Origin of the sequence: Roseateles sp., assembly GCF_965229315.1 — a bacterium.
Classification (GTDB): domain Bacteria; phylum Pseudomonadota; class Gammaproteobacteria; order Burkholderiales; family Burkholderiaceae_C; genus Pelomonas.
In genome coordinates, this window is sequence record NZ_CBDDJA010000002.1 from 55,920 (window position 1) to 110,492 (window position 54,573).

Annotated in this window: 56 protein-coding genes and 1 pseudogene (2 of these 57 running past the window's edge); 31 read left to right on the forward strand and 26 right to left on the reverse strand. The window is 69.4% G+C overall.

The window, feature by feature from the left end:
• From ACO07H_RS04965 to ACO07H_RS04980, 4 genes are all read right to left on the reverse strand, one after another.
• Positions 1–38, reverse strand: partial view of a tryptophan halogenase family protein gene (locus ACO07H_RS04965; protein ID WP_422011760.1) — the 5' portion only. It extends 1,501 nt beyond the left edge of the window; only the first 38 of its 1,539 coding nucleotides appear in the window; the start codon lies at positions 36–38; the stop codon falls past the left edge of the window.
• 7 nt (positions 39–45) lie between these two features.
• Entirely contained in the window at positions 46–2,922 is a 2,877-nt protein-coding gene (locus ACO07H_RS04970; RefSeq protein WP_422011762.1) for a TonB-dependent receptor, read from the reverse strand.
• A gap of 416 nt (positions 2,923–3,338) precedes the next feature.
• Positions 3,339–4,388 (reverse strand): LacI family DNA-binding transcriptional regulator, encoded by a 1,050-nt coding sequence (locus ACO07H_RS04975; RefSeq protein ID WP_422011764.1) that lies wholly within the window; start codon positions 4,386–4,388, stop codon positions 3,339–3,341.
• Positions 4,389–4,473: 85 nt separating this feature from the next.
• Positions 4,474–5,985, reverse strand: a complete 1,512-nt coding sequence (locus tag ACO07H_RS04980) for a glycosyl hydrolase family 18 protein (protein WP_422011766.1) — start codon at positions 5,983–5,985, stop codon at positions 4,474–4,476.
• 346 nt (positions 5,986–6,331) lie between these two features.
• Here ACO07H_RS04980 and ACO07H_RS04985 point away from each other — a divergent pair, with 346 nt between their 5' ends.
• The 5 genes from ACO07H_RS04985 (at position 6,332) to ACO07H_RS05005 (ending at position 12,129) form a co-directional block, all read left to right on the forward strand.
• The gene (locus tag ACO07H_RS04985; RefSeq protein WP_422011768.1) at positions 6,332–7,627 is read left to right on the forward strand and encodes an ABC transporter substrate-binding protein; all 1,296 of its coding nucleotides are present in this window, start codon (positions 6,332–6,334) and stop codon (positions 7,625–7,627) included.
• Between the two features lie 505 nt (positions 7,628–8,132).
• Positions 8,133–9,029: a carbohydrate ABC transporter permease gene (locus ACO07H_RS04990; protein ID WP_422011770.1), complete on the forward strand. Its 897-nt coding sequence runs from the start codon at positions 8,133–8,135 to the stop codon at positions 9,027–9,029.
• Complete coding sequence (locus tag ACO07H_RS04995) at positions 9,026–9,847, forward strand: carbohydrate ABC transporter permease (RefSeq protein WP_422011772.1); 822 nt, start codon at positions 9,026–9,028, stop codon at positions 9,845–9,847. The genes ACO07H_RS04990 and ACO07H_RS04995 overlap by 4 nt, the downstream gene beginning before the upstream one ends.
• An 11-nt stretch (positions 9,848–9,858) precedes the next feature.
• Complete coding sequence (locus ACO07H_RS05000) at positions 9,859–11,196, forward strand: GH1 family beta-glucosidase (RefSeq protein WP_422011774.1); 1,338 nt, start codon at positions 9,859–9,861, stop codon at positions 11,194–11,196.
• Between the two features lie 39 nt (positions 11,197–11,235).
• Entirely contained in the window at positions 11,236–12,129 is an 894-nt protein-coding gene (locus ACO07H_RS05005) for a glycoside hydrolase family 16 protein (protein ID WP_422011776.1), read from the forward strand.
• Positions 12,130–12,223: 94 nt separating this feature from the next.
• Here the strand turns inward: ACO07H_RS05005 and ACO07H_RS05010 are convergent, their stop codons facing one another.
• Together ACO07H_RS05010 and ACO07H_RS05015 are read right to left on the reverse strand one after the other, a co-directional pair.
• Entirely contained in the window at positions 12,224–12,793 is a 570-nt protein-coding gene (locus ACO07H_RS05010; protein ID WP_422011778.1) for a cohesin domain-containing protein, read from the reverse strand.
• A gap of 133 nt (positions 12,794–12,926) precedes the next feature.
• Entirely contained in the window at positions 12,927–13,430 is a 504-nt protein-coding gene (locus ACO07H_RS05015; protein WP_422011780.1) for a hypothetical protein, read from the reverse strand.
• Between the two features lie 170 nt (positions 13,431–13,600).
• Here ACO07H_RS05015 and ACO07H_RS05020 point away from each other — a divergent pair, with 170 nt between their 5' ends.
• Positions 13,601–16,609: a M12 family metallo-peptidase gene (locus tag ACO07H_RS05020; protein WP_422011782.1), complete on the forward strand. Its 3,009-nt coding sequence runs from the start codon at positions 13,601–13,603 to the stop codon at positions 16,607–16,609.
• A gap of 94 nt (positions 16,610–16,703) precedes the next feature.
• Here ACO07H_RS05020 and ACO07H_RS05025 read toward each other — a convergent pair whose 3' ends face one another.
• Complete coding sequence (locus ACO07H_RS05025; RefSeq protein WP_422011784.1) at positions 16,704–17,765, reverse strand: ABC transporter ATP-binding protein; 1,062 nt, start codon at positions 17,763–17,765, stop codon at positions 16,704–16,706.
• 138 nt (positions 17,766–17,903) lie between these two features.
• Here ACO07H_RS05025 and ACO07H_RS05030 point away from each other — a divergent pair, with 138 nt between their 5' ends.
• Positions 17,904–18,560, forward strand: coding sequence for a response regulator transcription factor (locus ACO07H_RS05030; protein WP_422011786.1), 657 nt, complete (start codon positions 17,904–17,906; stop codon positions 18,558–18,560).
• Entirely contained in the window at positions 18,557–19,939 is a 1,383-nt protein-coding gene (locus tag ACO07H_RS05035) for a sensor histidine kinase (RefSeq protein WP_422011788.1), read from the forward strand. Before ACO07H_RS05030 ends, ACO07H_RS05035 begins: the two co-directional genes overlap by 4 nt.
• A gap of 43 nt (positions 19,940–19,982) precedes the next feature.
• Here the strand turns inward: ACO07H_RS05035 and ACO07H_RS05040 are convergent, their stop codons facing one another.
• Positions 19,983–21,410, reverse strand: a complete 1,428-nt coding sequence (locus ACO07H_RS05040) for a PLP-dependent aminotransferase family protein (RefSeq protein WP_422011790.1) — start codon at positions 21,408–21,410, stop codon at positions 19,983–19,985.
• A gap of 92 nt (positions 21,411–21,502) precedes the next feature.
• On the opposite strand from ACO07H_RS05040, the gene ACO07H_RS05045 reads away from it, so the two are divergent.
• From ACO07H_RS05045 to ACO07H_RS05065, 5 genes and pseudogenes are all read left to right on the forward strand, one after another.
• On the forward strand, positions 21,503–21,946 hold the full coding sequence (locus tag ACO07H_RS05045; RefSeq protein WP_422011792.1) for a carboxymuconolactone decarboxylase family protein: 444 nt from the start codon (positions 21,503–21,505) through the stop codon (positions 21,944–21,946).
• A 60-nt stretch (positions 21,947–22,006) separates the two neighbouring features.
• Positions 22,007–22,378, forward strand: a pseudogene (locus ACO07H_RS05050) (SDR family oxidoreductase); the annotation flags it as partial.
• A gap of 58 nt (positions 22,379–22,436) precedes the next feature.
• Entirely contained in the window at positions 22,437–24,467 is a 2,031-nt protein-coding gene (locus ACO07H_RS05055) for a molybdopterin-containing oxidoreductase family protein (protein WP_422011794.1), read from the forward strand.
• Positions 24,464–25,525 (forward strand): aminopeptidase, encoded by a 1,062-nt coding sequence (locus tag ACO07H_RS05060; protein ID WP_422011796.1) that lies wholly within the window; start codon positions 24,464–24,466, stop codon positions 25,523–25,525. The genes ACO07H_RS05055 and ACO07H_RS05060 overlap by 4 nt, the downstream gene beginning before the upstream one ends.
• The gene (locus ACO07H_RS05065; RefSeq protein WP_422011798.1) at positions 25,491–26,018 is read left to right on the forward strand and encodes a GNAT family N-acetyltransferase; all 528 of its coding nucleotides are present in this window, start codon (positions 25,491–25,493) and stop codon (positions 26,016–26,018) included. Before ACO07H_RS05060 ends, ACO07H_RS05065 begins: the two co-directional genes overlap by 35 nt.
• Positions 26,019–26,106: 88 nt before the next feature.
• Here ACO07H_RS05065 and ACO07H_RS05070 read toward each other — a convergent pair whose 3' ends face one another.
• The gene (locus tag ACO07H_RS05070) at positions 26,107–26,664 is read right to left on the reverse strand and encodes a hypothetical protein (protein WP_422011800.1); all 558 of its coding nucleotides are present in this window, start codon (positions 26,662–26,664) and stop codon (positions 26,107–26,109) included.
• 79 nt (positions 26,665–26,743) lie between these two features.
• Positions 26,744–27,706, reverse strand: coding sequence for an aldo/keto reductase (locus tag ACO07H_RS05075; RefSeq protein WP_422011802.1), 963 nt, complete (start codon positions 27,704–27,706; stop codon positions 26,744–26,746).
• Positions 27,707–27,801: 95 nt separating this feature from the next.
• Between ACO07H_RS05075 and ACO07H_RS05080 the strand changes: the two genes are divergently transcribed.
• A complete protein-coding gene (locus tag ACO07H_RS05080) occupies positions 27,802–28,125 on the forward strand; it encodes a polyhydroxyalkanoic acid system family protein (protein WP_422011804.1) in 324 nt (107 codons plus the stop codon).
• 32 nt (positions 28,126–28,157) lie between these two features.
• Here the strand turns inward: ACO07H_RS05080 and ACO07H_RS05085 are convergent, their stop codons facing one another.
• Entirely contained in the window at positions 28,158–28,409 is a 252-nt protein-coding gene (locus tag ACO07H_RS05085; RefSeq protein WP_422011806.1) for an acyl-CoA-binding protein, read from the reverse strand.
• A 119-nt stretch (positions 28,410–28,528) separates the two neighbouring features.
• Here ACO07H_RS05085 and ACO07H_RS05090 point away from each other — a divergent pair, with 119 nt between their 5' ends.
• Positions 28,529–29,953 carry a wax ester/triacylglycerol synthase family O-acyltransferase gene (locus ACO07H_RS05090; protein ID WP_422011808.1) on the forward strand — a complete coding sequence of 475 codons (1,425 nt, stop codon included), beginning with the start codon at positions 28,529–28,531 and terminating at the stop codon, positions 29,951–29,953.
• 123 nt (positions 29,954–30,076) lie between these two features.
• Here ACO07H_RS05090 and ACO07H_RS05095 read toward each other — a convergent pair whose 3' ends face one another.
• From ACO07H_RS05095 to ACO07H_RS05105, 3 genes are all read right to left on the reverse strand, one after another.
• Complete coding sequence (locus ACO07H_RS05095; RefSeq protein ID WP_422011810.1) at positions 30,077–30,403, reverse strand: hypothetical protein; 327 nt, start codon at positions 30,401–30,403, stop codon at positions 30,077–30,079.
• Between the two features lie 125 nt (positions 30,404–30,528).
• Entirely contained in the window at positions 30,529–31,302 is a 774-nt protein-coding gene (locus tag ACO07H_RS05100; RefSeq protein WP_422011812.1) for a hypothetical protein, read from the reverse strand.
• A gap of 12 nt (positions 31,303–31,314) precedes the next feature.
• Positions 31,315–31,968 carry a TetR/AcrR family transcriptional regulator gene (locus ACO07H_RS05105; RefSeq protein ID WP_422011814.1) on the reverse strand — a complete coding sequence of 218 codons (654 nt, stop codon included), beginning with the start codon at positions 31,966–31,968 and terminating at the stop codon, positions 31,315–31,317.
• A 91-nt stretch (positions 31,969–32,059) separates the two neighbouring features.
• On the opposite strand from ACO07H_RS05105, the gene ACO07H_RS05110 reads away from it, so the two are divergent.
• From ACO07H_RS05110 to hisA, 11 genes are all read left to right on the forward strand, one after another.
• Positions 32,060–32,962, forward strand: coding sequence for an ABC transporter ATP-binding protein (locus ACO07H_RS05110; protein WP_422018591.1), 903 nt, complete (start codon positions 32,060–32,062; stop codon positions 32,960–32,962).
• Positions 32,959–33,714 carry an ABC transporter permease gene (locus tag ACO07H_RS05115; RefSeq protein ID WP_422011816.1) on the forward strand — a complete coding sequence of 252 codons (756 nt, stop codon included), beginning with the start codon at positions 32,959–32,961 and terminating at the stop codon, positions 33,712–33,714. The genes ACO07H_RS05110 and ACO07H_RS05115 overlap by 4 nt, the downstream gene beginning before the upstream one ends.
• Positions 33,715–33,753: 39 nt before the next feature.
• Positions 33,754–33,993 carry a BolA family protein gene (locus ACO07H_RS05120; RefSeq protein WP_422011818.1) on the forward strand — a complete coding sequence of 80 codons (240 nt, stop codon included), beginning with the start codon at positions 33,754–33,756 and terminating at the stop codon, positions 33,991–33,993.
• Complete coding sequence (hisG, locus tag ACO07H_RS05125; protein WP_422011820.1) at positions 33,990–34,646, forward strand: ATP phosphoribosyltransferase; 657 nt, start codon at positions 33,990–33,992, stop codon at positions 34,644–34,646. Before ACO07H_RS05120 ends, hisG begins: the two co-directional genes overlap by 4 nt.
• Positions 34,643–35,953, forward strand: coding sequence for a histidinol dehydrogenase (gene hisD / locus ACO07H_RS05130; RefSeq protein ID WP_422011822.1), 1,311 nt, complete (start codon positions 34,643–34,645; stop codon positions 35,951–35,953). The genes hisG and hisD overlap by 4 nt, the downstream gene beginning before the upstream one ends.
• A 55-nt stretch (positions 35,954–36,008) precedes the next feature.
• The gene (locus ACO07H_RS05135) at positions 36,009–36,221 is read left to right on the forward strand and encodes a CopG family transcriptional regulator (RefSeq protein WP_422011824.1); all 213 of its coding nucleotides are present in this window, start codon (positions 36,009–36,011) and stop codon (positions 36,219–36,221) included.
• Between the two features lie 133 nt (positions 36,222–36,354).
• Entirely contained in the window at positions 36,355–36,789 is a 435-nt protein-coding gene (locus ACO07H_RS05140; protein ID WP_422011826.1) for a PIN domain-containing protein, read from the forward strand.
• A gap of 7 nt (positions 36,790–36,796) precedes the next feature.
• Complete coding sequence (gene hisC, locus ACO07H_RS05145) at positions 36,797–37,879, forward strand: histidinol-phosphate transaminase (RefSeq protein WP_422011828.1); 1,083 nt, start codon at positions 36,797–36,799, stop codon at positions 37,877–37,879.
• Positions 37,876–38,487: an imidazoleglycerol-phosphate dehydratase HisB gene (hisB, locus tag ACO07H_RS05150; RefSeq protein ID WP_422011830.1), complete on the forward strand. Its 612-nt coding sequence runs from the start codon at positions 37,876–37,878 to the stop codon at positions 38,485–38,487. The genes hisC and hisB overlap by 4 nt, the downstream gene beginning before the upstream one ends.
• Positions 38,484–39,131: an imidazole glycerol phosphate synthase subunit HisH gene (gene hisH / locus ACO07H_RS05155; protein WP_422011832.1), complete on the forward strand. Its 648-nt coding sequence runs from the start codon at positions 38,484–38,486 to the stop codon at positions 39,129–39,131. The genes hisB and hisH overlap by 4 nt, the downstream gene beginning before the upstream one ends.
• A 45-nt stretch (positions 39,132–39,176) precedes the next feature.
• The gene (hisA, locus tag ACO07H_RS05160; protein ID WP_422011834.1) at positions 39,177–39,926 is read left to right on the forward strand and encodes a 1-(5-phosphoribosyl)-5-[(5-phosphoribosylamino)methylideneamino]imidazole-4-carboxamide isomerase; all 750 of its coding nucleotides are present in this window, start codon (positions 39,177–39,179) and stop codon (positions 39,924–39,926) included.
• Between the two features lie 10 nt (positions 39,927–39,936).
• Here the strand turns inward: hisA and ACO07H_RS05165 are convergent, their stop codons facing one another.
• A complete protein-coding gene (locus ACO07H_RS05165) occupies positions 39,937–40,530 on the reverse strand; it encodes a CHRD domain-containing protein (protein ID WP_422011836.1) in 594 nt (197 codons plus the stop codon).
• 122 nt (positions 40,531–40,652) lie between these two features.
• Between ACO07H_RS05165 and hisF the strand changes: the two genes are divergently transcribed.
• The 4 genes from hisF to ACO07H_RS05185 all read left to right on the forward strand — a co-directional run bounded on the left by hisF (position 40,653) and on the right by ACO07H_RS05185 (position 43,171).
• Complete coding sequence (gene hisF, locus ACO07H_RS05170) at positions 40,653–41,426, forward strand: imidazole glycerol phosphate synthase subunit HisF (RefSeq protein WP_422011838.1); 774 nt, start codon at positions 40,653–40,655, stop codon at positions 41,424–41,426.
• Entirely contained in the window at positions 41,423–42,013 is a 591-nt protein-coding gene (gene rsmD, locus ACO07H_RS05175) for a 16S rRNA (guanine(966)-N(2))-methyltransferase RsmD (protein ID WP_422011840.1), read from the forward strand. Before hisF ends, rsmD begins: the two co-directional genes overlap by 4 nt.
• A gap of 19 nt (positions 42,014–42,032) precedes the next feature.
• Complete coding sequence (gene coaD, locus ACO07H_RS05180; RefSeq protein ID WP_422011842.1) at positions 42,033–42,530, forward strand: pantetheine-phosphate adenylyltransferase; 498 nt, start codon at positions 42,033–42,035, stop codon at positions 42,528–42,530.
• 368 nt (positions 42,531–42,898) lie between these two features.
• Complete coding sequence (locus ACO07H_RS05185) at positions 42,899–43,171, forward strand: YfhL family 4Fe-4S dicluster ferredoxin (RefSeq protein ID WP_422011844.1); 273 nt, start codon at positions 42,899–42,901, stop codon at positions 43,169–43,171.
• Here ACO07H_RS05185 and ACO07H_RS05190 read toward each other — a convergent pair.
• From ACO07H_RS05190 to ACO07H_RS05200, 3 genes are all read right to left on the reverse strand, one after another.
• Positions 43,149–44,174, reverse strand: coding sequence for a S1/P1 nuclease (locus tag ACO07H_RS05190; RefSeq protein WP_422011846.1), 1,026 nt, complete (start codon positions 44,172–44,174; stop codon positions 43,149–43,151). The two genes, ACO07H_RS05185 and ACO07H_RS05190, sit on opposite strands and share 23 nt — an antisense overlap.
• Before the next feature lie 77 nt (positions 44,175–44,251).
• Positions 44,252–44,770 carry a chemotaxis protein CheW gene (locus tag ACO07H_RS05195; RefSeq protein ID WP_422011848.1) on the reverse strand — a complete coding sequence of 173 codons (519 nt, stop codon included), beginning with the start codon at positions 44,768–44,770 and terminating at the stop codon, positions 44,252–44,254.
• 22 nt (positions 44,771–44,792) lie between these two features.
• Entirely contained in the window at positions 44,793–46,547 is a 1,755-nt protein-coding gene (locus ACO07H_RS05200; protein WP_422011850.1) for a methyl-accepting chemotaxis protein, read from the reverse strand.
• A 228-nt stretch (positions 46,548–46,775) separates the two neighbouring features.
• Here ACO07H_RS05200 and ACO07H_RS05205 point away from each other — a divergent pair, with 228 nt between their 5' ends.
• Complete coding sequence (locus ACO07H_RS05205; protein WP_422011852.1) at positions 46,776–47,462, forward strand: response regulator transcription factor; 687 nt, start codon at positions 46,776–46,778, stop codon at positions 47,460–47,462.
• A 6-nt stretch (positions 47,463–47,468) separates the two neighbouring features.
• On the opposite strand, the gene ACO07H_RS05210 is transcribed toward ACO07H_RS05205, so the two are convergent.
• From ACO07H_RS05210 to ACO07H_RS05245, 8 genes are all read right to left on the reverse strand, one after another.
• Positions 47,469–48,623, reverse strand: a complete 1,155-nt coding sequence (locus ACO07H_RS05210) for an ATP-binding protein (protein ID WP_422011854.1) — start codon at positions 48,621–48,623, stop codon at positions 47,469–47,471.
• A gap of 107 nt (positions 48,624–48,730) precedes the next feature.
• Positions 48,731–50,257, reverse strand: coding sequence for a cobyric acid synthase (locus ACO07H_RS05215; RefSeq protein WP_422011856.1), 1,527 nt, complete (start codon positions 50,255–50,257; stop codon positions 48,731–48,733).
• Positions 50,254–51,249 carry an aminotransferase class I/II-fold pyridoxal phosphate-dependent enzyme gene (locus tag ACO07H_RS05220; RefSeq protein WP_422011858.1) on the reverse strand — a complete coding sequence of 332 codons (996 nt, stop codon included), beginning with the start codon at positions 51,247–51,249 and terminating at the stop codon, positions 50,254–50,256. The genes ACO07H_RS05215 and ACO07H_RS05220 overlap by 4 nt, the downstream gene beginning before the upstream one ends.
• Before the next feature lie 5 nt (positions 51,250–51,254).
• The gene (gene cbiB, locus ACO07H_RS05225; protein WP_422011860.1) at positions 51,255–52,166 is read right to left on the reverse strand and encodes an adenosylcobinamide-phosphate synthase CbiB; all 912 of its coding nucleotides are present in this window, start codon (positions 52,164–52,166) and stop codon (positions 51,255–51,257) included.
• A 5-nt stretch (positions 52,167–52,171) separates the two neighbouring features.
• Complete coding sequence (locus tag ACO07H_RS05230) at positions 52,172–52,507, reverse strand: DUF1636 family protein (protein ID WP_422011862.1); 336 nt, start codon at positions 52,505–52,507, stop codon at positions 52,172–52,174.
• Positions 52,507–53,076, reverse strand: a complete 570-nt coding sequence (cobO, locus tag ACO07H_RS05235) for a cob(I)yrinic acid a,c-diamide adenosyltransferase (protein WP_422011864.1) — start codon at positions 53,074–53,076, stop codon at positions 52,507–52,509. The genes ACO07H_RS05230 and cobO overlap by 1 nt, the downstream gene beginning before the upstream one ends.
• Before the next feature lie 6 nt (positions 53,077–53,082).
• A complete protein-coding gene (locus tag ACO07H_RS05240) occupies positions 53,083–54,372 on the reverse strand; it encodes a cobyrinate a,c-diamide synthase (protein ID WP_422011866.1) in 1,290 nt (429 codons plus the stop codon).
• A gap of 70 nt (positions 54,373–54,442) precedes the next feature.
• Positions 54,443–54,573: the 3' end of an ABC transporter ATP-binding protein gene (locus ACO07H_RS05245; RefSeq protein ID WP_422011868.1), read on the reverse strand. Its footprint extends 628 nt past the window's final position; only the last 131 of its 759 coding nucleotides appear in the window; the start codon falls outside the window, past its right edge — the gene reads right to left on this strand; its stop codon occupies positions 54,443–54,445.

A 54,573-nucleotide genomic window follows, 5' to 3' on the forward strand; every position in this document is an offset into this window, starting at 1 on the left:
ACGACGACGACGCTGCGCACGGCGTTCACTTCGTTCATGCGGGCATTAGAACTTGTAGGTCATGCCCACCGTGGTGGTGCGTCCGAAGTAGCGGATGTAGTTGGGCATCAGCTGCGTCTTGTCCGGCGCCTCGCCGGTCACCGACTTGTAGTTCATCGTCGGCTTGTCGAAGAGGTTGCCCACCTGCAGCGTCAAGCCCAGGCCCTTCAGGCTTCCTTCCTCGAACGCATAGCCGATCTGCATGTCGGCCACCTTGTCGGCGGCTTGCTGCAGCGTGGTGTTGTTCAGGAAGATGTCGCGCGTGGTCGCCGTGAACGGCGAGCGGTAGCGCTGGCTGAAGCGGGCCGAGAAGCCATCGCGCTCGTAGTAGACCGTCACGCTGTTGGAGCGGCCGGAGAGGCCGTTGAGCGGCACGTCGCGTGCGGTGCTGACGGACGGGTCGGGGTTCTGGTCCTTGATTGAACTGCGCAGCTTGGAGGCGCTCACGATGACGCCGAAGCCGTCAAGGGCGTTGGTCAGCAGACCGCCTTCCAGCGCAGCAGCGAACTCGATGCCCTCGACCTTGCCGCCCGTGCCGTTTCTTGGCTGGATCATGGGCGCGATGGGCTTGGGCGTGACGCCCGGGGGCGCCACCTGCGGGAAGCCGGAGGCGTCCACGGCCGTCAGCTGGTTGTAGATGTAGCTGAGCAGGTTCTTGCGGAAGCCGGCCAGCGAGACGTAGCTGCGCTTGCCGAAGTAGCGTTCCACCGACAGGTCCATGCCGGCAGCGCGCCACGGCTTGAGCTCGGGGTTGCCGGCGTAGGCCGTGGTCCATTCGCCGGCGTGCGGCGTGCCCGCTGCGTCGCCGTTGACGGCCGGCGTGCTGGTGCCGGCGCGCATGTCGACGATGTTCGGGCGCACGATGGACGTGGCCAGGCCCAAACGGACGATCCAGTTGTTGCGCAGGTCGGCTGCGAGATTGATGCTGGGCAGCACGTCGGTGTAGCTGGTGCCGCCGTTGCGTTTGAACAGCAGGCTCTTGTCCGGCATCTCGTCGTTGCCGCGGTATTCCCAGCCCTCGGAACTCTGGCTGGCCCGCACCACCTGCAGGCCCAGGTTGCCGCGCAGCGACACGCCCCACAGGTCGGTGTCGATGTCCAGCTTGCTGAACGCCGTGGTGACCTTCTCGCGCACGTTGGAATTGTTGGCCACCCACTTGCTGAACTGGCCTTCCTCCAGCGTGACGGCGCCGCTCGCGACCAGCGCCGGCACGTCCACGCGCAGCACCTGCGGCATGCCGGCCCAGCTCATGTCGAAGGGCTGCTGCACGACGCCGGCCGGGATGGAGCGGATGTAATCGCCGTTGGCATCCTTCTTCATCAGCAGGCGGTCCTCGTTCTTGGCCACGTCCTTGCCGCGCTCGGTGTAGTTCAGGCCGAGCGTGAGGAGGCTGAACACGCCGTCCAGCGAGCGTTCCAGCGAGATGCGCGCCGACTTGATCTCGTCCTTGACCTCCGGATGGCGGATGGCGCCCAGCCAGGCTTCGTTGGGCACCCAGTCCATGCCGGCGACGTCGCCGAAGGCCAGCTTGGCGGGGTTGGACAGCAGGTCGGCCTGCGTGGGCGTGAAGGTCTGCGGGTCGCCGTTGGTCGGCACGTTCCAGCGGTAGGCCCCGTAGGTCCAGGCCTTGTTGGCGTAGTCGTAGTTGCCGGCGTAGGCCTCTGAGTAGCGTTCGTTGCGCTTGTCGCGCGAATAGCTGAGGTCGGTCAACGCTTTCCAGCGGTCATTGAGCTTGAGGCTGGTGTTCCAGCCCAGCGCAACGATGTCGTCGGTACGGCGGGTGTCCATGCTGCCGACGTTGGCGACCAGCTGAGAGATCGTGGCGCCGGTGGCGAAGGTGTTGTTGCCGATCTGCTGGGTAGTGACGTTGCTCATCGCGGGCGTGATGCCCGCCGACCAGTTGCCGAACAGGCTCTGCTGCCACTTGCCCGCCACTTCGTGGGTCTTGAACTTGGAGTAGTACAGGTCCACCTGCGAGTGCAGGTCGTCGTTGGGCTGGTATTCGACGACGGCCATCAGGCCGTCGCGCAGGTTCTTCTTGGTGGCGGTCTGGGCCGTCCAGTACATCGGCAGCAAGGCCTGACCTGTGCCCACCTTGGACGGCGCGTTACCCGTCAGCGGCAGGCCATAGGGCGTGTAGTCGCCGTACTCCACCAGCTCGGTCTGCTTGGTCTGCGACGGTGAATCCAGCCGCGCGAAGCCCACCGCCACACCGATGGTGCGGTTGGCGAACTGGTCCACATAGGAGGCCGAGAGGCGCATGCCGGTGGCGCCGGTGACGCCCGGCACCATGGTGCCGTTGGAGTTGCGCTCGCCGCGCAGGCTCACCACCACCTGGCGGCTGCCCAGGCTCAGCGGGCGCAGGGTCTGGATGTTGACCGTGCCTGACAGGCCCTGACCCACCAGGTTCGCGTCGGGCGTCTTGTAGACGGTGGCGGCGTTGACCAGCTCGGAGGGGAACTGGTCGTATTCGACGGCACGGCTGTCGTTGGAGCTGACGATCTCGCGGCCATTGAGCAGCACGCCGGAGAACTCGGGCGAGAGGCCCCGGATGGAGATCACGTTGACGCGCCCATCGGGGCCGCGCTGCCCGGTCAGGCCGGGCAGGCGCGCCAGCGACTCGGCGATGCTGGCGTCCGGCAACTTGCCGATGTCCTCGGCCGAGATGGCCTCGACGATGGAATCCGAGTTGCGCTTGGTGGCCACCGAGGTTTCCAGGCTGAAGCGGATGCCCTTGACCACCACGGTTTCGAGTTGCTGCGCGTCTTTTTCCTTGGTGGCGGCGGGTGCGGCGACTTGCGCCTGTGCCGCGGCGCCGGCAAACAGCAGGCCGCTGGCCGCGGCCAGGCTCGTGAGGCGAAGGGCAGGGCGAAGCTGTCTCATTCACTTGTCTCCAGTTATGTTGTGATCTTTTCGTGAACTGTCCCTTTGAGGGACTGAAAGCGCTTTCAAGCGTAAGCCATTGGCAGCGCTTTCAACCTAGGCAACACCCTCGGTCTGCGGCTTTCGGGCAACGTGAACCCAGGGTTCGGGCGTGCCTGGGCGCCACTGACTGCTCGCACCGGCCCAGTTCAGCCAGGGATGGCGCGGCGTTCCGGCGCATTTCGGTGCGCATACGGGTACTTCTGGGTTGAAAGGCAACAAAACAGTGCAAGCACTGAAAGCGCTTTCATTCAATGATGCAGTTCGCCCCGCTGCGCTGCCACATGGTTTACCCGGTTCGAGCAACAGTGGGTGGAGGGCGATGTCAGCGGGATGGCGAGCGTGGCCTCGCGCGCTGGTGGAAAGGGCGGGGGGGCTCAGCGCGACATGCGCCGCGAGCTCTCGCGAACCACCAGCTCGGGCTGCGGCAGCTGCACGCGGGGCGAGCCGCCGCGCAGCAGTTCGAGCATGGCCATCGCGGCCTCGCTGCCGATCTCGTAGACCGACTGGCGCACGGTGGTCAGCGGCGGCATGGCGTAGCGCGCCATGATGAGGTCGTCGAAACCGACCAACGACACGTCGTCGGGCACGCGCAGGTTGCGGCGGTGCAGGCCCAGGCAGGCGCCGATGGCCATCTGGTCGTTGGACGCGAACAGCGCCGTGAAATGGATGTCGCGCTCCAGCAGCCGGGTCACCGACAGCACGCCACCGGCCTCGGTGTAGTCGCTCTGCACGATGAGGTTGGGGTCGGCCGCGATGCCGGCGGCGGCCAGTGCGTCGAGATAGCCGTTCTGGCGGTCGACCGCGTCGTCATGGATCAGGTCGCCGGCGATGAAGGCGATGCGCCGGTGGCCCTGGTCGATCAGGTGCTGGGTGGCCAGGCGCGCGCCGCCGCGGTTGTCGAAGCTGAAGCTATAGAGCTGCGGGCCCTGGAGCTGGCGGCCGACGACGACGGTGGGCAGCCCCGCCGTGAGGTTCAGCAGCGCCTCGTCGGCCAGCCGGCCGGCGAGCACGATGATGCCGTCCACGCGGCGCGACAGCAGCGTCTCGATGGCCTTGCGCTCGTCGTCCTCGTGCCAGTTGCCGGAGACGAACAGCGGCACGTAGCCGGCCCGCTCCAGCTCGCGCTCGATGCCCAGCAGCGCCTCGCCGTAGAACGGGCTGGAGATGACCTGCGTGACGACGCCGATGGACAGCGTCTTGCCGCCGGCCAGGCCGCGCGCCACCGGGTTGGGCCGGAAGCCCAGCTCGCGGATGGCCGCCTCGACGGCTTCCTTCTTGGCTTCGCTGACGGCCGCCGTGCCGTTCAGGATGCGCGACACCGTGCTCGGGGACACGCCGGCCAGCTCTGCCACCTGCTCCAGCGTGACCACGCCATCGGTGCGGGCTGACGGCGCTTTCTTGGCGGGAGGCTGCTTGTTGTTCATCGGGCACGGGCGGGCGGAGCCGCGAGTGTAGGCGCGCGGCCCCGGCCCGTCTGGGGGCGTCACCCGCCCCATGCCCTGCCGTGGCTTACTTCCAGGGCGCGTTCTGCAGCGCCGGGTCGTCCACGAGGTTCAGCAGGCCGGCCGCCTTCTTGCCGATGCTGCCGGGCGATGCCAGGGCCGCGCTGCCGCAGCTGCCCGTCGCGGTCTTCAGCGCCTGCCACAGCATCGCGCCATCACGCGCGTTGCGGTTGGCCAGCGTGCTGGTCGTCACGGCGTTCAGGTAGCGCTCCACCGAGTAGGCCTGGTTGATGTTGACGCCATAGCTGTTCTGCAGGATGACCGAGCCGGTGCACTGCGCCTCGGCGTTGTTGACGACGAGCTGCCCGCCGGCCCAGCCTTCCGGCGCCGTCTCGAAGCCGATGGACACGATGGTGCTGGCCGGGAAGAGCTGACGGTACTGCTTCCAGGCCGTCACGCCGTCGTAGTGCTCGTAGCGCGCGTCGTAGCTCATGATGTTGACGAGGTTGAACGCCGTCTTCAGCGCCGGGTAGCTGTTGACGAGCTGGCGCTCCAGCCCGGCCTTGCCGCCCCAGTAGCTGGTGCCCACGCCTGTGCATTGCGAGTCGTTGGCCGTGGCGCCCGTGCAGTCCGCGCCGGTGGACCAGGCCGCCACCGTCAGGATGCGCCCGCCGCCGGCCAGGTCGACCGCCTTGCGCATGGCCTTGACCGCGCCGGCGTAGGCGTCGAGGCCTTCGATCTCGAAGTCCACGTCCAGGCCGTCGAATCCGACGTCCTTCATGACGTTGGCCAGCGCCGTGATCGTCGGCCCGCTGCCCGCGTGGCCCTCGGCCGACAGCGTGCTCCAGCTGTTGTACGTGGCGCCGCCCACGGCCAGGATGACCTTGATGTTGCGGGCGTGCAGCACGTCGATGGCGGCCTTGATGTCCGACGGCCGGCCGTTGAAGTTGATGCCGGTGCCCGACCAGTTGTTGGCCGTCATGCCGCCCCACGTGAAGTTGGGCTGGGCGAATGCGGCCACCACGTGCGTGTAGTTGGCGGGCAGGCGCGCGAAGTTGCTGGCCTGGAAGACCTGGTTCATGGTCTTGCCGGTGGCGTCGAACCAGTTGTCGCTCCAGGTGGGGTAGTAGACGGTGTAGGCGCGGCCGTTCTGGTTGGCGGACTTGGCGGCCGGGTCGCTGAGGCCGGGGGCCGGGGCGGGCGAGGGGGCCGGGCTCGGGGAGGGCGACGGGCTGGGTGAAGGAGAAGGAGAAGGAGAGGGAGAGGGAGAGGGAGAAGGGGAGGGGCTTGGTGCGGGGCCGGTGGTGCACGCGCCTTGCGAGGTCCATGGCTGGCCACTGCCCGCGCCGCCGTTGTTGGTGGCCGGATCGTTGCCCTGCGTCCACCAGTTGGCCTTGTAGTTGGTGGTGCCCTTGCTGGCCGTGTCGCCGCCGTTGTAGACGGTGGCGCTGGCCCAGGCGGGTGCGCAGGTGACGGCCTGGGCAGCCATGGGCACGGCGGCCGCGGCGAAGGCTGCTGCCGTGATGGCGGCCAGGCGTTGCAGTTGATGGGTGGGAATGTCGGTCGAAAGCGGGTTCATGAAAGCGAGTCCTTTTCAGTGGCTTCAACAGCGGGGCAGGCACTTGCCGCGTCCCCGCACATCACCTGGTACTCCGGGCGGCTGTGGCCCATCTCCAGGCGTCGAGATTGCTCAACTGGTATTAAACCGGCTTGAGACTGCTGCAACCTCTTGAATACCACTCTGCAAACACCACTGACAGACGTCACCGGTGGAAACCCGCGTGCGTGGTGAGCAAACGTTTCAGTTCAACGGCGCCCGCGTCGTTTTTCATGGGGAAAAGCCTGCGGCGAGGCCGTGCTTAGGGTTTGTGCGGCTGAGCCGCGACGGGTCGCCATGCACAATCATGAAAGCGCTTTCAAACACGATGCAACGTCTTTCGCCACCGCCCACCTCCCGCCGTCACGTGCTGGCAAATTCGCTTGCCGCGGCACTGGTATCAGCCACCGGCCCTGCCGCGGCGCTGGCGGCGGGGCCGGAGCGCCGGCTGACGGTCGCCGCCTTCCCGCTGGTCGACGTGATTGCCAAGGACGTGCTGAAAACCTGGGCGCAGCGCCATCCGGAGGTGCGCGCCGAGGTCATCAGCCGCCAGTACGACGACCACCACACGGCGATGACGACGGCGCTGTCCACGTCCGGCCATCTGCCCGACGTCATCGCACTGGAGGCCAGCTACCTCGGCCGCTTCTCGCTCGGAACCGGGCTGGAGGACTTGTCGGCACCTGCCTTCGATGCGGAGCGCTTGCGGGACCGTTTCGTGCCGTTCGCCTTCCAGACCGCACGCAACCGCGAGGGCCGCGTCGTCGCGATGCCGACGGACATCGGGCCGGGCTCGCTGTTCTATCGTGCCGATCTCCTCGCCCAGGCCGGCCTGACGGAGGCGGACCTGACGCGCTCCTGGGAGGACTACGTCGAGGCCGGCGCCCAGCTCAAGGCGCGGACGGGGGCCTACCTGATCGGCGACGTGCGGCTGCTCAAGGACATCGTCGTGCGCGCCGGCACGCCGGCGGGCGAGGGCCAGTTCTTCGACAACCAGGGGCGGGCGCAGGTCACGTCGCCGCGCTTCGTGCGTGCGTTCGAGCTGGCGCGCAAGGTGCGCCGGCAGGGGCTGGATGCGCGTGTGGAGGTCTGGTTCAACGACTGGGCCGAGATGCTCAAGCGCGGCCGCCTAGCCACCGAGATCTCCGGCTGCTGGATGGCCGGCCAGATGGCCAACTGGGTGGCGCCCGGCACCGCCGGCAAGTGGCGTGTGGCGCAGCTGCCCGAGAACGCCTATTGCTCCTATGGCGGCACCTACTACGCCATCCCGCGCCGCTCCGCACCCGAGCGCAAGCAGCTCGCCTGGCAGCTCATCCAGGAGCTGACGCTGGACCGCCAGCGCCAGCTCGAGGCCTTCCAGTCGCAGGACGCCTTCCCGGCGCTGCTGGCGGCGCAGGAAGGCCCGTTCTTCGACCAGCCCGTGCCCTTCCTCGGCGGCCAGAAGGCCCGCGCGCTGTGGCGTGACGCGGCGCGGCGCATCCCGGTCGTGCGCATGCACAAGCAGCAGAAGTTCGCCGACGAGGTCGTCAACGGCGAGCTGGACAACGTGCTGGAGTACGGCAAGCCGATTGCGCGTGCGTTGGAAGATGCGCAGGCGCTGCTGGTGCATCGGGCGAATCGGTGATGGTGGGCTCATTTCCCGCACTCCATGGGTTGCTTTGGCTGCGAGCCTTTCGACTCGTTGCACCGTGCCGGGAGTTCGCCCCGGCGGGCGACCTACTTTTTGAGCGACCAAAAAGTAGGCAAAAAGTCGCCCCCCGACCCGCCCGGCCCTTCAGGCTGCCCTGCGCTGCTCAGGCCTTGAGGGCCCGCGCAAAACTCGCTCCGCTACGCTGCGCTCAAACAGTTGCGCGGAGTCAGTTCTTGAAGCGTGCTGCGCACGCGCCCTCCAGTCCTTGCGCTGCTCGGCGGGCTCAAGGGGGGGCAGCAGGAACAGCCGCGACCGAATGGCTGCTGCGTTTGGCTGTTGGCTGTTTCGGCTGTTGGGCGGTTTTGCAGGGGCCGCTCTTTGCCTACTTTCTGGCGGGCCAGAAAGTAGGTCGCCCGCCGGGGCGAATTGCCGGCATGGACCGTGCCACCAAGCCGACCTCACGACAACCACACCGCGCGGACTGCCAAGAGGCCCACGCATGACCCCGCGCATCCCCAACCGCTGGGCGCCCTACATCCTGATCAGCCCCTTCCTGATCCTGTTCGCCGTGTTCGGCCTCTTCCCGCTGCTGTTCTCGCTCTACCTGGCCTTCCAGAGCTGGGAGCCGACCAGCGGCATCGCGTCCATGCAGTTCGTGGGCCTGGACAACTTCGTCTTCGCGCTGACCGACGGCTGGTTCTGGAAGTCGCTCTACAACACGCTGTGGCTGGCGTTCGCGTCTGGCGTGCCTCAGCACCTGGTCGCGCTGCCGCTGGCGGTTTTCCTGCACCAGGCGCTGGGCCGCTGGCGCGGGCTGTTGTCGGGCGCCTACTTCCTGCCCTATATCACGTCCACCGTCGCCATCGCGATGCTGTTCGGCTCGCTGTTCTCCACCGACTACGGGCTGGTCAACCAGGCGCTGCACGCGCTGTTCGGCACCGAGCACATCAACTGGATGCGCTCGCCCCAGGCCATCAAGCCGGCCGTGGCCATCGTCGTGTTCTGGCGCTACGTGGGCTTCAACCTCGTGCTGTACCTCGCCGCGTTGCAGACCCTCCCGAACGATCTCTACCAGGCCGCCAAGCTCGATGGCGCGAACGCCTGGCAGCAGTTCTGGCGCATCACGCTGCCGGGGCTGCGGCCCATGATCCTGTTCGGCGTGACGCTGTCCGTCATCGGCGGCCTGCAGCTGTTCGAGGAGCCCTTCATCCTGACCAACGGCAAGGGCGGCGCCGACCAGGCGGCGATGACCGTGGGCATCTACCTGTACCGGCTGGCCTTCGACTTCAGCGACTTCGGCGGCGCCAGCGCGCTGGCGTGGATCATGTTCGGCGTCATCGCGCTGCTGACCTGGCTGACCAACCGGGCCTTCGCCGAGCGGAGGGCCGCGGCATGACGAAGACGCTGCCCAAGCTCGCGGCCTACGCCATCGTCGGTGTCGGTGCGCTCATCATGCTGGCGCCGTTCTACTTCATGTTCGTGTTCGCGACGCAGTCGCGCACCGACATCTTCAACGTGCCGCCGCCGCTGTGGTTCAGCGGCGAGCTGCTGAACAACCTCAAGGTGCTGACGACGCGCTTGCCGTTCTGGAAGAACGTGGGCTGGAGCCTGTACGTGGGCCTGATGTCCACGGCGCTGACGCTGCTGTTCTGCTCCATGGCCGGCTACGCCTTCGCGATGCTGGAGTTCCGCTTCAAGAAGCCGCTGTTCGCGCTGGTGCTGGGCACGCTGATGGTGCCGGCCTTCATGAACATGATCCCGACCTTCATGGTGATGGACGCGCTGGGCTGGATCGACACGCACCGCGCGCTGTACGTGCCCGGCGCGGCCAGCGCGTTCGGCATCTTCCTGATGCGCCAGTTCGCCGCCAGCACCGTGCCGCACGAGCTGTTGAACGCCGCGCGCATCGACGGCGCCAGCGAACTGGGTATCTACTGGCGCATCGCGCTGCCACTGATGAAGCCGGCGCTCGGCACGCTGGGCCTCATCACCTTCATCAGCTCGTGGAACAACTTCATGAACCCGCTGATCGTCATGCGCACGGCCGAGAACTACACGCTGCCGCTGGCGCTGCGCAGCCTGTTCAGCACCACCAGCACGGAGTGGGGCGCGCTGATGGCCGGCTCGGCCATCGCCACGCTGCCGCTGCTCGTGCTCTTCGTCGTGTCGTCGCGTCAGCTCATCGCGGGCCTCACGGCCGGCGCCGTCAAATAAGAACACCGCCCATGTCATCCCATCTCCTGCACCGACAGTTCCCGCCATCCTTCGTCTGGGGCGTCGCCACCAGCAGCTTCCAGATCGAGGGTGCGCCCCACGCAGACGGCAAGGGCGAGTCCATCTGGGACCGGTTCTGCAGGCAGCCCGGCGCCATCGCCGACGCCAGCAACGGGGACATCGCCTGCGACCACTTCCACCGGCTGGACAGCGATCTCGACCTCATCGCGTCGCTGGGCGTCAACTGCTACCGCTTCTCCATCGCCTGGCCGCGCGTGCAGGCGCTGGGCCATGGCGACTTCAACCCCAAGGGCCTGAACTTCTACGAGCGGCTGGTGGATGGCCTTCTACGCCGCGGCATCCAGGCCTTCGCGACGCTGAACCACTGGGACCTGCCGCAAGGCCTGCAGGACCGCGGCGGCTGGAACGACCGCGACACGGTGCACCGCTTCGTCGACTACGCCCGCCACGTGCAGGCGCGCCTGGGCGACCGGCTGGACGGCCTGACGACGCACAACGAACCGTGGGTGGTGGCCGTGCTGGGCCACGAGCAGGGCAGCTTCGCGCCCGGCATCAAGAGCCGCAGGACGGCCATGCAGGTCTGCCACCACCTGCTGCTCAGCCACGGCCTGGCGATGCAGGCACTGCGGGCGGATGGCGCCACGGCCGAACTGGGCATCGTGCTGAACCTCACGTCCAGCGTGCCCGCCACCGCCATGCCTGCCGACATCGCCGCCGCGCAGAGGGCCGACGCGCGCAGCCGCCGCTGGTACGCCGACCCGCTCTTCAAGGGCTGCTATCCCGAGGAGGTGCTGGCCGAACTGGGCGCCGACGCGCCCGTGGTGCAGCCGGGCGACATGGGATCCATAGCGCAGCCGATGGACTACCTGGGCGTCAACTACTACACCCGCACCGTCATCTCAGCAGGCGGCGAGGCATGGGACGCCAAGGGCCGCGGCCTGCCCGTGTCCGACATGGACTGGGAGATCTACCCCCAGGGCCTGGCCGACCTGCTCGTGCTGCTGCACCGCGACTATCCCGGCCTGCCGCCCGTCTACGTCACCGAGAACGGCGGCGCCTTCAAGGACCAGGCCGTGGTCAACGGCCGCGTGCAGGACGACGACCGCATCGATTACCTGCGCGGCCACATCGCCGCCGTGGCCAGTGCCATGCAGCAGGGCGTGCCCATGGCCGGCTACATGGTCTGGAGCCTGATGGACAACTTCGAATGGGCCAGTGGCTACCTGAAGCGTTTCGGCATCGTGCATGTCGACTACGACACCCAGGTCCGCACCCCCAAGGCCAGCGCCGACTGGTACCGCGACTTCCTGAAGGACTGGCGCGGCTGATCTTTCAGAGCCTTCAGAGCCAACACAACGGAGACAACGATGAACGCCATCACACCGGCGCCGCGCCACTGGCGCCAGCTGCTGCCTACCCTCGCCATTGCGCTGACTGCGTGTGGCGGCGGTACCGTCACCGCCGCACCCGCGTCGGCACCTGCCGCCGTACCAGCGCCCCCGAGCAACTGGACCCTGGTCTGGAGCGACGAGTTCAACGGCGCCGCCGGCACCGTGCCGAATGCCGCGAACTGGACCTATGACCTCGGCAACAAGGAAGCCGATGGCTGGGGCAACCACGAGTTCCAGTACTACACGGCCGACGCGCGCAACGCGCAGATGGACGGCGCCGGACTGCTGGTCATCACGGCCGAGAAGGCCGCCAACCCCGGCCCGTGCTGGAACGGTGCGCCGTGCGGCTACACGTCGGCCCGCATCCACACCGGCAACAAGGTCAGCTTCACCTACGGCAAGGTCGAGGCGCGCATGAAGCTGCCCTCGGGCCAGGGCATCTGGCCGGCGTTCTGGGCGCTGGGCGCGGACCTCGCCACGGCGGGTTGGCCGAAGTCGGGCGAGATCGACATCATGGAGTTCGTCGGCAAGACGCCGAACACGACCTACGGCACGCTGCACGGCCCGGGCTATTCGGGCGCGCAGGGCATCGGCAAGCCGCGTGAGTTTGGCGGGCCCGTGGCCAACGACTTCCACACCTACACCGTCATCAAGCGGCCCAACGAAATCGTCTGGCAGGTCGACGGTGTCGAGTTCCACCGCCTGACGCCCGCGTCGCTGCCGGCCGGTGGCACCTGGGTCTTCGAGAAGCCCTATTTCGTCATCCTCAACCTGGCCGTCGGCGGCGACTGGCCCGGCGCGCCGGATGCGACCACCGCGTTCCCGGCGCAGATGAAGGTGGACTGGGTGCGTATCTACAAGGAAAACTGAAGCCGCCAAACTGACGCCATCCAACGGCGCCACAAAAGACATCGGGCCGCGCAAGCGGCCCGATTCGCGTCAGGCGGCACGAGGCCGCGATGACTCAGACGTTGGCTTGACGACGGCGCAGCGCGCCGATACCCGCCAGGCCCGCAACCAGCATCAGATAGGTGCTCGGTTCAGGCACGGCCGTGACGGCCAGGCTGCCGTTGACGGTTTGCACCGCGATGTCCAGCGACTGGCTGTTCAGGAACAGCGTGTCCGAAAAGGTCAGCGCGCTGGTGCCAACGCCGATCGCATTCAGGTGGATCGTGGCCAGCGTGCCGCTGCCGCTGACACCGGCGATCGGGCCGATCAGCGTGTTGAACACATAGGAGATCGTGCCGGCGCTGTTGTCGATGCTGCCGCCGTCGGAGAACGTCGTGCCGCCCGTGCCCAGGAAGCTGCCCTCGGTGACGCTGGTGACCTGGAACAGGCTCGGGTCGAACGAGACCGAGAACTGGTAGGTGGACAGGTCCGAGATGCCAGTGATCAGGACCCGCACGTCAACACCGTTGCCCTGCTGGACCGGGTTGGATGCGGCCGCGAAGGTCAGGTCGGCAGCCAGCGCCGGAGCGGCGAAGGCGCTCAACGCCAGCAAAGCGGAACAAAAACGAGCCTTGTTCAAGGGCATGACGGAACTCCTCGAAAGTTTTTGCAGGTGATCCCTGCGCCGCCGGCACAGACGCCCTCAGCGTCAGTGGCGTGCCGGATGTTTCTTGCGTAGCCGCAGACTAGCCGCTAGGAGAGGGTCTCGACATGAGGGTTTATCGCGGCGTCGCTCGAAAACCGCAATCTTCCCCCTTAGCTTGGGGGGTGTCGACGGCGATCCGCCGTGCCGCCGCGTCGATGGCCTGCACCAGTTCCGTCAGCGACGCGGGCGCCATCTCACCGCGGCTGAACACCTGCTTGGCGCTGCCGTCCGCATACTCGGCGCGCAGCGTCAGCCAGGGGCCATCCTGCACTTGCGGGTCGGCGATTTCAGCGTCCAGCTGCAGGAAACCGCCGGTCGTCGCCAGACGCGCCAATTCCTCGAATGTCTCTATGGAAACGCGGCCCTCGCACAAGCTGTCGGCCGTGCCGAGGCGCGCCTTGCCGACGGTCGCCACCTGGGCGCTCCCGTCGGCATGAAATGCCAGCCGAGAGCCGCTCAGGCAGCCATTGCAATCGCGTTCCAGCGTGATCGTTTTCAGGGCCGGCATGGGGCCTCCATAAGCGGCTTCTAGGGCCAGTGCAAGCACCAGAGCGAAGGGGGTCTTCAGGCTGAACATCGCGTAATCCCGGTCGTTGCGCCCGGACGGGTGACATACATTTTCCCGGTCCGTTCGTGAGGAAGTGCTGGGAAATTTCCGTCCACGCCCCTTGTTTTTCCTCACGGACAAGAACAGCGAAGACGCTCTGTGCATCGTGGACGATGCGCGGAGCTTACGAGGGATATCTGATGAAGGTCTTGTCCATTCGCCCCACGCGGGTTGCCGGCGCCGTTGCGCGCTTCGCCATGTTGTCGTCCGGCCTTGCGCTGGTCGGCCTGAGTTCGGTGGCCCAGGCCGCCACGGTGCAAAGCAAGTCGATCACCACGAAGGCGGTCGCCGCCACGCAGTCCTCCGCCAGCTTCTGGCAGGAAATCGGCGACCGCACCGCACTGGCCGCGTCGCGCGGCGGCGTTGCCAAGCAACTCTCCGTGCAGCCCACGGCCTTCCGCGCCGCGACGCTCGACAAGGCCGGCATCACGGCCTTCGCCGCAGCCGCGCCGCTGGAGCGCAGCAGCGCCGCAGCACTGGCTCCGCTGGTGATGTCGCTGCCTCACCCGGATGGTGGCTTCCAGCGTTTCGCCGTCGTCGAGTCGCCCATCATGGAATCGGGCCTCGCCGCCAAGTACCCCAACATCAAGACCTACGCCGGCAAGGGCATCGATGACCCGACCGCCACGGTGCGCATGGACATCACGCCGCTGGGCCTGCACGCCTCGGTCCGTGCGCAAGCCGGTTCCTGGTATGTCGACCCCTACTACCACCTCGATGACAGCGTGTACGCGAGCTACCACGCCCGCAACCTGCCCAACACGCGGGGTGCGCTGATCGAGCCCAACCAGATCGAGCCGCAGCTCGTGGTGGCCAACAGCAGCTACCGCGCTGGCGACACCGTCGAGGTGCGTGGTGCCGGCTTCGCGCCGGGCGCCACCGTCACGCTGACCGTCAGCGGCGAGGGCGGCAGCCAGACGCTGCAGGCCGTGGCCAGCGCCGAGGGCGTGGTGAACACCTCCTTCATCGCCGGCGCCGCCCAGAGCGAAGGCGCCATTGCCGTCACCGCGGAAGACGGCCGTGGCACGGCCACGACGGGCTATCGCGTGTCCGACAGCCTGGAGACCAACGCCTCCGTGGCGGGTTCGCTGCGCACCTACCGCCTTGCGCTGCTGACCGACAACACCTACGCCGCCTACTTCGGCGGCGACCCGGTCAACGTGCTGTCCGCCAAGGTCACGCTGATCAACCGCGTGACGCAGGTCTACGAAACGGAGACCTCGATCCGCCTCGTGCTGATCAACGACTCCGACAAGCTCAACCTGGACACGGCTGCCAAGATGACTGGCGTCAACGGTCCTTGCGGCGGCAGCGCCTGCTTCACGGCGGCCCAGGCGGCCAGCTGCGGCAGCAGCACACTGACGCGCAACCGCCAGGTCGTGGGCCTGCTGGTGGGCGCCAGCAACTTCGACATCGGCCACATCGGCCTGGGCGTGAACGGCGGCGGCATTGCCTCGCTGGGCGTGGTCGGCGGCACCAACAAGGCCCAGGGTTGCACGGGCATCCCGACGCCGGTGGGCGACTTCTACGCCGTCGACTACGTGGCGCACGAAATGGGCCACCAGTTCTCGGGCAACCACACGTTCAACGGCACTATCTCCAACTGCTCGACGTCCAACCGCAACGCCGGCACGTCCGTCGAGCCGGGTTCGGGCTCGTCCGTGATGGCCTACGCCGGCATCTGCGGCACCGACAACCTGCAGTCGCACAGCGACCCGTACTGGTCGCAGCGCAGCTTCGACGAGATCACGACCTACACCTCCGGCACCGAGGTGTCCGTCGCTGAAGTGCAGCTGGGCGTGCTGACCGGCTACACCGCCAACGGCGCGTCGTTCCAGTTCCGCTACAACGGCAACCTGTCGGCGCCCATCGTGCGCGGCACCAACAACACCGCGGCCGGCATCAAGGCCGCCATCGAAGCCATCAGCGGCTGGCCCGCAGCTGCCACGGTGACCGCCAGCGCGATCTCCGACACGGCATTCACGCTGACCTTCGCGTCCGCTGCCGGCAATGTGCCGCTGCTGGAGTTGGTGTCCGGCACCGACGGCCTCACCGGCTTCATCGGTGAAGTCGCCGCGGGCGGCCTGAGCACCAAGCGCGGCGTCACGCAGACGGCCACGGGCAACAACCCGCCCGTCGTCACCGCGCCCGCCGGCTACACCATCCCCGTCCGCACGCCGTTCGCCCTGACCGGCAGCGCGACCGACCCCGATGGCGACCCGGTCACCTACATGTGGGAGCAGAACGACCGTGGCGCCACCGGCACCTCGGCCGGCACGGGCCTGATCACCCAGCCCAAGCTGAACGGCCCACTGTTCCGCCAGTTCGGCACCCGCGCCGTGGTCAGCTCCACCGACACGCTGCAGTACGGCTCGCCGGGCGAGAACCTCGTCACCAGCAACCCGACCCGCGTCTTCCCCGACATGGCGCAGATCCTGGCCAACAACACCAACGCTGAAACGGGTGTGTGCTCGCTGGTCAACTCGAGCGCGCCGACGGTGGCCGAGACGGACTGCTTCTCGGAGTTCCTGCCGACCGCGGCCTATGTCGGCACCTCGGGCGTCAACGCCAGCCCGGCGTCGCTGAACTTCCGCCTGACCGTGCGTGACGGCCGCGGCGGCGTCAACAGCGCCAACACGCAGCTGATCCTGGCGGCCAACGCGGGCCCGTTCCTCGTCACGTCGCCGAACACGGCCGTGACGCTGGCTTCCGGTGCGCAGACCGTGACCTGGGCCGTGGCCAACACCAACGTGGCACCCGTGAGCACCGCCAACGTGAAGATCAGCCTGTCCACCGACAGCGGCCTGACCTTCCCGACCGTGCTGGCCGCCAGCGTGCCCAACAGCGGCAGTGCCGTCGTGTCGCTGCCGGCCGTGCCGACGACGACCGCCCGCATCAAGGTCGAGGCCGTGGACAACATCTTCTTCGATGTGTCCAACGCCGACTTCGCGATCAAGATCGCGGGTGACCTGAACGGCGACAACGTCGTCAACTGCGCGGACCTGTCCATCGTGAAGGCCTCCATGGGCAAGCGCACCGGCCAGGCCGGCTTCGATGCCCGCGCCGATGTGGATGGCAACGGCGTCGTCGATGCCCGCGACCTGAACTACGTCGCCCAGCGCCTGGCTGCCGGCACGACCTGCAACTGATCGCCCAGAGCGCTCAGCAAAAAGCCCACCCGGCAACGGGTGGGCTTTTTTCATGGCCGCCAGCAGCAGTGGCAGCGGCGGCGAGGTCGGAGCCTCAGGCCTCGAGGCGCTCGCCCGCCGCGTCGAACCACATCGTCTTCGCCGCCTCGAACCCGAAGCGCACCTTCGCACCCTCCTGCACCTCGGGCTGGCCCTGCAGCACAGCCGACATCGTGCTGCCTGCGCAGGCCAGCCAGATGACGTGCTGGTTGCCCAGCGGCTCCACGAGTTGCACCTCGGCCTCGAAGGGCTGCTCGGCGCCCAGCCGCACATGCTCGGGGCGCACGGCCAGCGTCAGCCGCTCGCCTTGGGGGCGCGACGCCAGCACTGCGGGCAGGGCGACCGTCAGGCCCGGCGCGGCAAAGCGCCCGCCATCGCCGACCTGGCCTTCGACGCGGTTGATGGCTGGCGAGCCCACGAAGCCCGCCACGCGCAGGTTGTTGGGCTTGTCGTAGACCTCGGCCGGCGTGCCGATCTGCTGGATGACGCCCTGGTGCATGACGACGATGCGCGTGGCCAGCGTCATCGCCTCCACCTGGTCGTGCGTCACGTAGATCATCGTGTTGCCCAGGCGGCCGTGCAGCGTCTTCAGCTCGCGGCGCAGGTCGGTGCGCAGCTTGGCATCGAGGTTGGACAGCGGCTCGTCCAGCAGCAGCACCTTGGCCTCGCGCACCACGGCGCGGCCGATGGCGACGCGCTGGCGTTGCCCGCCGGAGAGCTGGGCCGGGCGGCGCTCCAGCAGCGCCGTCAGCTGCAGCATGTCGGCCGCTGCGGCGACGCGCCTCTCCAGCTCGGCCTTGGGCGTCTTGGCCATCTTCAGCGGGAAGGCCAGGTTCTCCTTCACCGTCATCGTCGGGTAGAGGGCATAGCTCTGGAACACCATGCCCACGCCGCGCTGGCTGGGCTCGGCCTGCGTCATGTCCTGCTCGCCGATGTGGATGCTGCCGCCGCTGACCGGGTTCAGCCCCGCGATGGTGTGCAGCAGCGTGGACTTGCCGCAGCCGGAGGGGCCCAGCAGCACGAGGAACTCGCCGCTGTGCACGTCCAGGTCCAGGTGCTTGATGACCTCGTTGCTGCCGAACTTGATGCTGAGGTCCTGGATGTGAACGCGGGTCAAGGGGTGTCTCCTGTCGTGGGTGTCGCTCGTGATCTGCAGGCGCAGCCGCGGCTCGAATGTCCGCGCATCATGACCTGGCGTTAATAAACTTAATATCGCATTAACCCCGAGGCCGGCCGCCGCTACAGTTCGCCTCCGATGAACCTGCTGCTCGCCGAAGACGACGCCCTGCTGGCCGATGCGCTGCAGCAGCAATTGCTGAGCGCCTCGTTCAAGGTCGAGTGGGCCGAGAACGGCGCCGTGGCCGAGTACCTGCTGAAGAAGCAGGACTTCGACATCGCCATCCTGGACCTGGGCCTGCCCATGGTCGACGGCCTCACCGTGCTCAAGCGCGTGCGCGAGGCCGGCCGCACGCTGCCCATCCTGGTGCTGACGGCGCTGGATGCGCTGGAGCACCGCGTGGCGGGCCTGCAGGCCGGCGCCGACGACTACCTGGTCAAGCCCTTCGACTTCCCCGAACTGGAGGCCCGCCTGCACGCGCTGCTGCGGCGCAGCCGGCCGGCCTCGCAGACGCAGCAGCTGCGCCAGCTGACGCTGGACCGCGCCGCGCACCGCGCCAGCATCGCCGGCCAGCCGGTCGAGCTGAGCCCGCGCGAATGGACGCTGCTGGACCTGCTCGTCAGCGAGCGCGACCGCGTCGTCACGAAGGCGCAGATCGCCGATGCGTGGGGCAGCGACGATGGCGCGTCGCTGGAGGTCTACATCCACCGGCTGCGCCGCAAGCTCGAGGGCTCCGGCCTGGCCGTGCGCACCGTGCGCGGGCTGGGTTACCTGCTGGAAGCCGCCGCGTCTTGACCGGCCGCTCGCTGCACCGCCAACTGCTGTTGTGGCTGCTGCTGCCGCAGATCGTGCTGTGGGGCGTGGCGGCGTTCGGCGCCTACCGCCTGGCGAGCCGCCATGCCGACGAGCTGGTCGACGCCAGCCTGCTGCAGGCCGCGCGCGCGCTGGCGCGGCAGGTCAAGCCGACCGCCAGCGGCGTGTTCGTCGACCTGCCGCCGTCGGCGCAGGACATCCTCGCCGCCGACCCCGAGGACCGCGCGATGTACAGCGTCAGCTCGCCGCCGGGCCAGCTGCGCCTGGGCGACGCGCGCATCCCGCCGCCGCCGCGATCCGCGCCGCCGGGCGAGCCCGTCTTCTACGACGCCGCCGAGCCCGAGCCGCTGCGCGCCGTCGCGCTGGACCTGCACTTGAGCGCACCCGGCGCCATGGACTCGACGCTGCGCGTGCAGATCGCCCGCTCCAGCGCGCCGCGCGACCTGCTGGCGCGGCGCATGCTGCTGGACACGGCGCTGCCGCTGTCGCTGCTGATCGCGCTGATGACCATGGGCGTCTGGGCCGGCATCCGCCGCGGCCTGCAGCCGCTGGCCGAGCTGCAGCAGCAGATGGAAGGCCGGCGCGCCGACGCGCTGGACCCGGTGCAATTGCAGGCCGCGCCGCCCGAGGTGCGCGCGCTGGCCGGCGCGGTCAACGAACTGCTGGGCCAGGTGCAGCAGAACCTGGACACGCAGCGCCGCTTCATCAGCGACGCCGCGCACCAGTTGCGCACGCCGCTGGCCGGCCTGAAGAGCCAGACCGAGCTGGCGCTGGCCGCCGTGGACGCGGCGGCCGACCCCGTGCTGCACCAGCGCCTGGCGCGCGTGCACGAGAGCGCCGTGCGCAGCGCCCGCCTGGTGTCGCAACTGCTGGCGCTGGCGCGCACCGAGCCCGATGCCGTCGCGGCCCAGGGCTGGGCGCCGGTGGACTGCGCCCGCCTCGTGCAGGACGTGACGGCCGAGTGCGTGCCGCGCGCGCTGGCCGCAGGCTGCGACCTGGGTGTGGACATCAGCGCTGCCGCGGTGAGCGTGCAGGGCGTCGAGCTGCTGCTGCGCGAGGCGCTGGTCAACCTGATCGACAACGCCGTGCGCTACGCGGGCGCCGGCGCCACCGTCACCGTGCGGCTGCGGCGCGCGGGCGACGACGTGTGGATCGACGTCGAGGACAACGGCCCCGGTCTCGATCCCGCGCTGCGCGAGCGCGCGTTCGAGCGCTTCGTGCGCGGCAGCGCGGCGGGCGAGGGCTGCGGCCTGGGCCTGGCCATCGTGCGCGAGATCGCCGAGCGGCACGGCGGCCTTGCGCAACTCATGTCGGCCGCGCCGCACGGCTGCATCGCGCGGCTGACGCTGCCACCGATCTAGGGCGCCACGGCAACGCGACCCGTTGCCGTGGCGTGAACAGGCCCTAAGGAGCCAGCAGCTCGGCGATGCGCGTGAGCGCCGCAGCTATGCCGTCCGGCGTGATGCGGCCGAACCCCATCAGCAGCCCGTCGCGGTCCGCGCCGAAGCCCTGCAGCGGGTACAGCCCCACGTCCACCCGCCGGGCCAGCGCCGCGAGTCGGGTGGCATCGATGTCCGAGCCTGCCTTGAACAGCGCCGCCTGGTGGAAGCCCGCCTCCGCCGGCAACAGCGTCAGCCACGGCGCGAGCGCGCCGGCAAAACCGGCCATCAGCCGCTCGCGGCGCAGCCCGTACTCGGCCACGCAGCGGCGCAGGTGCTTGCGGTACGCGCCCTCGGCCATGAAGCGCGCCAGCGCGTGTTGCAGCAGCCTGGGCCCGTGCACGTCCGCGAGGTGCTTGGCGTGCAGCAGTGCATCGCGCAGCGCAAGCGGTGCGATGACATAGCCCAGCCGCAGCGACGGCGCCAGCGTCTTGGAGAAGCTGCCGACGAAGGCGACGCGGCCGTCCGTGTCCAGCCCCTGCAGGCTGTCGCGGGGCTGGCCTTCGAAGCGGAATTCGCTGTCGTAGTCGTCCTCGATGACGACCGCGCCTGTGCGCGCCGCCCAGTCCAGCAGCGCACGGCGCCTCACGGCACTCATGGCCACGCCCAGCGGGAATTGGTGCGCCGGCGTCGTGTAGACCAGCCGGGCGTCGGGCGGCAATGCATCCGTCACCAGGCCTTGCTCGTCCACCGGCACGTGGGCGATACGTGCACCCTGGGCCTGCAGCAGCCCGGTGATTGGCGGATAGCCCGGCGATTCGATCGCCGCCACGTCGCCGGGGCCGACGAGCACGCGCACCAGCAGGTCGAAGGCCTGCTGCGCGCCCTGCGTGACGATGACGTCCGCCGCCGAGCAGCGCACACCGCGGGCAAAGGTCAGGTGTTCGGCAATGGCCTCGCGCAGCGCCAGCAAGCCGGCCGGCGGCGCGTGCGCGCCGCCCTGGCTCATCTGCCGCTGGGCCGCATGCAGGTGGCGGCGCCAGTCTTCATGCGGGAACAAGGCCGGTTCGGGCGAGCCGCCGATGAAGTCCCAGCGCGCCAGCGGGCTGTCGGCGAAGCGCAGCAGCGGCACGGGCAGTGCCTGGAAGGCGGCGATGCGCGCGGCGCTGGCCAGCCGCACGGGTGTCGGCGCGGGCCGCTCAGGCTCCGCCGCCGGCAGCGCGCGCACGAAGCTGCCACGCCCGCGCCGCGCCTCGATCAACTGCTCCAGCGTCAGCCGCTCGTAGGCCTCGGCCACGGTCTGGCGCGCCAGACCGAGCTGCTCGGCCAGCAGCCGCGTGGGCGGCAGCTGCGCGCCGGTGGCCAGCCGCCCGCTGCGGATCAGGCCGCGCAGCTGGCGGAGCAGCTGTTCGCCCAGCGGCTGGCTTCGGTCGATGACGATGTGTAGGTCCACTGGACTGCCGGATTTGCTCGGGATTGGACTGCTCGTGGCGGCGGCTGGCGATCACCCTTCAGTCACCCACTCAACCGCACACGGAGCTTCTCATGACCACCCCGCGCATCGACTTCTACACCGCCTCGCCCGCCGCCCTCAAGGCCATGCTGACGCTGGAAGGCAGCATCGCCAAGCTGGGCCTGGAGGCCAGCCTCATCGAACTCGTGAAGATGCGCACTTCGCAGATCAACGGCTGCGCCTTCTGTCTGGACATGCACAGCCGCGACGCCCGCGAGGCCGGTGAGAGCGAGCGCCGCCTGTACGTGCTGCCGGCCTGGCGCGAGACGACCCTCTTCACGCCGCGCGAGCAGGCGGCGCTGGCCTGGACCGAGGCGCTGACGCTGATCACCGAAGGCCATGCGCCCGACGCCGACTACGCGTTCGCCAAGGAGCAGTTCAGCGACGCCGAACTGGTGAACCTGACGCTGGCGATCACGACCATCAACGCCTGGAACCGCTTCGCCATCGGTTTCCGCAAGGCGCTGCCGGCGTAAGCCCGGGCCAGCCGCACGGCGCCGAGGGCTTCGAGCTGATCGCGCTGGACGCGTCCGCGCCCGGTGCTGGCCCGTGGCGCGTCCATCGTGCTGAACGGCTTCATCAACACCCGCATCGGCATGCCCAACTCGGCCATCTACGCCGCCAGCAAGGCCGCGATGGCCAGGACGCTGTCGGCCGAGCTGCTGCCGCAGGGTGCGCGCGTCAACGTCGCCAGCCCTGGCCCGGTGGCCACGCCGCTGTACGGCAAGCTGGGTTCCGACGCCGACACGCTCCAGCAGGTGGCCGCGCAGATCCAGGGCCAGGTGCCGCTGGACCGCTTCGGCACGCCGCAGGAGATCGCGTCCACGGTGCTGCACCTGGCCGCACCCGAGTTGGCCTTCATCGTCGGCAGCGAGATCGTCGTGGACGGGGGCATGAGCCAGCTTTGAGCACGGCCCGGCGCGGGTGGCGACAATCGCGCGGTTGCTTCAGCCTCCCGCGATTGCCATGTCCACCCGCACCGTCCTCGGCGCCTGCCCCCACGACTGCCCCGACACCTGCGCGCTGCAGATCACCGTCGAGCACGAGCGCGTCATCAAGGTCCAGGGCCGCGCCGAGCATCCCAGCACGCATGGCGCGCTGTGCACCAAGGTCTCGCGCTACCCCGAGCGCACGTATCACGCGGAGCGCCTGCTGCACCCCCTGAAGCGCGTCAGCCGCAAGACCGAGGCGCCGGCCTTCGTGCAGGTGACCTGGGCCGAAGCGATCGCGGACATCGCCGCCAGGCTGACGGCCATCGCCGCGCGCGACCCGCAGGCCATCCAGCCCTACAGCTACGCCGGCACCATGGGCCTGATCCAGGGCGAGGCCATGGCCGGGCGCTTCTTCAATGCCCTGGGCGCCGCGCGGCTGGACCGCACCATCTGCGCCTCCGCCGGCGGCGCAGGCCTGGCCGCCACCTACGGCCACAAGCTGGGCATGCACACGCGGCACTTCGCGGGCGCGAAGCTCATCATCATCTGGGGCAGCAACTCCATCGCGTCCAATCTGCATTTCTGGACCTACGCCAACCAGGCCAAGCGCGACGGCGCCAAGCTCATCTGCATCGACCCGCGCAAGACCGAGACCGCCGACAAGTGCCACCAGCACATCGCCGTGCTGCCCGGCACCGACGGCGCGCTGGCGCTGGGCCTGATGCACGAGTTGATCGTCCACGGCTGGCTGGACCAGGACTACATCGAGCGCCATGTCGATGGCTGGGACGAGCTGCGCGAGAAGGCGCTGGCCTGGCCGCCCGAACGCGTCGCCGCGACCTGCGGTATCAGCGCCGACGAGGTGCGCGGCCTGGCGCGCGACTACGGCGAGCGCGACGCCTTGACCGCGCCCGCCGCCATCCGCATGAACTACGGCCTGCAGCGCGTGCGCGGCGGTGGCAACGCGGTGCGCCTGATCGCGCTGCTGCCCTGCCTGACGGGTGCCTGGCGGCACGAGAGCGGCGGCGTGCTGCTGTCGTCGTCCGGCTGGTTCGCGCCCTACAAGAACCCCGCGCTGGAGCGGCCCGACCTGCTGGCAGGCCGCACGCCGCGCATGGTCAACATGAGCACCATCGGCGACGCGCTGCTGGCCGAGGCCTCGGCTGAGTTCGGCCCGCGCATCGAGGCGCTGGTGGTCTACAACAGCAACCCCGTGGCCGTGGCGCCGGAGTCGCCCAAGGTGGTCAAGGGCTTCCAGCGCGAGGACCTGTTCACCGTCGTGCTGGAGCACTTCATGACCGACACGGCCGACCTGGCCGACTACGTGCTGCCGGCCACGACGCAGCTGGAGCACCTGGACGTGCACACGTCCTACGGCCACACCGACGTGCTGATGAACCAGCCGGCCGTGGCGCCACTGGGCGAGGCCAAGACCAACACGCAGATCTTCCGCGAGCTGGCCGCGGCGATGGGCCTGACCGATGCCGCGTTCAGCGACAGCGACGAGGCGCTGGCGGCGCAGGCGTTCACGTCCGACATCGACATGGCCCTGCTGCGCACCCAGGGCTGGCAGACGCTGCCCATCGCCGAGGCACCGTTCGCCGAGGGCGGATTCCGCACGCCCAACGGCCGCGCCCAGGCCGCGGGCGCCGACTACTTGCCCAACTACGAGAGCGCGCAGGCCTCGCCCGAGCTGGCGGCGCGCTACCCGCTGGCGATGATCTCGCCGCCGGCGCGCAACTTCCTGAACAGCAGCTTCGTCAATGTGAAGAGCCTTCGCGACATTGAGGGCGAACCGCTCATCGAGATGCATGCCGACGACGCCGCCGCGCGCGGCCTGGCCGACGGCACGCTGGTGGCCGCCTTCAACGATCGCGGCCGCTATGTCGCCAAGCTCAAGGTCAGCACGCGCGCGCGGCCCGGCGTCGTCAACGGCCTGGGCGTGTGGTGGCGCAAGCTGGGCGCGCAGGGCACCAACGTCAACGAGGTCACGCACCAGCGCCTGACCGACATGGGCAACGCGCCGGCGTTCTACGACTGCCTCGTGCAGGTCGAGGCGGCTTGACACTGCGCCGGCTTCTCGCGCTGCTGGCCGCGCTGATGCTCAGCGGCTGCAGCGCCACGGGCCACTGGAGCCAGGCGCTCGGCGGCCACCTGGCCCTCATGCGCGCGGCCCAGCCGGTGGGCGACTGGCTGGCCGACCCGGCCACCCCGCCCGACCTCGCCGAACGGCTGAAGCTCACGCAGCAGATGCGCCGCTTCGCCAGCGACGCGCTCGCGCTGCCCGACAACAACAGCTACACCCGCTACGCCGACCTGCACCGCGCGGCTGCGGTGTGGAACGTCGTCGCCGCACCCGAGTTCGGCCTCACGCTCAAGACCTGGTGCTACCCCGTCATGGGCTGCGCCGGCTACCAGGGCTGGTTCGACCGCGACGCCGCCCAGCAGCGCGCCGATGCGCTCGCGGCCGAGGGCTGGGAGGTGCAGGTGCAACCCATTCCTGCCTACTCGTCGCTGGGCTGGAGCCGCTGGCTGGGCGGCGACCCGCTGCTGAACACCTTCATCCGCTACCCCGAGGGCGAGCTGGCGGCCATGGTCTTCCACGAGCTGGCGCACCAGCGCGTCTATGCCAGCGACGACACCGGCTTCAACGAGGCCTATGCCAGTGCCGTCGAGCTGCTGGGCGCGCGCCAGTGGCTGGCTGCCAGGCCCGAGGCGCTGGCCGCCTTCGACGCCGCCCGCGAGCGCCGCGCGCGCTTCCGTGCGCTGGCGCGCGAGGGCCGCGACCGGCTGAAGGCCATCTACGACGGCCCCGAGGCCGGCCGCCGCGAGGCCAAGGCCGCCGTGATGGCCGAGCTGCGCGCCCGCGCGCCGGCCGAGGCGCCGGGCTACGAGGCGTGGTTCCAGCGCGCCAACAACGCCAGCTTCGCGATCCTGGCCGCCTACGACGACCTGGTGCCGGGCTTCGTGCGGCTGTTCGAGCACGAGGGCCGCGACTGGGCGAAGTTCCACGCGGCGGTGGAGCGGCTGAAGCCGCTGTCGCCGGCCGAGCGCCGGGCTACATTGCGGGGCCTGGAGGAAAGGCCCCATGACGTTGACCCTGAGACGCGCCCGACCCGCTGACGCCACGGCGCTGGCGGAACAGCTCGCCGAGCCCGACATCTTTCCCGGCCTGCTGCAGCTGCCGCATGCGAACGTGGAACTGTGGCAGCAGCGCCTGGCCACGCCGCCTGTCGCCGGCTCGCCTGACCTGATGCTGGTTGCCGAGCGCGACGGCCGCATCGTTGGCAGCGCCGGACTGCACCCGGTCGGCGCCCAGCTGCGCCGCCGCCACGCGATGATGCTGGGCATCTCGGTGTCCGCCGCCGCGCAGGGACAGGGCGTCGGCGGCGCGCTGATGACGGCGCTGCTGGACTATGCCGACAACTGGGCGCAGGTGCTGCGCATCGAGCTGACTGTCTTCCACGACAACGCGGGTGCGATCCGCCTGTACGAGCGGCATGGCTTTGAGCTGGAGGGCCGGCACAAGGCCTATGCGCTGCGCGGCGGCGAATACGTGGATGTGTTGGCGATGGCGAGGCTGCATCCGAGGCAGCCGTTGGTGTGCCCGAACTGAGCGTAAGTCGAGGTCTTGCGCGAGAGCGCCGCGAGCCGGATGGCCCTGAGCGTCAGAACACAATCTGCGTCAAACCTCTGCAGACTGGCTATGCCTTGTTGCCCAGTCTTGCTTGAACCGTGGCGATCACGTAATGGATGACTTCTCTCGCCTCGCTGTATGAAACATGGCGATCTGGTGGTCCAACCAGCCCTGCATCGTTTTCGATTGGAATGATGTCATCGATCCCCCGTTCGGTTGGCATCACATAACGACCACGCCAATAGATATACGTAGAAAGGGCTCCAGCGATGTCGGCCTGAAGCTTGGAAAGTGGAACGCTGGCAGGCGCAGCGAGTGCAACTAAGTTGTGGCTGTAGAAAGCTTTCACCAAGTCGTTCTCTAGAGCTGTAGCTGGCTTCTTCACGCCGGAAACCAACTCACGCGAATGCGTGTCATTGACGATCAGGGCTTTCATCATCACTTCGACCGACATGCCCGCCAACATCAGCGCTTGATCTCGCATGTTGAATTGCATCAAGCCGCTGTCTGACCCTGCTGCTACTGCTTCGAACGCATGGAAGAGGTTTTCGCCCTTCATTGCCCATGCTCGCGGCACTTCGTAAATCCCGCGCCAGTAGTTGAGCCAGAAGGTTCTGTCGGGCAAGTATCTAGAGGTCACTGTTGCACTCGGTTGCTGCGCATGATCACCACGCATTGCGCAATTGCCGGGCGGTTTATCCCGCTCACGGTAACGCCTGCCCGCGAGCCGTCACGTACAGCCTGTACCACTCATCCCGGCTCAACTGAATCTTCGTCGCGTCACCACAGGCGCGGATGCGCTCCGCATTGCCGCTGCCGATGACCGGCTGGATGCCGGCCGGGTGGCGCAGCAGCCAGGCGAGCAGCACGGCGTTGGGCGCCGTGCGGTGGGCCTCGGCGATCTGGTGCACGGCCGCGGCGCCGGCTGAGGACGACGGGTCGTTGAACCGCCCCTGCGCGAGCGACCCCCAGGCCTGCAGCTGCACGCCGTGCTGCTGCGCGTATTCCAGCGTGCCGGCCCAGGCGACGCCGCCCGGCCGCGTGGCCGCCTGCGGGTCGTTGAACGTGGTGCCCACGTCGATGGCGTCCAGCTTGGCCAGGCTCAGCTCCAGCTGGTTGACCACCAGCGGCTCGCTCAGCGCCGACTGCAGCCAGCGCATCTGGCCGGCATGCATGTTGGACACGCCCAGATGCGAGACCTTGCCGGCTGCCTTGAGCCGCCCGAAGGCGCGGGCCACCTCGGCGGGCTGCATCAGCGGGTCGGGGCGGTGCAGCAGCAGGATGTCGATGCGCTCGACGGCCAGGCGCTTCAGCGTGGCGTCGACGCTGTGCTCGATGTGCTCCGCGCTGAGGTCGTAGCGGCCCACGTGGGCCTCGTCGGCGAAGCGGATGCCGCACTTGCTCTGCAGCCGCACGCGCCCGCGCAGGCCGGCGTCGCGCTTGAGCAATTCGCCGAACACGGCCTCGGCCTTGCCGCGGCGGTAGATGTCGGCGTGGTCGAACAGCGTGACGCCGATCTCCAGCGCGGCCTCGACGGCGGCGTGGGCGTGGGCGATGTCGGCTTCGGAGACGGGGCCACCGCCCCAGTCGCCGCCGAGGGCCATGCAGCCGTAGACCAGCGGGCTGGCGTCGATCAGGTGGGCGGTCAGCGGGAGCGGGAAGGTCATGTGGCGTGTGCGGTAGCGGCCTTTTCGGCGCCGCAGTATGCGGGCAAAGCCGGCGCGGCGTTAGAGTCGCCGCCACGAGACAAGGAGCGCCGTCCATGGCCGAAATCCGCATCCACCGAGAACACAGCCTGGGCCTTGAGCGCGCGCGCGAGATTGCCTGGCAGTGGGCCGAGCAGGTCGAGCAGAAGTTCGACATGGCATGCACCGTGCACGAGGGCGACGACGAGGACACCGTCGAGTTCACGCGTTCGGGCGTGAAGGGCGAGCTGACGGTGTCGGCCACGCGGTTCGATCTGGTCGCGCAGCTGGGCTTCCTGCTGGGGGCGTTCAAGAGCACCATCGAGACGGAAATCCAGAAGGAACTGGATTCCCTGCTGGCCGTGAAGAAGAAGGCGCCGGCCAAGAAAAAACCGGCCTGAGGGCCGGTTCTTTGCAAGGCCGCAGCAGCGGCTTACTTCAAAGACTCGATCAGGTCGATGTACTGCTGCATCGCGTCGTCGGCTGACGTGCCCTTGAGTTCGTTCCAGGCGTCCCACTTCGCGCGGCCGACCATGTCGGTGAAGCCGGGGCGCTTGCCATCCGCGTCGCCCGTGCTGCCCTGCTTGTACAGCGCATAGAGCTTGAGCAGCGTCATGTTGTCCGGCCGCTCCGGCAGGTCCTTGGATCCGGCGACGGCGGCTTCGAATTGGTCTTTCAGGCTCACGGGGTTCTCCAGGGCTGATTCGAGGGGGTCGACTGGTGACAATCGAACGATGGGTCGCGAAGTTTAGGCCTGCAGAACAACGCATCGAGGAGACGGATTTGGGCGCCAGCAGCGAACGCATGTCCAAGGTGGATACCGCCTGGCTGCGCATGGACACCGAGGCCAACCTGATGATGATCGTCGGGGTCTGGTCCATCCGGCCCGGCATCACGCTGGCCGCGCTGCGCACGCGCGTGGCCGAGCGGCTGCTGCAGTACCCGCGCTTTCGTCAGAAGGTGGTGGATGACGCGCTGCTCGGTGCGCAGTGGGTGGTCGACAAGGACTTCGACATCGCCCGCCACGTCATCCAGGAGCTGCCGCTGCCGCTGCGTGGCCAGTCGCGCGAGCAGGTGCTGCGCGAGCGCGTGGGCGAGCTGTGTTCGCAGCCGCTGGACCCGGCCCATCCGCTGTGGCAGATGCAGCTGATCGAGGACATGGGCGACGGCAGCAGCGCGCTGATCTGCCGCATCCACCATTGCATCGCCGACGGCATCGCGCTGATCGCGGTGATGCTGTCCATCACCGACGGCGGCCAGGCGCCGCCCAGGCGTGCACCCCGGCCCGAGCCCGACGAGGCGGACTGGCTGCTCGACGCCTTCCTGCGCCCGCTGAGCAACATGACCGTCAAGGCCATCGGCATGACGGGCAAGGGCGTAGCCAAGGGGATGGACGCGGTGATGGGCGCCAGAACGCCGATGACAGCGCCGATGGACTCCTCGCTGGAGATGGCGCGCATGGGCTACCAGGCCGTGTCCGACGTGGCCGCCTTCGCGCTGATGCCCGACGACTCCCCCACGCGGCTCAAGGGCAAGCCCGGCCCCCGCAAGACCGTGGCCTGGGACGACAGCCTGGCGCTGGACGAGGTCAAGGCCGTCGGCCGCGCGCTGGGCGCCTCCATCAACGACGTGCTGCTGGCCTGCGCGGCCGGCGCCATCGGCCGCTACCTGGCCGAGAAGGGCGAGGACCCGACGGCCAAGGAGATCCGCGCCATGGTGCCGGTCAACCTGCGCCCGCTGGAGCAGGCCTGGCAGCTGGGCAACCGCTTCGGCCTGGTGCCGCTGGTGCTGCCCATCGGCATCGCCAACCCCATCGAGCGCTTGTTCGCGGTGCGTGCGCGCATGAGCGAGCTCAAGGGCAGCTTCCAGCCCGTGATGGCCTTTGGCCTGCTGTCGGTGGCGGGCCTGCTGATCAAGCCGGTGCAGCACGCGATGCTGAACCTCTTCGCGAAGAAGGCCACCGCGGTGATGACCAACGTGCCCGGCCCGGCCGAGCCGCTGAAGTTCTGCGGCTCCACGGTCGAGCAGGTGATGTTCTGGGTGCCGCAGTCGGGCGACATCGGCATGGGGCTGAGCATCCTGACCTACGCCGGCCGCGTGCAGTTCGGCCTCATCACGGACACCGGCCTGTGCCCGGACCCCGAGGCCATCGTGGCCAACTTTGCGCCCGAGTTCGAGAAGCTGCTGATGCTGTCGCTGATGCTGCCGTGGCCGCAGGATGCCGCCTGACGACACACACCTGGGTCGGCGCCGACGCGCGAGTGGGCGGCTTCAGGTGGCAGCGGTTGAAAGCACGGCCCCAAAAACAAAGGCGCTCCGGAGAGCGCCTGTTTTTCTGACGGTTCGAAACGATCAGAGCTTTTTCTTGGCCGTCGGGCGGCCCGCAGCGGTCGGGTAGGCCGCCATCACCTTGGACGGGTCAGCCTTGTTGTCCAGGTAGGCGGCGTACTGGTCGGCCGTGCAGGCCAGCAGCTTGCCGGGGCGGGCTTCACCCTTGTACTTGCCGTTGGCATAGACGAACTGGTACTCGTTGGCCGCAACCGGCGTCGAGATGCTGCTGGTGTCGCTGTAGCTCTTGGCGCACTCGGCACGCAGTTCGGCCTGCTCGGGCGTGGTGTTGTTGGCGGCCTGGGCGGTCAGAGCAGCGAAGGCGGCAACGGCGGGGATCAGGAACTTCATGGCGCGGTCTCGTTGGGGGTGGCTGATGGATGCGAAGCTTACGGGGCGACGCGCCGGCTTGCACCCCCGGAACCACGGGTGGGCGAGTCGTGACGGAGTTCACGACTCGCCGCCGGCTTCGTGAACTACTCCTCGAGTTCTTCCTTGGCCAGCTCGATGTCCAGCAGCTCCATCGCGTCCGCCGCGTCGCAGGCGGCCGCGTCGGCGTAGAGCTGCTCGGCCTCCTTCAGGCGCTTGTCGCCCTCCAGCATGACGAGGCCGTTGGCGCGCTCGATCATCGCGATCGCGCTGGCTGGGTTGAGCTTCAAGGCCTGCTCGAACATCTTCAGCCCGGTGGCCGTGTCGGCGCCCTGCGTGCGGCCCAGCAGCTTGCCGACCTTGTCTATGACCTCGGCGTGGAAGGCGCCCAGCGCGATGTGCGCGTCGGCATGCTTGGGCGCGAGCTTGATGGTCGTCTCCAGTGCGCCCTTGACCTTGCTGCCCAGGCCTTGCGCCAGCGCCTTGGCCACGCTGATGCCCTGGCCGTAACGGCCCAGCGCGTAGGCCTGCCAGTAGTGGGCGTTGGCGTTCTTGGCGTCCTCGGCCTGCTGCGCCTCGGCGCGCTCGGCGATCTCCAGGAACATGTCCAGCTTCACCTTCTCCTTCTTTTCGAGGTAGTTGGCGTAGATGCCCTGGGCCTTGTTCGCGACCGTGATGCCCGCGCCGCCTGCGGCCAGGCCCGCGTCGTAGGCGGCCTGGAAGTCGCCCGCATGGAAGTGGATCCAGGCCTGCTGGACGTCGGCGTCCTTGGGGAAGGGCTCGGCGTCGCCGGCATGCAGCCGCGCCCAGTGCTTCTTCAGCGTGGCCGGCGTGTAGACGAAGGCGCTGTTGTCATAGGGAAAGGCGGTCCACTTGGCCATCGCGTTGTCTCCTTATTGGTAGTTGCCCGCGAGCTTGAAGAGATGGTCCTTGGACGCGGGTTCAAGGTAGGGTAGCAGCAGGCTCAGCGCATGGAAGGCGCCGCGCATCAGCGCTGCGCCGGCGCGGTCGGGCTCCAGCGCGTGGCGCGGATCGCGCACGTATTCGTAGCTCAGCCAGTAGCTCACCACCACCACCATCGCATTGGCCGTGGGTGCCGCCTCGCGCAGCGCCATCTTCAGCGCGCCGCCCAGGTGCAGGCCCGACAGCACATGGCGCATCGCCTGCTCCTTGGCCGCCAGCAGCGCCTGGAAGTGCGTCTCCAGGCGGCGGTTCTTGAACAGCAGGTCGTTCAGGTCGCGGTACAGGAAACGGTGCTGCCAGATCAGCTCGAACAGCATGTGGAAGAACAGCCACGCGTCCTCCACGTGGCGCACGTTGTCGGCTGCGGCCAGCAGCTCGCCCAGCTCCGCCTCGTAGCGGCCGAACAGCGCGTTGATGAGCTCGTCCTTGGCCGGGTAGTGGTAGTAGAGGTTGCCGGGGCTGATCTTCAGTTCGGCCGAGATCAGCGTCGTCGACACGTTGGGCTCGCCGAAGCGGTTGAAGAGGTCCAGCGTGACCTCCAGGATGCGCTCGGCGGTGCGGCGTGGGCGTTTGGGCGTGGGCATGGGGCGTGGAGGGGGCGAGGGCATTCTGGCAGCGATCAGCGCTGCCAAAGGGCCACTCCTAGAATCGCGCGCCATGCCAAGTCCAGCCGCCGTGCCCGCCATTTCGTTCCAGAACGTCAAGAAAACATACCGGGGAGGGCAGCTGAAGGCGCTGGATGGGGTGAGCTTTGACATCCAACCCGGCGAATTCTTCGGGCTGCTGGGCCCCAACGGCGCCGGCAAGACGACGCTGATCAGCGTGCTCGCGGGCCTCGTCAAGGCCAGCGAGGGCCGCGTGCGCGTGATGGGCCACGACGTGGTGGACGACTACGCGAGCGCGCGCCAGTCGCTGGGCGTGGTGCCGCAGGAGCTGGTGTTCGACCCCTTCTTCAGCGTGCGCGAGTCGCTGCGCATCCAGAGCGGCTATTTCGGCGTGAAGAACAACGACGCCTGGATCGACGAGCTGCTGCACAACCTGGGCCTGGCCGACAAGGCCAATGCCAACATGCGCCAGCTCTCCGGCGGCATGAAGCGCCGCGTGCTGGTCGCGCAGGCGCTGGTGCATCGCCCGCCCGTCATCGTGCTGGACGAGCCCACGGCCGGCGTGGACGTGGAGCTGCGCCAGACGCTGTGGCAGTTCATCGCCCGCCTCAACAAGGAAGGCCACACGGTGCTGCTGACCACGCACTACCTCGAAGAGGCCGAGGCGCTGTGCCAGCGCATCGGCATGCTGAAGGCCGGCCGCATCGTGGCGCTGGACCGCACGTCGCAGCTGCTGGCCGGCACGGCGTCGACCATGCTGCGCTTCAAGACCGACGCGGTGCTGCCGCCCGAGATCGCGGCGCGCGCCCGTGTGACGGGCCGCATCGTGCAGGTGACGGCGCATGACGCCGCTGAAGTGGAGACCACGTTGGCTGCATTGCGCGCCGCGGGCGTGCCCGTCGAAGACCTGGAGATCGGCCGTGCCGACCTTGAAGACGTGTTCCTCGAAATCATGCAGGGAGAACAGGCATGAACGGCGCTTCCACCCTCTTCAAGAAGGAAGTGCTGCGCTTCTGGAAGGTCGCCTTCCAGACCGTCTGCGCGCCGGTGCTGACGGCGGTGATGTACCTGCTCGTCTTCGGCCACACGCTGGAAGACCACGTGAAGGTCTACGACACGGTGGGCTACACGCAGTTCCTGATCCCGGGCCTGGTCATGATGAGCGTGCTGCAGAACGCGTTCGCCAACAGCTCGTCCAGCCTGATCCAGAGCAAGATCACCGGCAACCTCGTGTTCCTGCTGCTGACGCCGTTGTCGCCCGCGGCCTGGTACGTCGCCTACGTGGGCGCGGCGGTGGTGCGCGGCATGGCCGTGGGCGCGGGCGTGCTGCTGGTCACGCTGTGGTTCGCGCTGCCGGGGTTGGACAACCTGCTGTGGGTGCTGACCTTCACCGTGCTGGGCGCCGGCCTGATGGGCACGCTGGGCCTGATCGCCGGGCTGTGGGCCGAGAAGTTCGACCAGCTTGCGGCCTTCCAGAACTTCATCATCATGCCCATGACCTTTTTGTCGGGCGTGTTCTATTCGGTGCATTCGCTGCCCGGCTTCTGGCAGGGCATCAGCCACCTGAACCCGTTCTTCTACATGATCGACGGCTTTCGCCGCGGGTTCTTCGGCGTCAGCGACGTGTCGCCGTGGCTGAGCCTCGGGGTGGTCGGCGTCAGCTTCGCGGTCGCGGCGGGGCTGGCTTTGTCGCTGCTCAAGAGCGGCTACAAGCTCAGGTCTTAGGGCTTCCCTAGAATCCCGGGTTTCCACCGAGGACCCGTGATGGCCGACCCGACCCCGCAAGACGTTCGCGATTTCATTGCCGCCGGCCTGCCGTGCGCGCATCTGGAAGTCGAGGGCGACGGGCGCCATTTCTTTGCCACCATCGTGTCCGCGGAGTTCACGGGCCTGACGCGCATCAAGCGCCACCAGCGCGTCTACACGGCGCTGGGCGACCGCATGCGCGAGCAGATCCACGCGCTGTCGATGAAGACGCTGACGCCCGAGGAGTGGGCGCAATGAGCGGCCTGACGCTCGCGCTCTCCAAGGGCCGCATCTTCGAGGAGACGCTGCCACTGCTGCGCGCCGCCGGCGTCGAGGTGCTGGAGGACCCCGAGACCTCGCGCAAGCTGATTCTCTCGACCAACCAGCCGCAGGTTCGCGTCGTGCTCGTGCGCGCCAGCGACGTGCCGACCTATGTGCAATACGGCGGCGCCGACCTCGGCGTGGCCGGCCGCGACGTGCTGCACGAGCAGGCGCTCGCGCAGGGTGGCTCGCACGGGCTGTACCAGCCGCTGGACCTGAAGATCGCCCGCTGCCGCATGAGCGTGGCCGTGCGCGCCGACTTCGACTACGCCGCCGCCATCCAGCAAGGCTCACGCATCCGCGTGGCCACCAAGTACACCGAGATCGCGCGCCAGCACTTCGCCGACAAGGGCGTGCACGTGGACCTGATCAAGCTCTACGGGTCGATGGAGCTGGCACCGCTGACCGGCCTGGCCGACGCCATCGTCGACCTGGTCTCCACCGGCAACACGCTGCGCGCGAACAAGCTGGTCGAGGTGGAACAGATCATGGACATCTCCTCGCGCCTGGTCGTCAACCAGGCCGCGCTCAAGCTCAAGCGCGACGCGCTGCGCCCGCTGATCGACGCCTTCGCGAAGGCCATCGCATGACGCTCATCCGCCAACTCTCCACCGCCGCCGCCGACTTCGCCACCGAGTTCGAGCGCCTGCGCCACTGGTCCGCGGAAACGGATGCCGCCATCGAAGGCCGCGTCGCCGAGATCCTGGCCGACGTGCGCACCCGCGGCGACGCCGCCGTGCTGGACTACACGGCCCGCTTCGACCGCCTGCAGGCCGGCAGCGTCGCGGCGCTGGAGATCACCCAGGCCGAGCTGCAGGCCGCGCTGGCGGCCATCACGCCGGCCCAGCGCGATGCATTGCAGGCCGCCGCCGGGCGCGTGCGGGCCTATCACGAGCGCCAGCTCCAGGCCTGCGGCCTCAGCTGGAGCTACCGTGACGAAGACGGCAACCTGCTGGGCCAGAAGGTCACGCCGCTGGACCGCGTGGGCCTGTACGTGCCTGGCGGCAAGGCGGCCTATCCGAGCAGCGTGCTGATGAACGCGATCCCGGCCCATGTGGCCGGCGTGCAGGAAATCATCATGGTCGTGCCCACGCCGGACGGCGTGCGCAACCCGCTGGTGCTGGCGGCTGCCGCGGTGGCCGGCGTGCATCGCGTGTTCACCGTGGGCGGTGCACAGGCGATCGCCGCGCTGGCCTACGGCACGGCCACCATCCCGCGCGTGGACAAGATCACCGGCCCGGGCAACGCCTACGTGGCCTCGGCCAAGAAGCATGTGTTCGGCCAGGTCGGCATCGACATGATTGCCGGGCCCAGCGAGATTCTCGTCATCGCCGACGGCAGCACGCCGGCGGACTGGGTGGCGATGGACTTGTTCAGCCAGGCCGAGCATGACGAGCTGGCACAGAGCATTCTGCTCAGCCCCAGTGCCGACTACCTGGACGCCGTGCGCGCCAGCATGGCCCGGCTGCTGACCACGCTGCCGCGCGAGACCACCATCCGCGCGTCGCTGCAGGGGCGCGGCGCGCTGATCCTGACGCGCTCGATGGAAGAAGCCTGCGAGATCAGCAACGCCATCGCCCCCGAGCACCTGGAGATCAGCGCCGCGGAGCCGCAGCGCTGGGAGCCGCTGCTGCGCCACGCCGGCGCCATCTTCATGGGTGCCTACACCAGCGAAAGCCTGGGCGACTACTGCGCCGGTCCCAACCACGTGCTGCCCACGGCCGGCACGGCCCGCTTCTCGTCGCCGCTGGGCGTCTACGACTTCCAGAAGCGCAGCAGCCTCATCGAGGTCAGCGAGGCCGGGGCGCAGAGCCTGGGCCGCATCGCGTCCGAACTGGCGCATGGCGAAGGCTTGCAGGCCCACGCGCGCGCTGCGGAGCTGCGGCTCAAGGGCTAGAGCTCGAAAAGACACGAAGTTCGTGCAACACGAACTTCGTGTTACTCTTGCGGCCATGAAGAACGTCACCGTCTCCATGGACGATGCGGTCGCCGAATGGGCCCGGCTGGAGGCGGCGCGCCGCAACACCAGCGTGTCGCGCCTGCTGGGTGAGCTGCTGGGCGAGAAGATGCGCCACGACGACGCCTACGAGCGCGCCTTCCAGGACTGGATGCACCGCGAGCGGTCCTGGGCCTCCGACGGCCAGCCCTACCCGGGGCGGACATGAGGCCCCTCGTCCAACGGGTACGTTGGCCGGTCCCCCGAGGGGACGGCGATGCTTGCCGGATCGACCGGCAAACACATCGCCTGAGCGGGCCGGCTTGGGAGCGGCCCGGCGCTCGGCCCGCGAGAACGCGGACATGAACACCAGCGATCCCGTTTTCGTCGACACCTCCGTGCTGCTGTTCAGCGAGGACGGTGCGCGCCCGGCCGAGCGCGAGCGGGTGCTGGCCTGGCTGCGCGAGCTGTGGGCCACGCGCCTGGGCCGCGTGTCGGTGCAGGTGCTCAGCGACTTCTACCTGCTGGCCACCCAGCGCGTGAACCCGCCCATGCCGCAGGGCGATGTGCGCGCCGAGGTGCGCCGCTACCAGCACTGGCAGCCCTGGCAGGCCGACCAGGCCACCGTCGAGTCCGCGTGGTCGCTGGAAAGCCGCTTCGGCCTGCCGTTCGCCGACGCCCTCGTGGTTGCCAGCGCCAAGGCCCAGGGCTGCACGCGCCTGCTCAGCCTGGCGCTGCCGCACGAGGCCCAGTACGACAGCGTGCAGGTGCTCAACCCCCTCGTCACCGCTCCCTGACCGCGCCATGACCGACCGCCTGCAAGAAGCCCTGGACCGCATCCGCCCGGACGTGCGCGCCGCCCATGCCTACGCGGTGCAGCCCAGCGCCGGCGTCGTCAAGCTGGACATCATGGAGAACCCCTTCCGCCTGCCGCCCGAGCTGCAGCGGGCGCTGGGCGAACGGCTGGGCGCCGTGGCCATCAACCGCTACCCGGCCGAACGCACCGCCGAGCTGGCCAGCGCGCTGCGCGAGCATGCCGGCGTGCCGCCGGAGGTGGGCATCACGCTGGGCAATGGGTCGGACGAGCTGATCAGCCTGCTGACGCTGGCCGTCGCCCAGCCCGGCGCCGCCATCGTCTCGCCGGTGCCCAGCTTCGTCATCTACGAGATGTGCGCCCGGCACCAGCGGCTGGATTTCGTCGGCGTGCCGCTGCGTGCCGATGATTTCGAGCTGGACGAGGCGGCGATGCTGGCCGCCATCGAGCAGCACCAGCCTGCGCTGGTCTACCTGTCCTACCCGAACAACCCCACCGGCAACCTGTGGAGCGCCGCCAGCATCGAGCGCATCGTCGCCGCGGCGCCGGGCCTGGTGGTCATGGACGAGGCCTACCAGCCGTTCGCGTCCGGCGACAGCCTGGCGCTGATGGCCCGCCATCCGCACGTGCTGGTCATGCGCACCATGAGCAAGTTCGGCCTGGCCGGCGTGCGCATCGGCTATCTGCTGGGCGCGAAGGCGCTGACCGACGAGATCGAGAAACTGCGCCCGCCGTTCAACATCAGCGTGCTGAACGCCGAGGCCGCGCTGTTCGCGCTGGCGCATGCCGAGGTCTACGCCGCGCAGGCCGCCACGCTGCGCGCCGAGCGCGAACGCGTGTTCGCCGCGCTGCAGGCGCTGCCCGGCATCGCGCCGTGGCCCAGTCAGGGCAATATGATTTTGGCGAGAGTCCGCGACGCGGCCGCCACCTTTGCCGCACTGAAGGCCCGGGGCGTGCTCATCAAGAACGTTTCCGCAGCCCACCCCTTGCTTGCGAACTGCCTGCGCATCACCATCGGCACGCCGGACGAAAACACCCGCCTGCTGGCCGAACTCCCCCAGTGCCTGTCATGACCGCCACCCCACCCGCTCCTTCACGTACGGCCGAAGTCACCCGCAACACCCGCGAGACACGCATCACCGTGCGCGTGAACCTCGACGGCACGGGCCAGTCCAAGCTGCACACCGGCATCGGCTTCTTCGACCACATGCTGGACCAGATTGCCCGCCACGGGCTGATGGACCTGGACGTCCACTGCGAAGGCGACCTGCACATCGACGGCCACCACACGGTGGAGGACGTGGGCATCACGCTGGGCATGGCCGTCGCGCAGGCCGTGGGCGACAAGGCCGGCCTCACGCGCTACGGCCACAGCTACGTGCCGCTGGACGAGGCCTTGTCGCGCGTGGTCATCGACCTGTCCGGCCGCCCGGGCCTGCACATGGATTGCAAGTTCACGGCCGGCAGCATCGGCGCGTTCGACACGCAGCTGACCTTCGAGTTCTTCCAGGGCTTCGCCAACCTGGCGCTGGCCACCGTGCACATCGACAACCTGAAGGGCCACAACGCCCACCACCAGGCCGAGACCATGTTCAAGGCCTTCGGCCGCGCGCTGCGCATGGCGACGACGCCGGACCCACGCTCGGCGGGCGTGATCCCGTCGACGAAGGGCTCGTTGTGACGCGAACCGTCGCTGTGGTGGACTACGGCATGGGCAACCTGCGCTCCGTGTCGCAGGCGGTCATCCATGCCGCAGAGGGCCAGGGTTTCGAGGTCGCCATCACCTGCGACCCCGATGTCGTGCGCGCCGCCGAGCGCATCGTGCTGCCGGGTCAGGGCGCGATGCGCGACTGCATGCGCGAGCTGGCCGACTCGGGCGTCAAGGAGGCCGTGCTCGAAGCCGCCGCCACCAAGCCGCTGCTGGGCGTGTGCGTGGGCATGCAGATGCTGCTGGACCACAGCGAGGAGCAGGACACGCCGGGCCTGGGCCTCATCCCCGGGCGCGTGCAGCGCTTCCAACTCGAAGGCCGGCTGCAGGAAGACGGCAGCCGCTTCAAGGTGCCGCAGATGGGCTGGAACCGCGTGCACCAGGCCAGGGCGCACGCAGTGTGGGATGGCATCCCGGACGACAGCTGGTTCTACTTCGTGCACAGTTTCTACGCAACGACGTCGTCGCCCGAACACAGTGCCGGCGAGGCCGACTACGGCGCGCGCTTTACCTGCGCTGTGGCGCGGGATAACATTTTTGCGACCCAATTCCACCCCGAGAAAAGTGCCGCCCTCGGCCTCGCGCTGTACCGAAATTTCCTCCACTGGAAGCCCTGAGCCGGTCTTCGCCTTCTCGCCCACTTTCCCACGCTGCCCTCGGCCATGCTGCTGATCCCTGCCATCGACCTCAAAGACGGTCGCTGTGTCCGCCTCAAGCAAGGCGACATGAACGACTCCACCACCTTCGGCGAGGACCCTGCCGCGATGGCGCGCCGCTGGGTCGATGCCGGCGCGCGCCGGCTGCACCTGGTGGACCTGAACGGCGCCTTCGCGGGCAAGCCGGTCAACGAGCCGGCCATCAAGGCCATCATCCGCGAGGTGGGCGACGAGATCCCCATCCAGCTCGGCGGCGGCATCCGCGACCTCGACACCATCGAGCGCTACCTGGACGACGGCCTGAGCTACATCATCATCGGCACGGCCGCCGTCAAGAACCCCGGCTTCCTGAAGGATGCCTGCAGCGCCTTCGGCGGTCACATCATCGTGGGCCTGGACGCCAAGGACGGCAAGGTCGCCACCGACGGCTGGAGCAAGCTGACGGGCCACGAGGTCATCGACCTGGCGCAGAAGTTCCAGGACTACGGTGTCGAGGGGGTCATCTACACCGACATCGGCCGGGACGGCATGTTGACCGGCATCAACATCGAGGCCACCGTCAAGCTCGCCCAGGCGCTGACGATTCCCGTCATCGCCTCGGGCGGCCTGTCCGACATCGCCGACATCGAGCGCCTGTGCGCCGTCATGGCGGACGGCGTCGAGGGCGTCATCTGCGGCCGCTCCATCTACACCGGCGCGCTGGACTTCAGCGCCGCCCAGGTGCGGGCCGACGAGCTGATCGCCGCGGCCGGTTGAGTCGCCGCGCTCAGTGGCCGCGGCGGCGGCGCGCCGCGAAGGCCAGCACGCCCAGGCCGCTCAGCATCAGCGCATAGGTCTCGGGTTCCGGCACCGGCGTCAGCAGCGCGCGGATCTCGCCGCCCGGGAAGGCGGTGGTGTGCACATTCAGGTAGGCATTGCCGCTGTCCAGCCCCGCCGCCAGCGCATTGAAGGCCGAGCCCACCGTGCCGCCGTTGGCGGTGATGAAGGCCGCGTTGTAGCTGCTGGCCAGCGACATGTCGAAGGTGTGGTCGTAAATGCCCGAGGTCACGCCGGTCGGGAAGCCCGTGAAGCTGGGCGTCTGCGTGGCCACGCCCACATTGGCGGCACCCGGTGTCACGGTGCAGCAATGGATGTGGGACGCCGTCGTCGTGCCGATGAGGCCGGCGAACGTCACCTGCACGCGCAGGGTCAGCAGGTCGAAATCCATCGTGACCGTGGCCAGGCCGGTGCCCGGCGTCACGGCGGTGGGAATCTCGCTGGTCCCCAGCAGCAGGGCCTGATAAACGGTCTCATGCGCGTGGGCGGGCAGGGCAGCCGTCAGCGCGGCAGCGGTCAGCGAGGCAAGGGCAAAGCGTTGCATGGAGGTCTCCTGGAGGGTGGGGTGACGGGGCGAAGCCGCTCGCATTGGGCGCCGCTGCCCCTACGCCGGGAAGCCCCTAACCATCAAGGGAATAATCCGGGCTCTGCTGTCGCTCCCCTCTCATGCTCGCCAAACGCATCATTCCCTGCCTCGACGTCACTGCCGGCCGCGTGGTCAAGGGTGTCAACTTCGTCGGATTGCGTGACGCAGGCGACCCGGTCGACATCGCGGCGCGCTACAACGAGCAGGGCGCCGACGAGCTGACCTTCCTCGACATCACCGCCACGAGCGACGGCCGCGACCTCATCCTGCCCATCATCGAGGCGGTGGCCAGCCAGGTGTTCATCCCGCTGACGGTGGGCGGTGGTGTGCGCGCGGTGGCCGACGTGCGGCGGCTGCTGAACGCCGGCGCCGACAAGGTCAGCTTCAACTCCGCCGCGGTGGCCGACCCCGAACTCATCCGCGCCGCCAGCGACCGATACGGCGCGCAGTGCATCGTCGTCGCCATCGACGCCAAGCGCCGGCCGGATGGCGACGCGAGAGGCGAGGGCTGGGATGTCTACACGCACGGCGGCCGCAAGAACACCGGGCTGGACGCCGTGACCTGGGCCAGGCAGATGGCCGAGTTCGGCGCCGGCGAGATCCTGCTGACCAGCATGGACCGCGACGGCACCAAGAGCGGCTTCGACCTGGCGCTGACGCGCGCCGTGTCCGACGCGGTGCCGGTGCCCGTCATCGCCTCCGGCGGGGTCGGCTCGCTGGAGGATCTGGCCGATGGCGTCACGCTCGGCGGCGCCGACGCGGTGCTGGCCGCCAGCATCTTCCACTTCGGCCAGCACACGGTCGGCGAAGCCAAGGCGCTGATGGCGGCGCGCGGCATCGCGGTGCGACAGTGAGCGGCAAGCCGCCCGGCCGCCCATGGCCTGCGGCCGCGTCGCGCGGGCCGGGCGAAGTGCGCATCATCGGCGGGCAATGGAAGCGCTCCAAGCTGCCCGTGCCAGACGTGCCGGGCCTGCGCCCCACGTCCGACCGCGTGCGCGAGACGCTGTTCAACTGGCTGGGCCAGACGCTGACCGGCTGGCGCGTGCTGGACGCCTTTGCGGGCAGCGGCGCGCTCGGTTTCGAGGCCGCGTCGCGCGGGGCGGATGCGGTGGTGATGGTCGAGCGCGAGGCGGAGCTGGTGGACGGGCTGCGCGCCAGCCAGCGGCGCCTGCAGGCCATGGCCATCACCATCCACCGCGCCAATGCACTGAACTGGATGACGGCCTGCGCGGACCGCTTCGACCTCATCTTTCTCGACCCGCCGTTCGCGGACGACCTGTTCGACCGCGCGCTGGCCGCGGCCGTCGCGCTGCTGGCCGAAGGCGGGCTGATCTACATCGAATCCCCCGGCGAGGTCGTGCCGCCGGCCGGGTTCAGCGCCTGGCGGCAGGGGCGGGCCGGCGCGGTCCACTACCAGTTGCTCCAGCGCGGGCATGATTGACGCATCGCCGGACCCCACCATGACCTCGCGCACCACCATCACCGCCGTCTATCCCGGCACCTTCGACCCCATCACCTTGGGCCACGAGGATTTGATGCGCCGCGCGGCCGGCCTGTTCGAGCGCCTCGTCCTGGCGGTGGCGGTGGGCCATCACAAGAAGACGCTGTTCAGCCTGGATGAACGGCTGACCATGGCCCAGGAGGCGGCCGCGCCGCTGGGCAATGTCGAGGTCATCGCCTTCGACGGACTGCTGCGCGATTTCGTGCGTGAGAACGCGGGCCGGGTCGTCGTGCGCGGGCTGCGCACCGGTGGCGACTTCGAGTACGAGTTCCAGATGGCCGGCATGAACCGCAAGCTCATGCCCGAGGTCGAGACCATCTTCCTGACGCCTGGCGAGCGCCACCAGTACACGTCCAGCACCTTCGTGCGCGAGATCGCCACGCTGGGCGGCGAGGTGGCCGAGTTCGTGTCGCCGGTCGTGCTGGCCCGGCTGAACGACAAGTTCAAGGAGGGCTGACGATGGCGCTGATGATCACGGACACGCGGGGCGGGAATCGGCGAGGCATGCCTTGCCCCGCCACGCGCGGCGCGCGCATGCAGGCGCGTGCCGTGTTCGTCCGCCAGCCGGGTGGCGGTGTGGCATGGCGCTGATGATCACGGACACGCGGGGCGGGAATCGGCAAGGCATGCCTTGCCCCGCCACGCGCGGCGCGCGCATGCAGGCGCGTGCCGTGTTCGTCCGCCAGCCGGGTGGAGGTGTGGCATGGCGCTGATGATCACGGACACGCGGGGCGGGAATCGGCAAGGCATGCCTTGCCCCGCCACGCGCGGCGCGCGCATGCAGGCGCGTGCCGTGTTCGTCCGCCAGCCGGGTGGAGGTGTGGCATGGCGCTGATGATCACGGACGAATGCATCAACTGCGACGTCTGCGAACCCGCCTGCCCGAACCAGGCGATCAGCATGGGCGAGGAGTTCTACCAGATCGACCCGGGCAAGTGCACCGAGTGCGTGGGCCATTTCGACGAGCCGCAGTGCGTGATGCTGTGCCCGGTCGCCTGCATCCCGCTCAACCCGGCGCACATCGAGACGCGCGAGACGCTGATGCAGAAGTACCGGCGTTTGACGGCGGCCCCGCCTACTGCGGGAACAGCGTCCTGAGCAACCCGGCCAGCCGTGCGCCGGCCAGCGCCAGCTGCCTGTGCTTGATGGCGTCGGCCCGGGCGTCGTAGCCGCGCGGCAGGCCGACGTCCCAGTTCGCGCCCTGCTTGGGCGAAAACGCGAGGCCCTCGAAGGCGACGTTCGCCTGCTGCAGTGACTCGCTGGCCCAGCGCGCTGGCCAGTCGAGCGGGCTGCCGCCGTCGGGGGGCACCTGGCGCGCCTGCGCCAGCCAGGCAGCATCGACGTGCCGGGGCTTGAAGGTCTCGGGCACCAGGTCCCACACGGTGTGCAGGTTCAGCGACCCTGGCCCGGTGAGTGGCGTGCCGGCGACGTGCAGGCTGTTGCCGCCGGTGGTGACGCTGTCGGGGTCCAGGCCCGTCTTGTCGGGGTCGACGTAGCGGCCCTGGGTGTCGAGGTAGGCGGTGCCGACGTGCAGCGGCTCATGCAGGTCGCCCACCAGGTGGACCAGCACGAGCAGCGCCTCGCGCGGTGACTTGAAGTCCATCGGCGCCGTCGCGGGCTGGCCCTGCAGCACCCGGATGGCCGCCTGCATCGCGCCCACGATGTCGTGGCTGCTGGTGCCCGCGAAGCCCTCGATGTAGCGGCTGCGCTGCAGCGCGACGTCGGTGTAGTGGTATTGCTGGTGGCAGTCCTCCTCGCCGGCGTGCGGATGGCACTGGCGGAAGTTGCGGCGCACGTAGTCCGCCATCTCGGCGATGTGCTCGGGCGTCTCCATCGGCGCGCAGCTTGCATAGCGGCCGGGCGACGGGTAGCGGTAGCCGCTGTCGGGCTTGATGCCCTTGGCGCAGTCGGCCCACACGGCGGCGTCGGCCAGCGTCAGGTCGCCCAGCAGCGCCTTCACGCGGGCCTCGGCCGGCGTGCCCTTGATGAGGGCGGCCGTGATCGTCGCGGCGGTCTGGTGGCCGTCCGAGCGCCAGGCGAGCGCAGGCAGCGGCAGGGTGAGGGTGGCCGCGGCGGCTGCCGCGGCGAACAGGTGGCGCATGGCCTCTCCGAAGGATGGATTCAGGCCGGCATCTTGCCCTTTTCCACCGCGGCGCCGGGCGCCGCTTCAGCCGCCGCTCAATGCAGCGCCGCCGCAGCCATCAACCCCATCTCGTCGCTGCTCATCAGGGCTTGGATGTCCGTCAGGATGAGCATGCGCTCCACGTCGCCGGTGCGGATGCAGCCGATGCCCAGCATGAAGCCCGGTCCCACGGATGAGCTCATCTCGGGCACGGGCCTGATGCTGTCGGCGCCCAGCTCCAGCACGTCCGACACCGAGTCGACCACCACGCCGATCACGCGGTCGCTGAGGTTCAGCACGATGACCGCGGTGAAGTCGGTGTAGTCGGCGCTCTCGCAGCCGAGCTTCAGGCGCAGGTCGACGATGGGCACGATGACGCCGCGCAGGTTGATGACGCCCTTGATGAAGTGCGCTGCGTTGGCGATGCGGGTGGGCGCTTCATAGCGGCGGATCTCCTGCACGCGCAGGATGTCGATGCCGTACTCCTCGCCGCCCAGACGGAAACTGAGGAACTCCTTGGGCATCGCGGCCACGGTTCGCGTGTCCACGCGATGGGTCTGTACAAGCATGTTCATGTCGTTTGCCTTCGCGCTGCGTTCAGAACGATTCCCAGTTGTCGGTGCCCGTCTTGCTGCGCGCCTGGGGCAGCGGCGTGGGCTCGGAGGACGCCGCCTTGCGCGCGGCAGGCTTGGCCTTGAAGGCGGGCCGGATGACGTTCTTTGCCCGGTCCGGTGAACGTCGTTCCACCACAGGCGTCGAGCCGGCCGTTGTCGTGGCGTGGCCTCGTTCGTCGGCGAGCTTGAACACCGCCACCGCCTGCACCAGTTGTTGCGCCTGCACCTTCATGCTCTCGGCGGCCGCGGCGCTTTCCTCCACAAGCGCCGCGTTCTGCTGCGTCGCCTGGTCCATCTGCGTGACCGCTTCACCCACCTGGCTGACGCCCGCGCTCTGCTCGGTGCTCGCGGCGCTGATCTCGCCCATGATGTCCGTCACGCGCTGGATGGAGGCGACGACTTCGGTCATCGTCGTGCCCGCCTGGTCGACCAGCACCGAGCCTTGTTCGACGCGTTCGACGCTGGCGCCGATCAGCGTCTTGATCTCCTTGGCCGCCTCGGCCGAGCGGCCCGCGAGGTTGCGCACCTCGGAGGCGACGACGGCGAAGCCGCGGCCCTGCTCGCCGGCCCGGGCCGCCTCCACCGCGGCGTTCAGCGCCAGGATGTTGGTCTGGAAGGCGATGCCGTCGATGACGCCGATGATGTCGGCGATCTTCCTGGAGCTGTCGTTGATGCCCTTCATGGTCTGCACGACCTGGCCCACCACGTCGCCGCCCTTGATGGCCACGGCGCTGGCGCCCTGGGCCAGCTGGTTGGCCTGACGGGCGCTGTCGGCGTTCTGCTTGACGGTGGCGCTGAGCTCCTCCATCGACGCGGCCGTTTCCTCCAGCGCGGAGGCCTGTTCTTCGGTGCGGCTGGAGAGGTCGTTGTTGCCCTGTGCGATCTGGGCACTGGCGGTGGCGATGCTGTCGGCGGACGTCCGCACCTGGCTGATCAGGCCGACGAGCTGCCCCTGCATCTTGCCCATCGAGGCCAGCACGCTGCCTTCGGCGGCGTCATCCGCGCCCCGCAGCGGGCTGAGGTCGCCCTGGGCGACACGTTGGGCGGCGTCGCTGAGATCGGCCGGTTCGGCGCCGAGCGCCGTCACCAGGCGGCGCGTGATCAACCACCCCAGCACCACGGCCACCGCCACCGCGAAGGCGCTGATGCCCAGCATCATCGTGCGCTGGCTGGCGTAGGCGGCGGCAGACGCCGCGACATTGAGCTTCGCCTGCGCCTGGCTGTAGGTGATGTAGTCCTTGGTCGCGGCGAGCAGCGATGCCAGCAGGGGACGGCATTCGATGTTCATCTTGTCCACGGCCTCGTCGATCTTGCCGGAGGCAGCCAGCCCGACGATGGCCACGGCGACGGGGCCGTACTGGGACTCGACCTTGTCGATCGCAGCCACCAGCGCCCGATCATGCTCGGTGGCATCGGGCGCGCCCGCGAGGGCGTCCTTCAGCGCTTTCAGGCTCACCTGCAGGTCTTCGTTGGCCTTGACCGCCATGGTCTTGGCCGACTCGCGATCAGCCGCCGTCTTGACCAGCACCATGTCGCGCACGCCGATGGCACGGCGGTTGGCGAAGATGCGCACGTCCGTGGCCAGGTTCTCGCGTTCGGCCGCGCCGCTGACATAGCCCGAGAACCGGTCATTCGCGCCGCTCAGGCTGTGCAGCCCCAGCAGGCTGACGAACAGCACGAGGATGACGAGCGCGCCGAACGCGATCATCAGTTGGTTTTTTACGCTGAGGTTTTTCATGTCGCGGGCTCCTGGCGGTGCGGATGGGTGGGTGCGGTAGTGCAGGGCCGCACTCCACGCTTGGGGCGTCGATTGCGTGCCGCCAGTGTCATCGCGAACAAATGTTTTTGGTAACGAATTTATTCGCGCATGATGGGTTTGCGGTAATTTCTCATGCGGATCGACGGTGGCGACGCGCCAGCAACTCTGGGGTTGAATCCCCGCCCGCGAAGCCCCATCCTGCGCGCCATGCTGCCCAACACCCTGGCGCTGATCGACGACGACCTTCCCTACACGGACGGCTTGTCCCGCCATCTGCGCGGCCTCGGCATCGAAGTCACCACGTATGCGGACAGTGCCGACCTGCTGGCCAGCGCCCAGCCGTACAGCCACGACTTCTATGTCACCGACCTGATGCTGCCGAGCGTGGACGGCATCGACCTGATGAACGTGCTGCGCCGCCGCACCAGCGCCGGCATCCTCGTCGTCTCGGGGCGCCTGGGAGCCGACACATTCAAGCAGGTCATCCAGGCCGGTGCCGACATGTACCTGGCCAAGCCCGTGCAGTTTGAACAGGTGGCCGTGGCCATCGAGGCGGTGCAGCGGCGCGCGGGCGTGGCGGGCCTGGTGCAGCAGACTTGGCACCTGGACCGGCGGCTGGGCCAGTTGCTGGCCCCCGATGGCGCGCGCGTCGATCTGAGTGCGCGGGACCGGGCACTGCTGGAATGTTTCGTCGAGTCCAACGGTGATGTCGTGCCGCGGGAAACCCTGCTGGTGCGCCTGGGCGGCGCGCCGGACCCCGAGTCCTCTGGCGGCTTGAACGGCACGGTGTTTCGCCTTCGCCGGCGCATCGAGCGCGCCACGTCGGCGGCGGCGCCGTTGCAGGCGAAGTCCGGCATCGGCTACGCCTTCCGGGCGCCGCTGAAGGCGATCTGACGGGCCTCAGCGCGACGCGCCGGGATCGGCCTGCGTGACGACCAGCCGCAGCGTCGTGCCGCCGGGGCCGGTGTTCAGCAGTTCGGCCGTGCCGCCGTGCAAGGACATGACGCGCTCGACGATGTACAGGCCCAGGCCCAGGCCCAGGCCCAGGCCGCTGCCGTGGGCGCCGCTGCCGTGGCCGCCGCGCGTGAACAGCTGCGGCAGCAGCGTTGCGGGGATGCCCGCGCCGTGGTCGGTCACGTCGATCAGCAGCGCGGGCGGCTCGTCGCAGTCGCCGATGCGCAGTTGCACGGCAGACCCTGGTGGGCTGAACTTCAGCGCGTTGGACAGCAGGTTGCGCAGCGCCAGGCGCATCAGGCTCATGTCCATCAGCGCGGTGCGCGTGGGGGTGTCGCGCTGAATCTGGATACGGCCCCGCTCCTCGGCGGGCATGTCGGCAATGGCCACCGCGACCAGGGTGGCGATGTCCACGTCGTCCCGCTGTATCGGCTCGGGCCTGGCGAGCAAGCACGCGACGGCCAGGGTGTTGTCGATGCTGCCCAGCACATCGCACAGCACCCCCTGCGCCCTCAGCACCCGGTCCGACGTGAACCCGTCGCCGCTGGCGCGCAGCGAGCCCATGGCGCTTTGCAGCGCGGCCGACGCATTGTTCAGGGGCTGCCGCACTTCGTGCGCCAGCACGTCCAGCATCTGCGTGCGCTCCGCCAGCAAGGCCTGGAGCTGGGCCGCATGGGCCTCGATCTGGACCCGAAGCTGGTTCTCGCGCTGCAGGGCCGCCTGCGTCTCCTTCAGCTCGCTCACGTCGGTGACCTGAACCAGGAACCCGCGCACCTCGCCGTCGACGCGGTCGGGGATGTATTCGGCCAGGGATTGGCGCTGGATGCCGCCCGGCCCTGGCACCATGCGCTCGAACACCTGTCGCTCCCCCGCGAGCGCCTTGAGCATGTAGGGGCGGTTCATCGCGAACAGCTCCGGGCCGAGCAGATCGCGGATCGACGTGCCGAGCAGGCGGTCCGGGTCGACGCCGAACCAGGCCTCATAGGCACGGTTCGCAAACCGGCAGATCAGGTGGTGGTCCCAGTACGCCAGCATCGACGGCACGCGGTCGACCAGGAGACGCATGTGGTAGTCGGCGTCCGAACCAAGATCGTCCGTCATGGGGTCGCTTCAAGAGGCGGTTGACGCCGCCATTCTGAGCGCAATGCGCGGCCCGTGCGGACTTTCGACGGCCCGGTGGGCCCATGCGCTGAGGCGATGGGGGGGGCTCACGCGATCAGGCCAGCCAACGTCCCCGCCGCGAAATGGCCGTCGATGAAATCGGCCAGGCCGTCGAAGACGGCGTCCAGCGGGCGCACGCCGGCGTCGAACAGCGCCTGCAGCACGGCCGGCTGCTCGAACAGGCCATGTGCGTACAGGCCCAGCACCCGGTCGGCCTGCCAGCCCACCGCCTCGCCCGCCGCGTTGCGCAGCGCCACGCGCGGCGCGGGCAGGCCCGGGTGAGGCTGGGTGCGGCCGTGGCGGATCTCGTAGCCCGCGGCCTGCACGCCGGTGAGCGCCTGCCAGGGCGCATCCAGTTCGTCACTGAAGCGGAACTGCGTGCTGCGCAGCCGCTTGTCCGGCTCGAACACGGTCACCAGCGGCAGCAGGCCCAGGCCCGGCGCATTGCCGTCCACGCCGTGTGTGTCCACCAGCGCCTCGCCCAGCATCTGCAGCCCGCCGCAGATGCCCAGCACGCGACCGCGGTGGGTGTTGATGGCGGCGTCGAGCTTCTGCGCGCGCAGCCAGGCGAGGTCGGCTGCGGTGGATTTGCTGCCCGGCAGAACGATCCAGTCTGCGCCGGCCAGGTCGCGGGGTTCGCGTGCCCAGGACAGCCGCGCGCCGGGCAACTGCCGCAACGGCTGGAACTCGTCGAGGTTGGAGATGCGCGGGTAGGCGATGACGGCGATGTGCAGGCCGGCGCCGGTGGTCGCGTCGTCGCTCCGGCCGCGCGCCGGGCCGCTCCCAAGGGCGGCCGGGCCCCCCTGGGGGGCGGCCTGCGTACTCGCGGGCCCGGGGTCGTCATGAATGCCATCCTCCTCCGGCAGGCCGTGGCCGCGCCACATCGGCAGCGTGGCGATGGTGGGCACGCCCGTCAGCGCCTGCAGTTGTTCAGGGCCGGGCGCCAGCAGCGCCGCATCGCCGCGGAAGCGGTTCAGCACGAAGCCGCGCACCTGTGCGCGCACGTCGGCGGGCATGAGCTGGTGCGTGCCGTACAGGTGCGCGAAGGCGCCGCCGCGGTCGATGTCGGTGACCAGCAGGCAGGCCGCGCCCGATGCGCGCGCGGTGCCCAGGTTCACGTAGTCGCTGGCCGCCAGGTTGATCTCGGCCGGCGAGCCCGCGCCCTCGATGACGACCACGTCGTTCTCGGCCATCAGCGCGTGCAGCGCGCCTTCGGCACGCGGCCACAGCAGCGCGCTGCGCTGGCGCCACGGCAGGCGCGAGAGTTCGGCGTCCACGTCGCCCAGCACGACGACCTGGCTGTGCGTGTCGGCCTCGGGCTTGAGCAGCACCGGGTTCATGCGCACCTCGGGCACGCGCCGCGCCGCCAGCGCCTGGAAGTACTGGGCGCTGCCGATCTCGCCAAGGCGGTCATGCAGGCCCGGGACGACGCGCGCGTTGTTGCTCATGTTCTGGGCCTTGTACGGCGCCACCTTCAGCCCCTGGCGCGCATACCAGCGGCACAGCGCCGTCGCGAGCCAGCTCTTGCCGGCGCCGCTGGTCGTGCCCAGCACCATCACTGCCTTGGCGGTCATGAGAGTTCGCTTTCGATATCAAGCAGCGCCTGCTGCAGCGCCCGCTGGCTGCGCGGCGGCTGGGCCGACACGCGCACCCAGCCGGGCAGGCCGAAGGATGCCGCATCGCGCACGCGGATGCCGCGCTCGCGCAGCCGCGGCGCGATGTCGGGCCGCGGCGGGCGGGCCAGCCAGAAAGGGGTGCAGCTCGGCCGCTGTTCGGTCCAGCCGCACGCGGCGAGCATGCCGCGCTGCGTGGCGGCCCACGGGCCCAGTTGCGCGCGGGCGTCGGCCAGCCAGGCCTGCGTGGCGGTGTCATGCCAGTGGCCGAGCATCGCCACGCCCTCGGCCGACAACACCCAGCTCGGCGCCAGCGACAGCGCATGTGCCCAGGTGTCATCCTGCGCGGGGGCGACCAGGTAGCCCGCGCGCACGCCCGTCAGGCCCAGCGCCTTGTTGGGGCAGTGCATCTGCCAGGCCGAGGGCGGCAGCGGCGGCGCGGTGCCGTGCAGGCGCAGGGGTTCATAGGCGCGGTCCACCACGACCAGGTGCTCGCTCGCCAGCGCCGGCAAGGCCTCGAGGCTCTCGCCGGTCGGGTTGCACGGCTCGCAGCACCACACCAGCGCCGGCACCATCGGGCGGATGTCCGCCGGGTCGGCATAGGGTTTCACGGCCAGGCCCAGCGCCTGCGCCGCGAGCGCGTAGTCGCCAAAGCCAGGTTGCGGCACCCAGACCTCACGGCGGCCGGCGAGCATCGCGGCCAGCGTCAGGCGGCGCAGGCCTTCGGCGCCGCCGGCCGTGGGCAGCACGCGCTCGGCGTCCACGCCATGGGCGCGGCCGAGCTGGCGGCGCAGCGCGCGGTAGGCCGGGTCGGGGTAGGTGCGGCGGTCGGCCTGCTGCACGGCGCTCATCAGCGCAGGCGGCGGGCCCAGCGGGCTGGCGTTGGTGGAGAAATCGTGTACGGCCGGCGGCCCGTCGTCCGGGCCGCCATGCACGGGCGTCAGGGGCTGCATCGCGTTCAGCCCCTGAGCGCCCAGGCCAGCGCCGCCAGCAGCACCGTGCCGGCGATGACGGCCTGCCGGGCGGCGTTGCATGCGGCGTGCAGGTCGCCCGCCTGGACGGGCCGGCCGGCCGCGTGCAGCGTGTAGACGCCGGGTTTGCTCAAGCGCACGTGCAGCCGCAGCGCCATCGCGGCCATGGGCCAGCCGCTGTTGGGCGACGGCGTGCGGCGCGCCTCGTGCAGCAGCGCGCGCAGCGACGGCGGCATCAGCACCAGCGCCGTCAGGCGGGCTGGCAGCCAGGACAGCAGGTCGTCCGCGCGCGCGGCCCATTTGCCGCTCCACTCGCGCTCGTCCCGGTAGCCCCACATCGCGTCCGCCGTGTTGGCGAAGCGGTAGAGCGCCGCACCCGGCAGGCCGGCGATGGCGAACCAGAACAGCGGCGCGATGACGGAGTCGTTCAGGTTCTCGGCCAGCGTCTCGATGGCGGCCTCGCGCACCTCGACCGCGCTGAGTGCCGACGTGTCGCGGCTGACCAAGCGCGACAGCCGCGCGCGGCCCGCATCCAGAGATTCGGCCAGCGCCGTCTCCACGGCCAGCACCTCGTCGGCCAGCAGCGCCCAGGCCAGCAGCGGCTTCAGCAGCAGGCCGATCAGTGCCGCGGCGCCGATGAGGCGCAGCGGCGACGCCCAGGGCTGGAGCGCGATCAGCACCCAGCCCTCCAGCCACAGCGCGATGAAGGCCACCAGGGCCGCGCCCACCAGCCAGGCCAGTGCGCCGGCCATGAAGCCCAGGGCCGGCGGCAGCCGGGTCAGCCTGAACAGGCCGAGATAGCGGCCCATGCCCACGACCGGGTGCGCCCAGGTGGGCGGTTCGCCCAGCCGGTCCACCAGCAGGGCCACCCCAATCGCCAGCGGCAGCAGCAGCGCCATGGCCGTCACGCCAGCGGCGGCAGGCGGGCGATGAGGCCGCCCTTGAGCCGCTCGGGCCGGCGGTCCCAGGCGAGCAGGCCGTCGCCGGCTTGCGCATGCTGGGCGGCCACGTCCAGCAGCGCCTCGACGCTGGCCGCGTCCGCCGCCAGTTGCCCGAACAGGTAGCTGTGCTTGCCCGCGCCCTGCAGCGCCGCCGTGCAACTGCGGCTGCAGGCCGACATGCAAGCCTGGCCGCGCACGGGCAGCGGCCAGTCGCGCGCCAGCGCCTCGTTCTCGACGGCTTCGAGCAGCGCCCGGCCCTGGCCGTCGGCGCAGGTGGTGCAGATGGTCAGGGTGTCCATCAGTCCTCGATGCCGCGCTGCGCCGGCACACCCGCCCGGTAGTGATGCTTGACCATCGTCATCTCCGTCACCGTGTCCGCCAGCGCGATCAGCTCGGCCGGCGCGCCCCGCCCCGTCAGCACCACGTGCACATGCGAAGGCCGCTCGCGCAGGCAGGCCAGCACCGCGTCCAGCGACACCCAGCCGTAGCGCAGCGGGTACATGATCTCGTCCAGCACGACGAGGAAATGCTCGCCGCCACGGATGCTGCTCTCGGCGCGCGCCCAGCCTTCGCGGGCCAGGTCGGCGGAGTGCTCCAGGTCCTTGCTCTTCCACGAGAAGCCGTCGCCCAGGCCGATGATGGGCACGCCCAGTTGCTCGAACACGCGGTGCTCGCCGAAGCGCGCGCTGGGCACCTTCATGAACTGGTAGACCAGCACCGGCTTGCCGCGGCCATGGGCGCGCAGCGCCAGGCCGAAGGCGGCCGTGCTCTTGCCCTTGCCATCGCCCGTGTGCACCAGCACCAGGCCGCGGCGCTCGCCGCTGGGGATGACGCGTTCGCGGTCGACCGGGGGTTGTTCGATTTGCATCTGCGCTCAGCCTGCGAAGAAGGCCGCGACGGCCTCGGGGTTGGACGGGAAGTAGTGGTGGATGTAGCTCGCACGCAGCGAGCCGTGCTGGTAGAGCGCCTCGGCCGTGCGGCCGCCGTTGGGGTTGCTGGCCTGCGCAATGGGGGCGAGCGGCGTGTCCAGCGTCGAGTGGTGGAAGCTGTGGCCGCGCAGCGGGCCCTCGGGCCAGGCGATGGCCTGCAGGCCGAGCGCCGCCAGGCGCGGCTGCACGCGGGCGTCGCCGGGCAGCACGCCGGCCATGGCATGCGCGCGGCCGTCGACGTCGGTCAGCGCCTCCAGCAGCGCCAGCATGCCGCCGCATTCGGCCAGCAGCGGCCGGCCCGCCGCCACGTGGGCGGCGAGGGCGGCGAACAGCGTCGGATGGGCGCGCAACGCGTCGGCGTGCAGCTCGGGGTAGCCGCCCGGCAGCCACAGTGCATCGCAGTCGGGCAGCGCTTCGTGGCGGATGGGCGAGAAGAACGCCAGCTCGGCGCCCAGCGCCCGCAGTGTGTCCACGTTGGCCGGGTAGATGAAGCCGAAGGCGGCGTCGCGCGCGATGGCGATGCGCCGGCCTTGCAGCAGTCGCGGCCGCGGCGGTTCGGCGTCGGCCTCGAAGCGCTGGGACTTGAAGGGGAAGCCGGGTCGCAGGGCCGCCTCCCAGGCATCGGCCCAGGCGTTCAGCTGCGCGTCGAGCGCGGGCTGCTCCAGCGCCTGCACGAGGCCGAGGTGGCGCTCGGGCAGGCTGAGCGCCGCGTCGCGCGGCAAGGCCGCGATCAGCGGCAGGTCGCGGGGCAGGCCTTCGCCCAGCATGCGGCCGTGCGCGGCGCTGCCCACGCGGTTGGCGATGACGCCGCAGTGGCGCAGTTCGGGCCTGAAGCGCTGCAGGCCGGTGGCCACCGCCGCGAAGGTCTGGGCCATGGCCGAGGCGTCGATGACGCAGACGACCGGCAGGCCGAAGGCGGCGGCGAGGTCCGCGCTGCTCGGGTCGCCGTCGAACAGGCCCATGACGCCTTCGACGAGGATGAGGTCGGCCTCGCGCGCCGCGTCGACCAGCAGCGCCTGGCAATGCGCGAAGCCGCCCATGAACAGGTCGAGCTGGTAGACCGGGTGGCCGCTGGCGCGTTCGAGGATGGTGGGGTCGAGGAAGTCCGGCCCGGTCTTGAACACGCGCACCCGCTTGCCGCGGCGCGCCTGGCTGCGCGCGATGGCCGCGGTCACGCTGGTCTTGCCGGAGCCCGACGACGGCGCGCTGATGAAGAGGGCGGGGCAGGCGGTCATGGCGCACCCTTCGCGCTGCGCGCGGTCCCGCCGGGCAGGCGCCGAGCCCCTTCGGGCCGCCGTGCGGAGCTCATAGCGGCAGGGCCACCCAGCGGCCTTCGAGCTGCACGATGCGCAGGCTGGGCCCGAAGACGCGCCGCAGCGCGTCGTGCAGCGCCGGGTCGGCCGGTTCGCCGGTGTGCACGATGCGGCCATCGGCCA

Bases quoted from the DNA above. Each gene is read 5' to 3' on its own strand.
- ACO07H_RS04970 (WP_422011762.1), bottom strand. From the start codon at position 2,922: ATGAGACAGCTTCGCCCTGCCCTTCGCCTCACGAGCCTGGCCGCGGCC.
- ACO07H_RS04975 (WP_422011764.1), bottom strand. From the start codon at position 4,388: ATGAACAACAAGCAGCCTCCCGCCAAGAAAGCGCCGTCAGCCCGCACC.
- ACO07H_RS04980 (WP_422011766.1), bottom strand. From the start codon at position 5,985: ATGAACCCGCTTTCGACCGACATTCCCACCCATCAACTGCAACGCCTG.
- ACO07H_RS04985 (WP_422011768.1), top strand. From the start codon at position 6,332: ATGCAACGTCTTTCGCCACCGCCCACCTCCCGCCGTCACGTGCTGGCA.
- ACO07H_RS04990 (WP_422011770.1), top strand. From the start codon at position 8,133: ATGACCCCGCGCATCCCCAACCGCTGGGCGCCCTACATCCTGATCAGC.
- ACO07H_RS04995 (WP_422011772.1), top strand. From the start codon at position 9,026: ATGACGAAGACGCTGCCCAAGCTCGCGGCCTACGCCATCGTCGGTGTC.
- ACO07H_RS05000 (WP_422011774.1), top strand. From the start codon at position 9,859: ATGTCATCCCATCTCCTGCACCGACAGTTCCCGCCATCCTTCGTCTGG.
- ACO07H_RS05005 (WP_422011776.1), top strand. From the start codon at position 11,236: ATGAACGCCATCACACCGGCGCCGCGCCACTGGCGCCAGCTGCTGCCT.
- ACO07H_RS05010 (WP_422011778.1), bottom strand. From the start codon at position 12,793: ATGCCCTTGAACAAGGCTCGTTTTTGTTCCGCTTTGCTGGCGTTGAGC.
- ACO07H_RS05015 (WP_422011780.1), bottom strand. From the start codon at position 13,430: ATGTTCAGCCTGAAGACCCCCTTCGCTCTGGTGCTTGCACTGGCCCTA.
- ACO07H_RS05020 (WP_422011782.1), top strand. From the start codon at position 13,601: ATGAAGGTCTTGTCCATTCGCCCCACGCGGGTTGCCGGCGCCGTTGCG.
- ACO07H_RS05030 (WP_422011786.1), top strand. From the start codon at position 17,904: ATGAACCTGCTGCTCGCCGAAGACGACGCCCTGCTGGCCGATGCGCTG.
- ACO07H_RS05045 (WP_422011792.1), top strand. From the start codon at position 21,503: ATGACCACCCCGCGCATCGACTTCTACACCGCCTCGCCCGCCGCCCTC.
- ACO07H_RS05055 (WP_422011794.1), top strand. From the start codon at position 22,437: ATGTCCACCCGCACCGTCCTCGGCGCCTGCCCCCACGACTGCCCCGAC.
- ACO07H_RS05065 (WP_422011798.1), top strand. From the start codon at position 25,491: ATGACGTTGACCCTGAGACGCGCCCGACCCGCTGACGCCACGGCGCTG.
- ACO07H_RS05075 (WP_422011802.1), bottom strand. From the start codon at position 27,706: ATGACCTTCCCGCTCCCGCTGACCGCCCACCTGATCGACGCCAGCCCG.
- ACO07H_RS05080 (WP_422011804.1), top strand. From the start codon at position 27,802: ATGGCCGAAATCCGCATCCACCGAGAACACAGCCTGGGCCTTGAGCGC.
- ACO07H_RS05090 (WP_422011808.1), top strand. From the start codon at position 28,529: ATGTCCAAGGTGGATACCGCCTGGCTGCGCATGGACACCGAGGCCAAC.
- ACO07H_RS05095 (WP_422011810.1), bottom strand. From the start codon at position 30,403: ATGAAGTTCCTGATCCCCGCCGTTGCCGCCTTCGCTGCTCTGACCGCC.
- ACO07H_RS05100 (WP_422011812.1), bottom strand. From the start codon at position 31,302: ATGGCCAAGTGGACCGCCTTTCCCTATGACAACAGCGCCTTCGTCTAC.
- ACO07H_RS05105 (WP_422011814.1), bottom strand. From the start codon at position 31,968: ATGCCCACGCCCAAACGCCCACGCCGCACCGCCGAGCGCATCCTGGAG.
- ACO07H_RS05115 (WP_422011816.1), top strand. From the start codon at position 32,959: ATGAACGGCGCTTCCACCCTCTTCAAGAAGGAAGTGCTGCGCTTCTGG.
- ACO07H_RS05120 (WP_422011818.1), top strand. From the start codon at position 33,754: ATGGCCGACCCGACCCCGCAAGACGTTCGCGATTTCATTGCCGCCGGC.
- hisG (WP_422011820.1), top strand. From the start codon at position 33,990: ATGAGCGGCCTGACGCTCGCGCTCTCCAAGGGCCGCATCTTCGAGGAG.
- hisD (WP_422011822.1), top strand. From the start codon at position 34,643: ATGACGCTCATCCGCCAACTCTCCACCGCCGCCGCCGACTTCGCCACC.
- ACO07H_RS05135 (WP_422011824.1), top strand. From the start codon at position 36,009: ATGAAGAACGTCACCGTCTCCATGGACGATGCGGTCGCCGAATGGGCC.
- ACO07H_RS05140 (WP_422011826.1), top strand. From the start codon at position 36,355: ATGAACACCAGCGATCCCGTTTTCGTCGACACCTCCGTGCTGCTGTTC.
- hisC (WP_422011828.1), top strand. From the start codon at position 36,797: ATGACCGACCGCCTGCAAGAAGCCCTGGACCGCATCCGCCCGGACGTG.
- hisB (WP_422011830.1), top strand. From the start codon at position 37,876: ATGACCGCCACCCCACCCGCTCCTTCACGTACGGCCGAAGTCACCCGC.
- hisA (WP_422011834.1), top strand. From the start codon at position 39,177: ATGCTGCTGATCCCTGCCATCGACCTCAAAGACGGTCGCTGTGTCCGC.
- ACO07H_RS05165 (WP_422011836.1), bottom strand. From the start codon at position 40,530: ATGCAACGCTTTGCCCTTGCCTCGCTGACCGCTGCCGCGCTGACGGCT.
- hisF (WP_422011838.1), top strand. From the start codon at position 40,653: ATGCTCGCCAAACGCATCATTCCCTGCCTCGACGTCACTGCCGGCCGC.
- coaD (WP_422011842.1), top strand. From the start codon at position 42,033: ATGACCTCGCGCACCACCATCACCGCCGTCTATCCCGGCACCTTCGAC.
- ACO07H_RS05185 (WP_422011844.1), top strand. From the start codon at position 42,899: ATGGCGCTGATGATCACGGACGAATGCATCAACTGCGACGTCTGCGAA.
- ACO07H_RS05190 (WP_422011846.1), bottom strand. From the start codon at position 44,174: ATGCGCCACCTGTTCGCCGCGGCAGCCGCCGCGGCCACCCTCACCCTG.
- ACO07H_RS05195 (WP_422011848.1), bottom strand. From the start codon at position 44,770: ATGAACATGCTTGTACAGACCCATCGCGTGGACACGCGAACCGTGGCC.
- ACO07H_RS05200 (WP_422011850.1), bottom strand. From the start codon at position 46,547: ATGAAAAACCTCAGCGTAAAAAACCAACTGATGATCGCGTTCGGCGCG.
- ACO07H_RS05205 (WP_422011852.1), top strand. From the start codon at position 46,776: ATGCTGCCCAACACCCTGGCGCTGATCGACGACGACCTTCCCTACACG.
- ACO07H_RS05210 (WP_422011854.1), bottom strand. From the start codon at position 48,623: ATGACGGACGATCTTGGTTCGGACGCCGACTACCACATGCGTCTCCTG.
- ACO07H_RS05215 (WP_422011856.1), bottom strand. From the start codon at position 50,257: ATGACCGCCAAGGCAGTGATGGTGCTGGGCACGACCAGCGGCGCCGGC.
- ACO07H_RS05220 (WP_422011858.1), bottom strand. From the start codon at position 51,249: ATGCAGCCCCTGACGCCCGTGCATGGCGGCCCGGACGACGGGCCGCCG.
- cbiB (WP_422011860.1), bottom strand. From the start codon at position 52,166: ATGGCGCTGCTGCTGCCGCTGGCGATTGGGGTGGCCCTGCTGGTGGAC.
- ACO07H_RS05230 (WP_422011862.1), bottom strand. From the start codon at position 52,507: ATGGACACCCTGACCATCTGCACCACCTGCGCCGACGGCCAGGGCCGG.
- cobO (WP_422011864.1), bottom strand. From the start codon at position 53,076: ATGCAAATCGAACAACCCCCGGTCGACCGCGAACGCGTCATCCCCAGC.
- ACO07H_RS05240 (WP_422011866.1), bottom strand. From the start codon at position 54,372: ATGACCGCCTGCCCCGCCCTCTTCATCAGCGCGCCGTCGTCGGGCTCC.